Annotated in this window: 50 protein-coding genes and 2 pseudogenes (2 of these 52 only partly in view); 18 read left to right on the top strand and 34 right to left on the bottom strand. The window is 54.8% G+C overall.

What is annotated here, in order from left to right:
• The 10 genes from ACR0EV_RS18085 to ACR0EV_RS18040 form a co-directional block, all read right to left on the bottom strand.
• On the bottom strand, positions 1–2,406 hold the 5' portion of the coding sequence (locus ACR0EV_RS18085; RefSeq protein ID WP_480801381.1) for a TraC family protein. Its footprint begins 81 nt before the window's first position; the window shows 2,406 of its 2,487 coding nt (coding positions 1–2,406); it begins with the start codon at positions 2,404–2,406; the stop codon falls past the left edge of the window.
• Positions 2,403–2,648: a hypothetical protein gene (locus ACR0EV_RS18080; protein ID WP_480801380.1), complete on the bottom strand. Its 246-nt coding sequence runs from the start codon at positions 2,646–2,648 to the stop codon at positions 2,403–2,405. The genes ACR0EV_RS18085 and ACR0EV_RS18080 overlap by 4 nt, the downstream gene beginning before the upstream one ends.
• Positions 2,636–3,040 carry a TraV family lipoprotein gene (locus ACR0EV_RS18075; protein ID WP_480801379.1) on the bottom strand — a complete coding sequence of 135 codons (405 nt, stop codon included), beginning with the start codon at positions 3,038–3,040 and terminating at the stop codon, positions 2,636–2,638. Before ACR0EV_RS18075 ends, ACR0EV_RS18080 begins: the two co-directional genes overlap by 13 nt.
• A complete protein-coding gene (locus ACR0EV_RS18070; RefSeq protein ID WP_480801378.1) occupies positions 3,037–3,354 on the bottom strand; it encodes a hypothetical protein in 318 nt (105 codons plus the stop codon). The genes ACR0EV_RS18075 and ACR0EV_RS18070 overlap by 4 nt, the downstream gene beginning before the upstream one ends.
• Entirely contained in the window at positions 3,351–4,631 is a 1,281-nt protein-coding gene (locus ACR0EV_RS18065) for a TraB/TrbI/VirB10 family type IV secretion system protein (protein ID WP_480801377.1), read from the bottom strand. The genes ACR0EV_RS18070 and ACR0EV_RS18065 overlap by 4 nt, the downstream gene beginning before the upstream one ends.
• Positions 4,631–5,347, bottom strand: coding sequence for a TraK domain-containing protein (locus ACR0EV_RS18060; RefSeq protein ID WP_480801376.1), 717 nt, complete (start codon positions 5,345–5,347; stop codon positions 4,631–4,633). The genes ACR0EV_RS18065 and ACR0EV_RS18060 overlap by 1 nt, the downstream gene beginning before the upstream one ends.
• The gene (locus ACR0EV_RS18055) at positions 5,347–5,901 is read right to left on the bottom strand and encodes a TraE/TraK family type IV conjugative transfer system protein (RefSeq protein WP_480801375.1); all 555 of its coding nucleotides are present in this window, start codon (positions 5,899–5,901) and stop codon (positions 5,347–5,349) included. Before ACR0EV_RS18055 ends, ACR0EV_RS18060 begins: the two co-directional genes overlap by 1 nt.
• Entirely contained in the window at positions 5,901–6,188 is a 288-nt protein-coding gene (gene traL / locus ACR0EV_RS18050) for a type IV conjugative transfer system protein TraL (protein WP_480801374.1), read from the bottom strand. Before traL ends, ACR0EV_RS18055 begins: the two co-directional genes overlap by 1 nt.
• A 62-nt stretch (positions 6,189–6,250) precedes the next feature.
• Positions 6,251–6,616 carry a hypothetical protein gene (locus ACR0EV_RS18045; protein ID WP_480801373.1) on the bottom strand — a complete coding sequence of 122 codons (366 nt, stop codon included), beginning with the start codon at positions 6,614–6,616 and terminating at the stop codon, positions 6,251–6,253.
• A 229-nt stretch (positions 6,617–6,845) separates the two neighbouring features.
• On the bottom strand, positions 6,846–7,193 hold the full coding sequence (locus tag ACR0EV_RS18040; RefSeq protein ID WP_480801372.1) for a hypothetical protein: 348 nt from the start codon (positions 7,191–7,193) through the stop codon (positions 6,846–6,848).
• Positions 7,194–7,399: 206 nt separating this feature from the next.
• On the opposite strand from ACR0EV_RS18040, the gene ACR0EV_RS18035 reads away from it, so the two are divergent.
• The 3 genes from ACR0EV_RS18035 to ACR0EV_RS18025 all read left to right on the top strand — a co-directional run bounded on the left by ACR0EV_RS18035 (position 7,400) and on the right by ACR0EV_RS18025 (position 11,047).
• Positions 7,400–8,452 carry an acyl-homoserine-lactone synthase gene (locus ACR0EV_RS18035; protein ID WP_480801371.1) on the top strand — a complete coding sequence of 351 codons (1,053 nt, stop codon included), beginning with the start codon at positions 7,400–7,402 and terminating at the stop codon, positions 8,450–8,452.
• A 460-nt stretch (positions 8,453–8,912) separates the two neighbouring features.
• A complete protein-coding gene (gene repC / locus ACR0EV_RS18030) occupies positions 8,913–10,163 on the top strand; it encodes a replication initiation protein RepC (protein WP_480801370.1) in 1,251 nt (416 codons plus the stop codon).
• A gap of 203 nt (positions 10,164–10,366) precedes the next feature.
• Complete coding sequence (locus ACR0EV_RS18025) at positions 10,367–11,047, top strand: helix-turn-helix transcriptional regulator (protein ID WP_480801369.1); 681 nt, start codon at positions 10,367–10,369, stop codon at positions 11,045–11,047.
• 27 nt (positions 11,048–11,074) lie between these two features.
• Here the strand turns inward: ACR0EV_RS18025 and ACR0EV_RS18020 are convergent.
• Positions 11,075–11,239, bottom strand: a pseudogene (locus ACR0EV_RS18020) (DUF1173 family protein); the annotation flags it as partial.
• 1,425 nt (positions 11,240–12,664) lie between these two features.
• On the opposite strand from ACR0EV_RS18020, the pseudogene ACR0EV_RS18015 reads away from it, so the two are divergent.
• Positions 12,665–12,900: pseudogene (locus tag ACR0EV_RS18015) on the top strand (integrase core domain-containing protein); the annotation flags it as partial.
• 29 nt (positions 12,901–12,929) lie between these two features.
• Here ACR0EV_RS18015 and ACR0EV_RS18010 read toward each other — a convergent pair.
• The 3 genes from ACR0EV_RS18010 to ACR0EV_RS18000 form a co-directional block, all read right to left on the bottom strand.
• Positions 12,930–14,744: a SulP family inorganic anion transporter gene (locus ACR0EV_RS18010; protein ID WP_480801368.1), complete on the bottom strand. Its 1,815-nt coding sequence runs from the start codon at positions 14,742–14,744 to the stop codon at positions 12,930–12,932.
• A gap of 102 nt (positions 14,745–14,846) precedes the next feature.
• A complete protein-coding gene (locus ACR0EV_RS18005) occupies positions 14,847–15,773 on the bottom strand; it encodes a LysR family transcriptional regulator (protein WP_480801367.1) in 927 nt (308 codons plus the stop codon).
• 4 nt (positions 15,774–15,777) lie between these two features.
• Positions 15,778–17,103, bottom strand: a complete 1,326-nt coding sequence (locus ACR0EV_RS18000; protein ID WP_480801366.1) for an aspartate aminotransferase family protein — start codon at positions 17,101–17,103, stop codon at positions 15,778–15,780.
• Positions 17,104–17,230: 127 nt separating this feature from the next.
• On the opposite strand from ACR0EV_RS18000, the gene ACR0EV_RS17995 reads away from it, so the two are divergent.
• The gene (locus tag ACR0EV_RS17995; RefSeq protein WP_480801365.1) at positions 17,231–18,310 is read left to right on the top strand and encodes a maleylacetate reductase; all 1,080 of its coding nucleotides are present in this window, start codon (positions 17,231–17,233) and stop codon (positions 18,308–18,310) included.
• Positions 18,311–18,586: 276 nt separating this feature from the next.
• On the opposite strand, the gene ACR0EV_RS17990 is transcribed toward ACR0EV_RS17995, so the two are convergent.
• The 8 genes from ACR0EV_RS17990 to ACR0EV_RS17955 form a co-directional block, all read right to left on the bottom strand.
• The gene (locus ACR0EV_RS17990; RefSeq protein WP_480801364.1) at positions 18,587–20,089 is read right to left on the bottom strand and encodes a tripartite tricarboxylate transporter permease; all 1,503 of its coding nucleotides are present in this window, start codon (positions 20,087–20,089) and stop codon (positions 18,587–18,589) included.
• A gap of 39 nt (positions 20,090–20,128) precedes the next feature.
• Positions 20,129–20,671 carry a tripartite tricarboxylate transporter TctB family protein gene (locus ACR0EV_RS17985; RefSeq protein ID WP_480801363.1) on the bottom strand — a complete coding sequence of 181 codons (543 nt, stop codon included), beginning with the start codon at positions 20,669–20,671 and terminating at the stop codon, positions 20,129–20,131.
• Positions 20,672–20,702: 31 nt separating this feature from the next.
• Positions 20,703–21,506, bottom strand: coding sequence for a tripartite tricarboxylate transporter substrate binding protein (locus tag ACR0EV_RS17980; RefSeq protein ID WP_480801362.1), 804 nt, complete (start codon positions 21,504–21,506; stop codon positions 20,703–20,705).
• Between the two features lie 203 nt (positions 21,507–21,709).
• A complete protein-coding gene (locus ACR0EV_RS17975; RefSeq protein ID WP_480801361.1) occupies positions 21,710–22,648 on the bottom strand; it encodes a tripartite tricarboxylate transporter substrate binding protein in 939 nt (312 codons plus the stop codon).
• A gap of 221 nt (positions 22,649–22,869) precedes the next feature.
• Positions 22,870–24,264 carry a dihydrolipoyl dehydrogenase gene (gene lpdA, locus ACR0EV_RS17970; protein ID WP_480801360.1) on the bottom strand — a complete coding sequence of 465 codons (1,395 nt, stop codon included), beginning with the start codon at positions 24,262–24,264 and terminating at the stop codon, positions 22,870–22,872.
• Between the two features lie 50 nt (positions 24,265–24,314).
• Positions 24,315–25,415, bottom strand: coding sequence for a cytochrome P450 (locus tag ACR0EV_RS17965; protein ID WP_480801359.1), 1,101 nt, complete (start codon positions 25,413–25,415; stop codon positions 24,315–24,317).
• A 34-nt stretch (positions 25,416–25,449) separates the two neighbouring features.
• Positions 25,450–26,562 (bottom strand): iron-containing alcohol dehydrogenase, encoded by a 1,113-nt coding sequence (locus tag ACR0EV_RS17960; protein ID WP_480801358.1) that lies wholly within the window; start codon positions 26,560–26,562, stop codon positions 25,450–25,452.
• A 23-nt stretch (positions 26,563–26,585) separates the two neighbouring features.
• Complete coding sequence (locus ACR0EV_RS17955; protein ID WP_480801357.1) at positions 26,586–28,085, bottom strand: aldehyde dehydrogenase family protein; 1,500 nt, start codon at positions 28,083–28,085, stop codon at positions 26,586–26,588.
• A 178-nt stretch (positions 28,086–28,263) separates the two neighbouring features.
• On the opposite strand from ACR0EV_RS17955, the gene ACR0EV_RS17950 reads away from it, so the two are divergent.
• Positions 28,264–29,256 (top strand): aminotransferase class IV, encoded by a 993-nt coding sequence (locus tag ACR0EV_RS17950; protein WP_480801356.1) that lies wholly within the window; start codon positions 28,264–28,266, stop codon positions 29,254–29,256.
• Between the two features lie 117 nt (positions 29,257–29,373).
• On the opposite strand, the gene ACR0EV_RS17945 is transcribed toward ACR0EV_RS17950, so the two are convergent.
• From ACR0EV_RS17945 to ACR0EV_RS17930, 4 genes are read right to left on the bottom strand one after another with little or no spacing between them, the layout of a single operon-like run.
• Positions 29,374–30,828: an aldehyde dehydrogenase family protein gene (locus ACR0EV_RS17945; protein WP_480801355.1), complete on the bottom strand. Its 1,455-nt coding sequence runs from the start codon at positions 30,826–30,828 to the stop codon at positions 29,374–29,376.
• A 28-nt stretch (positions 30,829–30,856) separates the two neighbouring features.
• Positions 30,857–31,906 carry an alpha-ketoacid dehydrogenase subunit beta gene (locus ACR0EV_RS17940; protein ID WP_480801354.1) on the bottom strand — a complete coding sequence of 350 codons (1,050 nt, stop codon included), beginning with the start codon at positions 31,904–31,906 and terminating at the stop codon, positions 30,857–30,859.
• Positions 31,907–31,926: 20 nt separating this feature from the next.
• Positions 31,927–32,928, bottom strand: a complete 1,002-nt coding sequence (locus ACR0EV_RS17935; RefSeq protein WP_480801353.1) for a thiamine pyrophosphate-dependent dehydrogenase E1 component subunit alpha — start codon at positions 32,926–32,928, stop codon at positions 31,927–31,929.
• 16 nt (positions 32,929–32,944) lie between these two features.
• Positions 32,945–34,360, bottom strand: coding sequence for a dihydrolipoamide acetyltransferase family protein (locus ACR0EV_RS17930; RefSeq protein WP_480801352.1), 1,416 nt, complete (start codon positions 34,358–34,360; stop codon positions 32,945–32,947).
• A 124-nt stretch (positions 34,361–34,484) separates the two neighbouring features.
• On the opposite strand from ACR0EV_RS17930, the gene ACR0EV_RS17925 reads away from it, so the two are divergent.
• Together ACR0EV_RS17925 and ACR0EV_RS17920 are read left to right on the top strand one after the other, a co-directional pair.
• The gene (locus tag ACR0EV_RS17925) at positions 34,485–34,952 is read left to right on the top strand and encodes a VOC family protein (RefSeq protein WP_480801351.1); all 468 of its coding nucleotides are present in this window, start codon (positions 34,485–34,487) and stop codon (positions 34,950–34,952) included.
• Between the two features lie 43 nt (positions 34,953–34,995).
• Positions 34,996–35,673, top strand: a complete 678-nt coding sequence (locus tag ACR0EV_RS17920; RefSeq protein ID WP_480801350.1) for a GntR family transcriptional regulator — start codon at positions 34,996–34,998, stop codon at positions 35,671–35,673.
• Positions 35,674–35,712: 39 nt separating this feature from the next.
• Here the strand turns inward: ACR0EV_RS17920 and ACR0EV_RS17915 are convergent, their stop codons facing one another.
• Both ACR0EV_RS17915 and ACR0EV_RS17910 read right to left on the bottom strand, forming a co-directional pair.
• Positions 35,713–37,545 carry a TRAP transporter permease gene (locus ACR0EV_RS17915; RefSeq protein ID WP_480801430.1) on the bottom strand — a complete coding sequence of 611 codons (1,833 nt, stop codon included), beginning with the start codon at positions 37,543–37,545 and terminating at the stop codon, positions 35,713–35,715.
• Between the two features lie 200 nt (positions 37,546–37,745).
• Positions 37,746–38,744 (bottom strand): TAXI family TRAP transporter solute-binding subunit, encoded by a 999-nt coding sequence (locus ACR0EV_RS17910; RefSeq protein ID WP_480801349.1) that lies wholly within the window; start codon positions 38,742–38,744, stop codon positions 37,746–37,748.
• Positions 38,745–38,976: 232 nt separating this feature from the next.
• Between ACR0EV_RS17910 and ACR0EV_RS17905 the strand changes: the two genes are divergently transcribed.
• The 10 genes from ACR0EV_RS17905 (at position 38,977) to ACR0EV_RS17860 (ending at position 52,172) form a co-directional block, all read left to right on the top strand.
• Entirely contained in the window at positions 38,977–40,638 is a 1,662-nt protein-coding gene (locus tag ACR0EV_RS17905) for an aryl-sulfate sulfotransferase (RefSeq protein ID WP_480801348.1), read from the top strand.
• Positions 40,639–40,665: 27 nt separating this feature from the next.
• On the top strand, positions 40,666–42,261 hold the full coding sequence (locus ACR0EV_RS17900) for a sulfatase-like hydrolase/transferase (RefSeq protein WP_480801347.1): 1,596 nt from the start codon (positions 40,666–40,668) through the stop codon (positions 42,259–42,261).
• A gap of 150 nt (positions 42,262–42,411) precedes the next feature.
• A complete protein-coding gene (locus tag ACR0EV_RS17895; protein ID WP_480801346.1) occupies positions 42,412–43,599 on the top strand; it encodes an FAD-dependent monooxygenase in 1,188 nt (395 codons plus the stop codon).
• 33 nt (positions 43,600–43,632) lie between these two features.
• Positions 43,633–44,679, top strand: a complete 1,047-nt coding sequence (gene gtdA, locus ACR0EV_RS17890) for a gentisate 1,2-dioxygenase (RefSeq protein ID WP_480801345.1) — start codon at positions 43,633–43,635, stop codon at positions 44,677–44,679.
• A gap of 8 nt (positions 44,680–44,687) precedes the next feature.
• On the top strand, positions 44,688–45,386 hold the full coding sequence (locus tag ACR0EV_RS17885) for a fumarylacetoacetate hydrolase family protein (protein ID WP_480801344.1): 699 nt from the start codon (positions 44,688–44,690) through the stop codon (positions 45,384–45,386).
• Positions 45,386–46,030, top strand: a complete 645-nt coding sequence (gene maiA, locus ACR0EV_RS17880) for a maleylacetoacetate isomerase (RefSeq protein ID WP_480801343.1) — start codon at positions 45,386–45,388, stop codon at positions 46,028–46,030. The genes ACR0EV_RS17885 and maiA overlap by 1 nt, the downstream gene beginning before the upstream one ends.
• A 1,537-nt stretch (positions 46,031–47,567) precedes the next feature.
• Positions 47,568–48,965, top strand: coding sequence for an aminotransferase (locus ACR0EV_RS17875; protein ID WP_480801342.1), 1,398 nt, complete (start codon positions 47,568–47,570; stop codon positions 48,963–48,965).
• The gene (locus tag ACR0EV_RS17870) at positions 48,958–49,746 is read left to right on the top strand and encodes an SDR family NAD(P)-dependent oxidoreductase (RefSeq protein ID WP_480801341.1); all 789 of its coding nucleotides are present in this window, start codon (positions 48,958–48,960) and stop codon (positions 49,744–49,746) included. The genes ACR0EV_RS17875 and ACR0EV_RS17870 overlap by 8 nt, the downstream gene beginning before the upstream one ends.
• A gap of 10 nt (positions 49,747–49,756) precedes the next feature.
• Complete coding sequence (locus tag ACR0EV_RS17865) at positions 49,757–51,355, top strand: N,N-dimethylformamidase beta subunit family domain-containing protein (RefSeq protein WP_480801340.1); 1,599 nt, start codon at positions 49,757–49,759, stop codon at positions 51,353–51,355.
• Positions 51,356–51,368: 13 nt separating this feature from the next.
• Positions 51,369–52,172, top strand: coding sequence for an SDR family NAD(P)-dependent oxidoreductase (locus tag ACR0EV_RS17860; protein ID WP_480801339.1), 804 nt, complete (start codon positions 51,369–51,371; stop codon positions 52,170–52,172).
• A gap of 10 nt (positions 52,173–52,182) precedes the next feature.
• On the opposite strand, the gene ACR0EV_RS17855 is transcribed toward ACR0EV_RS17860, so the two are convergent.
• From ACR0EV_RS17855 to ACR0EV_RS17830, 6 genes are all read right to left on the bottom strand, one after another.
• Positions 52,183–54,105 carry a TRAP transporter permease gene (locus ACR0EV_RS17855; protein WP_480801338.1) on the bottom strand — a complete coding sequence of 641 codons (1,923 nt, stop codon included), beginning with the start codon at positions 54,103–54,105 and terminating at the stop codon, positions 52,183–52,185.
• Positions 54,106–54,128: 23 nt separating this feature from the next.
• Positions 54,129–55,091 carry a TAXI family TRAP transporter solute-binding subunit gene (locus tag ACR0EV_RS17850; RefSeq protein ID WP_480801337.1) on the bottom strand — a complete coding sequence of 321 codons (963 nt, stop codon included), beginning with the start codon at positions 55,089–55,091 and terminating at the stop codon, positions 54,129–54,131.
• Between the two features lie 202 nt (positions 55,092–55,293).
• Positions 55,294–56,094: a crotonase/enoyl-CoA hydratase family protein gene (locus ACR0EV_RS17845; RefSeq protein ID WP_480801336.1), complete on the bottom strand. Its 801-nt coding sequence runs from the start codon at positions 56,092–56,094 to the stop codon at positions 55,294–55,296.
• The gene (locus ACR0EV_RS17840) at positions 56,091–56,753 is read right to left on the bottom strand and encodes a dimethylsulfonioproprionate lyase family protein (RefSeq protein WP_480801335.1); all 663 of its coding nucleotides are present in this window, start codon (positions 56,751–56,753) and stop codon (positions 56,091–56,093) included. Before ACR0EV_RS17840 ends, ACR0EV_RS17845 begins: the two co-directional genes overlap by 4 nt.
• A gap of 1 nt (position 56,754) precedes the next feature.
• Positions 56,755–57,378, bottom strand: a complete 624-nt coding sequence (locus ACR0EV_RS17835; RefSeq protein WP_480801334.1) for a dimethylsulfonioproprionate lyase family protein — start codon at positions 57,376–57,378, stop codon at positions 56,755–56,757.
• On the bottom strand, positions 57,375–57,671 hold the final stretch of the coding sequence (locus tag ACR0EV_RS17830) for an ABC transporter ATP-binding protein (RefSeq protein WP_480801333.1). It continues 1,353 nt past the right edge of the window; the window shows 297 of its 1,650 coding nt (coding positions 1,354–1,650); the start codon falls outside the window, past its right edge; its stop codon occupies positions 57,375–57,377. Before ACR0EV_RS17830 ends, ACR0EV_RS17835 begins: the two co-directional genes overlap by 4 nt.

Raw genomic sequence — 57,671 nt, 5'->3', positions numbered from 1 at the left:
TTGAACGGTCGCGCCTTTGGATGAGAAAACAGCCAGAGAGAAGGGATCGAGAAGGAGCCTGCCATAGGCAAAGCCTTCCGGCATTTGTATAGCCAACTCTGAAAAACGCCCGGGAACTGATGTCAGAGACTTCAGGAGCATTTTGACAGGCGGTTCGATACTGTTGAGCGCGTCGATGCTTTCGGGTTTCTGGGCCAGATAGATACGGAAGTCCGAGTTTTCGAGACAAACCTTCGCAGCCGGATTGGCGTAGTAGTCCGCCATCGACTGAGTTCCGGTAATCAAAGCCCCTGTGTATTTTCGGGCCCGCCGAACCACGCCTTCGATGAATTTCGCTGTACCTTCGCCTTTCAGCAGATCCCAGGCTTCATCAATGACGATCGCAGTCGGAACATCGCGCGATGTCTTGTACATCAGCTCTGTTCCCAAAAACATAACGATCTGAAGGATCGTGGCCTCAAGTCCAGGCTGACCCTTGATGTCGCTTAATTCGACAACCGTAAAAGGCGCATCGAGAGCAATGTTCGCTTCGCCCTCAAAATAGTGACCGTAAGCACCACCTTTGGAATAAGCGTCCAGCTTTCGAACAACATCGGGCAGACGTTCTTCACCCTTGGCGGCATCCTTCAAAAGATCACGAACATCGGTAATCTCACCTTCTCGGCGTTTTTCGTCCCAAACTTTGCTTACAGCGGTTCGAATGTAGTCTTCTTCAACACCCTCGACTCGACCGCCCTTGTATTCACCCAGATCAGCCATCGAAGCGATAACGCGCGTGACAAGTTCAATTGCATCAGATTTGTACTCGTCACTGCCCATCGCCTCGGCATCGAGCAGGGAAAAGGGGTTCAGTCGGTTCTTGATCTTGCCATCGAACGCGATGTGTTTGCCGCCAAGGATCTCGGCAGTGGTTTTGAAGGAGTATCCATCGTCAATAACAAGAACCTGGCCCCCGGCAGTGAAAATACCGCAGGCCAGCTCTTGCATGAATACTGACTTACCCGCGCCTGACTTGCCGACGACAGCAGTGTTGTAGTTACCGGAGCTTTTGAAGTTGTCCCATTGGAACACCTGCCCTTGCCTGCCTACAAGAAGCATTCCAGCGCCGCGACCGTTACCCATGAATTCGCCATGAACCGGCAAGAAAGACATGGCCGCGGTGCCCTTTAGCAAGCGCATCCTCATTTGACGCCCGAAATCACTCATCATCTTTGCGGAGCAGCCAAAGGGCAGGCTTGCCATAAAGAGGGGGAGCTGAAGGTAAGTGTCCTTCGAAAGCTTGACCCGCTGTCGCCGATAGATCGATTCAACTTCGGTCGCAGCCATCTGCGCTTCGGTAGAGCCACCTTTGGCATAAGAAACAATTGTGTAGAGGGTTTCAAACAGACGTTCCCCGGCCCGCACCTCAGCGTCCAGATCGTCAAATTCTTTCTTCTTCTCAGCAAACTGAGGAATGAACTTGCCGAAGCTCGTATTGGAGGCGTGTTCGTTCTTACCCCGCTTTTTGAGGATGAAAGAACCCGCCGCCTGGCTGTTCATGGCCTTCATGGTGAAGGATGTGAGGACCGGGCCAACGGGCCGATCCATCAGGCGTGAAGGATCTCCATTCAAGGCCATACCAAGACCAAAGACCCATTCGGGTGGATAAGCATTCACAGACGACACGGTTGCCGCCATTTCGGGGCTGCCTGAGAACATAACGGCTTCAGTCCCGACACGAAGCGTTGCGCCAGGCAGTTGAAAATTCAAAGGCATCGCAGGGTCATAGGCTTCCTCTTCCCAAGCGCCCTCACTGCCTTTCGGCCGGGAAATATGGAAAACTTCGCGCATAAAGGCGAGAAACCGTTCCGGCTCTACATCGGTCCACCAGCTCGACGTTGCGAAAACATTGCGCAATCCGCCTCTGACGGCCTCAAGGCGCTTTTGATCTTCAAAACCGAGATCTGTCCCCTCCATCCAAACGGCAAGGAAGATATGCCGATTGAAGGGAACGGCCCGCGCACCACCGTCAGACATGCCATAACGGAGATTTTTGAGATGGCTTTCTCGCTGTTCAACCATCTCATCAACGAGAGGTGAACGCCCCTTACGGGTTTCTTTCCAATTCTTTGTAACGGCTTCGATGCCTGGCGATGTCCAATTGAGTACCTGGAACGTCGCATCTGACGGAAGGTTGGCGGATACCACACCGCCTACGTTCTCCGACAGTTCGCTATCGCCGACGGTTGCGCCAACTTCGAGCAGAAAACCTGTCCCATGCTCAAAGTGATAAAGCTTGTGTTCCTCATCATAGACACGCCACGGCAGAATATCGGACAGAACCTCACCGCTCATCAAATCCGGCTCGTCTTCAGTCCATGGAACATCACCAAAGAACCCAGCCATCGCTTCTTTGAAAAACTTCACTGCCGCTTCCTTTCCCTGCGCGCATTCCCGCCAGTTGCCCGGTGGGGAAATTCGCGCTCTGCCTCGTCAACGAGATCCCAAGCCAAGTCTCGGATATCGCGCGTGTCTTCCTCTGGGACCCAAACCGTCACTTCGGTAAATCCAGCTTCCCGACGGTCTTTGCGGATCTCGGCCATGCGATCTGCCTTTTCCTTGCCGTCGCCGCTTCTCGGTCCCGCTTCACTTCCAGTCACTGCCGCCATTTCCCTTCCTGAATGACGAAGTGAACAAAGCGCGCTTCGTGCAGCAGCCCGCCGTCATCGAGGATGGGGGCAATCCAGAGTGTTCCGACGACCTCGGGCCTCCTGTAAGCCGCTGCGTTGTACGGAAAGCCGCCATCCTTCAGGCCGGTAGCACCGCCCTTGCCTGCCCAAAGTGGATTTTGGCTGAGGCTCTTGAGCGCAGTGTCTTCGGGGCGCTCCGCAATCGAAGTGGCACCAGCTGCGCCAGTTCCATCAACTGCCGAAATTGTGGTACAGGGCGATCCTGTCTGAGCCTCACAGAGAAAATCTTTCTCAGTGTTCGAAGACGTGCATCCCGCAGAAACGAGCACAAAAGACAAAGCGGCGAACGCTGAAACCTTGCCGAGCATCATCCTTCCTTCCGCGTAACTGCTTTCAGATGGAAGAACGTCGTGTTCAGGATGCAGTAGACAAAGAAGCAATACATCCAGACCAACATCCAGACCCAGACGAACACCAGGACCAACCAATATCCACTCAGGGCAATGTGAAGGAACAAGCCGGCTGCCAGTACGAACAGAAAGGCCAGCGAGATCGAAAGTTCGTTCTCGGCGCTGTCATGAGAGTTGCCGTTTGTCGGAAGGTTCCGGAATCCTGTGAACGGCTTGATCAGCAGCTTGCCGACCTTTTTGTAAACACGGGTGATATCGATGTCATATTGGGTCATTGTCCAAGCTCCACTCCTTCAAGAAAGACGAGTTCAACCTTCGTGCCGCCATAGAGCGAAACAACCGGCTGATACTGTTCGGCGCGACGGATGTAGTAGTCGGCCAGGGTGCTGGCGGCGCTATCAATGCCGCCTGAAATCGTGCCAAGCCCTGCCCCGGTTAGGGCTTGCTCAACTGATGTATCGTCATTGCTAAGAACGCTGTCAGCGGCGGTGGTCAGACCACTTCCCAGGCCACCGATAAGACCGGCACCAAAGGCGTTGCGCACCAATGGGCCCTCACGGCTTACAACCTGACCTCGAACACCCTCTTTGCCGGAACCGGTCATGTATCCGGAGACTTTGGTTTCGAGCACAGCGCCGTGACGATTGATGCAGGTCATGGAGATCAAGCGAACTTTCACACGCTCCGACGACAGATCACCCGTTGCAGAACCGGTTACGGTGCAACCTTTGAGATTGACCTTTGACGGGGTTCGCCCACCAGCCGCAGCGGACACGGCCGAGCCGGTAATCCTAAACAGAACGGGGATAGGATTTTCTCGGTTGGAGACATTTGTGGCTGCATCCGCACCAGAAAGAACAACGGCTGGCGCATAACTACCGGCCGGGAGGTAGTTCTTGAGAGTGCGAACGCTGCGCTGATCTTCGTCACCGTCCTCAAGTGCGGCGAGCGTAAAACTACCACCAAGGCTCTTCCAGCCGCCTGGTGCTTCACCAGCTACGCCACTACCGCCTGTGCCACCTGACGTCCGCCCGTTGTTTCGATCGACACCACGGCGTTGAATAAAATCAGTGCCAGGACCATCGGCATCCATCTGCTGCTGAAGCTGTTCACGACCCGAAAGCCGATCACCGTTTGCACCAGAAGTTCGACCGCCCTGCCCTTCTGCGTTGGCCGTTTTCAGTTCCTCTTTGAGCGTCGCAATTTCAGTCGCCTGTTGAAGGATCTGTTCGTCGTACTCTTCCCGGAGCGCTTTATTGCGGTTCTCAGATTCTTTGCGGGATTGCTCCAAGAGCTTACGTTGTTCGGCCAGCTCTTGATTGAGGCGGTCCATCTCAAATCGGCCTTGAGTGATCCACGACATTTCAGGCGACGCAGCAGAAGTCCGGTCGGAAATGATGGTTGAATCGATTGTTGGGCTCGAATTTGCAGGCAAGCCTTGGTTGGCGGGCGGACCCATGACCAGAATTAGAAGGGCACCGATCCCGAGCACGAGACCACCAATGACCGCAATAGCGACGACCTGCTGTTTCTTACGTCCTTCCTGTGCCATTATTTGCTCCTCACAACGACAACCCACGACCGTTCACCAGCGCCAAGGCTGGCTTTTTGAACCCAGACGGAAAGCACACCATTTCTGTAAAACTCCTGTTCGCGAATCTGGCGTGCGCTCTTGCCAGCCGCCGCTACGCGGACTTCCCCGACCAAATCGCCGACACCGATCGAGCGGATTAGCGCACCGTTTTTTCCAGAGGTTGGCTTAGGAGTGCGGATGCCCTTGCGAATGGTTTCGCGTGTGGCGTCCGTTAATGTGGAAACCAGCCCGTCACCGGAACCGAGGCTTGAATCGGCAAAGCCTTCGCTACGTGTGACTTCATCGGCCCTGGCTTCGTTTGGTTTGACCGTAATCAGAACAGTTTGGGTCGTGGCACGAATTGGCAGGATCTCGAAAGCGATCGTTCTGCCTTTTTCGGTAATCAGATAACCACCTTCCTTTTGAGGCATTTCCTCTTGGCCGATGTACCGAAGAAATCTGTCACCAGTCTTCTCATCACCCTTCGCCTGATACATGGAGACATCATTGTCGCTGATAATGTCTGCGATCCGGTCGCCGACGACGCTAAGACGGGTGATGCCCGTGATAGAAACCTTGAAACGGACAAGCCCATCCTCGCGTACAGTGAACCGTTGCTCGGCGCACATCGCCGCTCCGGTGAAGATCAGCAAAGCCAGGACGGCCAGCTTTATAGTCTCGAAAAAACGAAACATCAGGTGTCCTCCGAAATGATGCCGATTGATGAAAGGCGCACAGACCCGGCCTGTGGCTTGAAGCGGATCAGTATTCTGCGGTCTTCTCGCGTCACCTGAGTGGTTTCGAGGTACGTACCGAGCACCCCTTCAACGACGACCTCATAGGCGGCGAAGTTGTGTTCGATTTTTCGCGGGAAGAAGACGGTACTGATCTTTCGCTCAGTGATGTCCGTTGCGATACGATCATACGTGTCGATGATCTTCGCGCGTTCGCCGGGGCCGCTCAAACGCTCCAAAACATTGCGACCATATTCGATGGTCCTCGGAGACGTGTTATACATCGCGTAGACGGCATCCAAAGCGAGGGCTTCGATGTAGCCTTTGTCTACAGCGCCTCGCGCGACCATTCCGTCACTCACAGTTGTCGGCACCAATACAACCTGGTTCGACTGCGAGTAGACCTTGATTGCTAAGAGGAAGTTGGCGATCAGCAAAACTGTGGCGCAAACAACGGCGATAACCATTGCTCTGCGCGACTGTCTCAGCGTCCTTTGCATGTTTTGGAAATTCATCACGCCCTCCAGGAACCGACTGCGCTGTCGGGAAAGGAGCGATACGGCGTGATTTCCTTGGGGATGATCCAGTAAAGAAGCGCGAACAGTCCGGTAAGACCTCTCTCGCCCTTAACACGTTTCCAGATGAAGTAAGTAATCACGCCAATGATGGCACCGACAAACAGCTGTTTGCCGAGAATGCCCATCACGCAGGGGACAAGACCGGCTACCGCCTCATCGGCTGGCACAAAGAAAAACTGTGGTGGATCTTGCAACCGCTGCTCCACCTTGATCACTATTGTCATGATCAAGCTCCAATTTTTGGGGATGCCCTCTGAGCCACATAGACCCAGAGGGCTAAGTCAGATCACTGGATGTTCGACGGGGAAGCGGGCACTTCAACTGCCGACAGTTCCAGCAGATCGGTGCTGGCGGTAACGGAACCGAGGCTGGTCAACGTCTGAACGCCGTAGCCCAGGAACACGGCAACGCCGACAGCGATACCAACCTGTGCCCAGCGGCCGGTCACGGCCAGAACGATGGCACCCAGGATAACCGACAGAATCATGATGACATAGCCACCGGCACCGCCCAGGATGGTGTTGAGGTCTTGGCCCAACGAATAGAAACCAGCTTCAACACCGGTGTCCGAGCCTGCCGCCATTGCCGACGATCCCACTACTGCCAGAGCGACCGGCAGCGCGGCCTTCTTGGCCACATTCCACATTTTCATTCCCTCTTTCCTTTCATTCAGGTTGATTTGTGGTCACCAAAAACTGCGGGGGCTAAGGAGCGTGAGCGCTCCACCCGCAGTATCCCGCCCCTTCCGAGACGAAATTCGAATGTCTGAAAACGCGAACGGCCGAGCACAACGAAATGCGTTGTCCCGACCGTTCTCTACCCGTGAGTGGTATTGGAAAGTTGTCGCGCCTCGGCTAAAGCGCGTTACGGTTAGCCATATGCTATCCGTCAGTATCCTCCGCAGAGGTTTCTGGGAATTCGACCTCACAGACACCGATCTTCCCTTCCACCAATGGAATAGAAACGACCGTTGCCCCGAGTTTCGCAGCTACGCTGACGACGCCCCTCGATGTCTTGATAAGCCTTGGCTCCGTTTTTCGGCGCGAACAAAGAGCACTCCGAACGACCTGACCACCCAAGGTTTCTCGAACGAAAATCCACCACTCCCCGTTCACTTCTGTCGAAGTGTGGTTGACCGGCGCGAGGCACTCGATCTCCAAGACGCCACCGTTTTCCAGTGCTTCTTTGAATCCGTTTTCCATGTAGACCGGTGGCTTGCGCTTTCTCATAGGTTGTGGACTCCCCTCTTATAGGAGAGTCACTACTAGGACGTAGGGGCGATATGAAGAGTATTGTTGCCATTCTTTGCATGGTGTTACCAATCTGACAGAATGGACGCAATAGCTCAGATCGTGCACAAACAACTTTTTGCGACTGTGGTAAAAACACACCGAACAACAGGATGATGAGTTGGTCGGGGCAAAAAAGGGCTCTGATGCCTACTCTTCGCGAAAAAGAAGTCAAATCACATTTTGCCGGATACAACCAAAGGTCAACCGGACCAACCAAAGTGCAAAACAGAGAAAATTTATTAGACATTGCACTCGCCTCTAACGAGAACGGGCTTAACGAAAAAAATTTACGCTACGTTAAGGTGCTACGGATGACCGGCCAAGAAAAACGCCCACTAATTGACGTCAAAATTATCCCTTGGAATCCGTCTTCTGACGATGGGAGATACATACATCAGTTCCACACGCTCAGAAACGAAGTGTTCATCGGTCGGATGGGATGGTCACTGAATGAGATCAGGAGCAGAACCGGCTCACTGGCAATCGAGCTGGATGAGTATGACTGCCACCTAACCAAATACATCGTAGCGATCGATACTAGAACAGACAGAGTAATCGGTGGCGCTAGACTTCTAAGAACAGACAGAGAAGAATTCGTATCGTCGATATCAGAACACCCTAGTTCCTACATGATACGTGACGCATTTCTTGAAAGGCTTGATGGTCTACCAGCGAACCTCTGTTTTTCGCCGCCCCCACAGGACAAGTCAGTTTGGGAACTGACACGGTTTGTATCAACAGGTAATCTGCGCGTCGGCCAAAGAATACTGAAAACTGTGAACGAATACCTCAATGAGGTTGGAGCTAAGGAGTGCCTGTTCCTCGGTCCAGTCTCATTCATGAGAATGGCAAAGATGATGGGCTTCAGCCCAACTGCATTGGGCAACATGGTAGCAAACGAAGAGGCAACTTTCCTCGCATTCTCGTGCGGTATTGTTAAAGCCCCCCAACCAAAGACGCCGGCGAACAACAACCGTAGCGTTAAGAGAGTACGCGCAGTTCCGATAGCCGAGCTGTTCGACAGTGACGACAATTGCGTTGGCACAGTCTATTGCTGGAACACCGGCGAAGAAGACATCACCTGGCACAACGAAAGCACAACGAACAAGCTGAGAGCGCAGCAGTACCACCGGATCGAAATTCCGGGGCCCCTACCCTTCGGAGTGTCTGGAAAGGAAAGCTGCGCACCAAACTGACAGATTGACTACAAAACGACAGTTTGGCATTGTCCAAATCAACATATAACACGAGCGGAGGCAAAAATCTTCTGAGTGAGGTTTAAATCTCATTCTGAATTTCGCCGGGACAGTCAGAAGACCGGATGAAATAGAGGGCACGATCTCTCGCATGCGAATAGTTGCACATACAAAAAGTTGGGTTTCGTGAGTATCCGGCCACCACTTATAGCGGTGCCGCGACCATGTTGGTCGTGTCGCAACATTCAGTCACCCGAATTTAGAGGGAAACCGAACCACCCACAATAAGAAACCCCCGCAAGGTGCGGGCCTAAACGGGGGATGCTCTACAGATCAAAGTTTGGTCACTTGATTTGTACCGCATTCCTGACAGGACAGGCAAGAAAAAAACGCATTCGTGCGAACAGAATAGTTTTGCCGGTCTTCGGCCTACGCCTTGTCTCTCCATGAGGAGCAGAGCATGAAAACGAACGCCCAAACACAAACTATAGGCGAAAAACTATATCCGACATTGCCGGAAGGGATGACAAGGGGCCATGTTGAAAGACTGTTGATCCGGATCGGTCGATTCATTGGACTTTCCGCCAACGAGCTATCCGTCCTTCTACTGATGCTTTCAGAAACGCGGCCGAGAGACTGGACAGATTCGACCACAGAACCGATGTGCTACTCGATGCAAAGCAACATCGCGAGGCGAATGGGTCTATCCGAGCGATCAATCAGGAGAATTGAAGCTGCCCTTGAGGCTTTCCATCGGTTCGTAAGAAAGGACGTCGGGCTGAGCGGCCGGCGCTACTGCCTCAAAAGAACCGACGGTACAGAGTTCCGCCAGGGTATCTCACTAACTCCCCTGATCGAAGCAATCCCCCTACTCCTGGAGATTGAGAACGAGTTTGACCGCGAAATTCAGGAACGTCGCGAACTTAAGATGAAGATCAGTGCCGGCCACAAACGAGTGAAAAGTGCAATCATGAGCGCACAGCAAAAATGGCCCAGCAGCTCGGAAGTCGAAAGTTTCACAAATACGTTCTTAGAGTGGCCGCGCAGGTTTCCCGCGTCAGTAGGTCCCGCTCAACTGAAGCAGCACCTAGACGAAGTGATGGCTCTGGTGGATAAGTTGGATCTGTTCTTTGGAGAGAATGAACAAGAGTCCTGCCACCCGGACTCTGGTGGCCGACGAATATTACAAGATACAACTCAAAATCCTTATGTATCCTGTAACGAAGACGTTGATATAAAGCCTGCCTGCAAGCAGGCAGACCCAGAAATCATTACACCGCCTACCGGCGGTGAGAATTGCTTAGAAAGCAATCTTGCGGCGGATTCCGGAGCGCACAAGTCTGAAAACCTGGACTGGCTGACACCGGATCGGCTTCTGGGGCTCTGTACTGATGAAATGCAAACCAGTGTTATGATTTCTCAAGACGACAGAGCAAAACCAAGCTCTCAAGATTTCATAAATGGTGCGATCGAAAGACTGGCGCCACTAGGCATCAACCACGACGCATACCGTGAAGCCGTGCTTCAAATGGGTGTCGAGACAACAACGATTTGCCTCATCATCATCGACCGAAATAGGACGCACCCCGAGACACCAATCAAGAATCCAGGCGGTGTTTTGAGGGCAATGACGAAACGACACGCAGTTGGAGATCTGCGGGTTAACGCCAGCCTCATTGCCCTTGCCAAGCGAGGTTACCATTTGAACTGATGGACCGGTTCGCTGCTACGATCTCGGTCAGGAATGAAGCTTTTAGTGCTTAAAATTGCACTTTGGTTGTACCTCGGCGGCTATGTGACGATTTCGGTTCCTTAATCCTTGGGTTTTCTGCTAGATGCGACAACCAAAGGACAACCTTAAAGTGTCTTGAAGCGGCCATATGTACTGCACAACGCGAATGATAGATCGATAATATGAACCAAGAAGTAGTAGGACAACAAGATCACGCGCCGGTAATGGCGGATATGCGGATCGATCAGCCGTTCAACATTAACAACTACTTGACTGACCGCCTGTGGCTTCATTCGATGTCAACTGGTGGGTTTACCCTCGCTGTTAACAAGACGCCCTTTGGTGTCGAGTATTTCGATTCAACCTTCCCCGACGAATGGCAGATGCTCTACAAGCAAAAGCACTTCGTCTGGGTCGATCCAATCGTGCTGAACGCTATGTGGAACGGCAACAGCGACAAGCGATGGTCGGAGATCAAAGCACCTGATGTCCGTGGCGTTTGGAAGAAGGCAAGTGTCTATGGACTTGTGTACGGAGCGACCTTTGCTCGGACCAGAGCTATCAATAAATCTTTGCTTTCCCTATCACGGAGTGACCGGGAGTTCAGCGATGATGAAATGGATCGACTTTCGAACTGGTTCGACAAATTCTTGAACGAAGTTGATGGTGGGCTGAATCTGACGGACAAAGAAGTCGAGGTTATCAAACTTCTGGCCCGTGACATGAACATCGAAGAGATAGCGAATGTTCTGGGTGTTACACAATCGGCCATAAAGACCAGGCTTCGACAAGCACGTGGCAAGGTCGGGTGCAAGAGCAACTACAGCCTTATAGCCAAGGCAAGCCAGGCCAAAATCCTCTGAATATCGCTGCTCGCATTTGCCCAACAACTCGTCTGGTGGCAAGAATGACGGGCACTCTATCGCGTGATCCGGGCCGGTGCCGGGTATTCGTTTGACGATGAACTTGCCAGCGGTCGCCGCGATATACATCTCTGGGGAAGGCGTACGGCACCCGCATAGAACGCGTGTGCCGGCACTGTGCGCGGCGGCCAAGGCGCGTTATCCGATTTCGCGGTCGACCACCAGTGCTTTTCCATCAGAAACAGGGTCACTTTGGTGCCCCCAGACTGCTCTGGGGCGTGTTGACAAACGCGTGATCAGAACGGGTTTTAATTTGGTTTGAATAGGTTGGATTCCGTAGTCTTTGGTACGTCGCATCTAGTGGATTGCAGATTGCGGAAATGTGGTAGGTGCGGCTCAAACCGGACCTGGCCACATTCTCTCTTCGGTGTAGCACCACATGCATCGAAGAGAGATTATCTGGGAGATTGCTGGGTCCCGGTTCAGAAATTAATGAGATACCAAGAGCCGCAGTTTTTGATTTCGCGACCTTCGGAGTTAGACTAGAACATTTTACATAATTTCACTTACACCGGAAAGATGTGAGTCCGCATCACACCATAGAGTTAAAGCGACCCAAATTAGCAATGTAAAAGTGCAACTCGTGGTAGCGTTGTGATGCTCGGCGCATTGATAGTCAGGTAAATGCGGACCTTTGAGCATGGCAAACTCTACCGAAAATGTATTGCGCGAACCAGTCAGGTAGAATGTTTGTTTTCACAAAAAAAATCGGGCGCCTACCGTCATTGCTCTTCCGCGACCAGTGCGTTGAAATGTTCCGCAAGATGTTTATTTCCGGTCGGCTCGCCAACCATGTCGTGCCCCATCGCCGACAGGAACAACAATGCCGGCCCGTTGTCACTGTGCCCTTAATTACTGGACGCAGAAACATTGCCGTACATTTGACCCGGTTTTGTGCCCTTAATTCTCGGATATCCACAGGCTAACGGCGACTTTTTTCGAGGGTGCGATCCGCACATCGGAGCAACTCCGCACGGTCCGCATTCACACCGAGTTGTTCGATTGCTATTTTCGCCGCTGCCAGAAAATCGGGTTTAGTTGTGTTGTCGGATTTTCGTGCCGGGAACCAGGCCTTCTGAATTTTGCGATCATCTTTCGCCGGGGCTGGCGAACTGCATGAAAAGTGAACGAGTTGATCCAATAAATTGCGTTGACCAGGGAATGCCATGCGTAGCCTATCTCGTGCTGAAGGATCACGACGCATCGCAATAGATACGGCCACCAATGGTCGCGTCATCAATAGGTGAACAGCAGCGAGCATAGCATGCCGGTCATGGCGGGATTTGGAGCAGAGCCCCGCGTGACGAAGTTCTGGCGCAAGTACCCGTACAACCTGTAGCGCCAAGTCTAATTGCCGAACAACATGCTGACTTCCGCGCCAATACAGTTGCTCCAACCACGCTGCGCCCTTCAAAGCTCGGACTTCCAACCGTAAGGGAACTTGAAACTCTGCACCTGGCGTCGTGCCGAGAGGTAACAGGCCAGTACCGCAGGAATTGCAGATCATAGACCAAGCATAGCGCCAGTGCCGCAGGGAAACTCCAGGCACTTTCCGCGGCCGCAGTTGGCGCCCAGACGGCTTGCATTGAACCTGGGAGCCCGTGGGAGAACGGACACTGTGAAAGTTTCAATGGCAGGTTCAGGGATGAGCTACTCAACGGTGAAGTCTTCTACAGCCTACGCGAAGCTCAAATTCTCATCGAACAATGGAAGAGACACAGCAACACAAAACGACCAACAGCGCTTAGGGTTATCGCCCGCCAGCGCCAGGAATCATCATCACATTGGTCTAAGGCTTTAGGTGCTAAGTACTGGTCGGTCTCTATGATCTAGTCTGTTCTTTTTTTGATACCAATGCCCCGATGGTTGACGAACACTCATTGAATATTTTGACGGTACAACGCTCGCAGATACTTTGATCCAACTGTGGAAAAATGGCCTCGATAGCATCACCCTTTGAAAGATGAATGCACTGTTCTCCAAGCACATTGGTCACTCCGTATTTAGTCAGCAGTTTGAGTGTTCTGGGAGTCTTGACTTGAATATATAATTTCCCGCCACGGTGCTCGATCTTTTGCGCCTCTTCGATCAATAACTCAGCTGCGGGCAAATCGATCTCGGCGGTGCCCGAGGCAACGAACAACACGTTGCGCTGTTCTGGGCGTTTACTTTCTAGCTCCCTGAAGGTGCGCCGAACAAACTCGACCGAACCAAAATAGAGAGGACCATGTAAACGTATGATCAGTAGTTGGGGGCATTCCGAAAGGCTGTTCAGCTCAACATTGCGGAACGTACGGCGTGGCGTCGAAGGGTCAGGCGCAGCGATACCAATAGTGGGGCGCGCAGTCCAGTTGAGAAACAGTATCAGTGACAATAGCACACCCGCGTAGATCGAGAACTCTAAGTCGACCAAGAATCCGGTCGAAAATGTAATGATCATAATCCAGGCTTCCGCCCGGCTTGTCCGAAAGATGTGTGTAATCTCGTCAATCCGCACCAATTTCCAAGCGACGAGGATAATGATGCCGGCCATAGCCGGGATTGGTACCACGGAGAAAACCGGCGCGATAAAAAGCAGGATTAGCAATAGGAAAAACGCTGCAAAAATCGCGGATAGTGGGGTTTCAGCACCTGCTTCGTAATTGACACCGCTGCGTGTGAACGAAGCTGAACCGGGATAGCACTGAAAGAAGCTTCCGATGATATTGGACGCTCCTTGGCCAAGAAATTCGCGGTTGTTGTCGACAATCTGGCCTGAGCGCAACGCGATCCCTCGCGCGACAGACATCGCTTCCAGCAGGCCCACCAGCGCGATGGCGAACGCCGCCGAACCGAGGTGGGTCAGGGATGACTTGTGAACATCCGGCACGATAATACTGGGTAGTACTGTCGGGACAGGGCCAACGGTTTTTACGTCCAGTTTCGGTCCCCCCATAAGGAGGTAAACTACCGTCGAAACCGTCAGGGCTATCAGGTAGTTGGGAGCATTTGGAAAATAACGGCGTGTCGCGATTGCTGTGACCAGAGCCAAAGCCGCAAGAAACAAAGACGTCAGGTCGGCGTTGAGGAACTGAGAAGGGAGTTTTGTCAAAAAAGGGCCGAGATGTTCTGGTCTTGGAAGATCCACCGCCAATGCATGTCGGACCTGGCTTAGTGCTATGAGCAGCGCAGCAACGGCCATAAAACCGACCATGACCGAATGCGATACAAAATCTACAAGCCCGCCCAGTCGGGCTAGACCGAATGCAAACTGGAACAACCCTACAAGCAGGGCCAAAGTGATGGCAGCAGTAATGAACTCTGGTGATCCGGGGACCTTGACACCGGATAGCGCCCCGAAGACCAGTGCAGAAATGGCAGTCGTTGGACCAGACACCGCGTGCCAGGATGACCCGAATATACCAGCGACGACAGGGGTGACTATGGCGGTATAAAATCCATAAACCGGCGGCAGACCAGCAATGGCGGCAAAGGCGACGCCTTGCGGCAGAACAATGGATGCGCCAGTCAAACCAGCGATTGCGTCTTGTCCAATGGAGCGCCGAGTAACACGCGAAAACCAGTCTGGGCGGCTGAACAGAGGCTGGAACCCGCGGGCTAAATATTCTGCTGCGTGCTTTAGGTCGAAATGTGCCATAGAAGAGTGCCAACTGATTGCCGTGTTGTTAAAGCTTCGGATCCATCGCGGTGTGTTTAAGAAAGCGGACACAAATTTTTGGTCCGCGACAGGTGTCCTGTATCAAGGCATGGTCCAGCCATGCGCTCCACCTGTTTGAATAGCCCAGTCTACGATCTCGACAGTCAATTCCCGTATATGGGATTCGGCTTCGGACATGCCCTCAACACGCGGTCCAACAAGCTGCAGCACGCGGTTCAAAGAGGAAAGTTCGATCGGCCGAGACGAGCATTCGCCGCTTTCAATTTCCGAGGAAAACAGCGCCGGCGGGCAGATACAGTATCGATGTCTTTGTGCAACATACTCGCGGCGAATTTCAACGGAACGAATTTCGATCATGTTCTCAAATTCAACGCCTTTAGCGTTTAGTGCGATTTGGAGGCGTGACTTTAGCCTGCTATCGCGCCCATCTAGTACGATTGGTAGAGCCGCAAGTGCTTCAACTGGAAGATTTTTTTCAAATTTCTGCACGAGAGAAGTTGCTCCGACCAGATGAAAAGCCTCGCGGTAGAGTGGCAGGCTTTCTCCCATATCGTCGTCGATTTCTTCTTCGACAAAAGCGAAGTCTACTGCGCCCTGTTTCCACATCCTCAATAGCTCATTGGTAAATCCATGCGAAAACAATAGAGACACGTTGGGGTGCCGGTCGCCACATAGTTCAAGCAGTCGCGGCACAAGTACCCTTCCAATGGAGGGAGTGACCCCGATATGAACTGTACCAGATGCAGGATTGCCGAATCTCTCCAATTCGCGGCTAGCGCGTTCCACACTACGAAGAATTTTGTTGGCGTGCTCAAGTAGTAGTTTGCCCGCGGTGGTTAGTCGTACGCCTCGGGAGTGACGGGTAAAAAGCGCCAAACCCAAATCATCTTCGAGCCGTCTGATCTGCATTCCCACGGCGGGTTGCGTGACCCCCAGTTCGGCGGCTGCTGAGGTAACACTGCGCAACCTAGCTACGGTTCGAAAATACTTGAGCTGCTTAACTTCCACCCGGTTAGTCTCCTGCTGCTCGCATATTCCGGAAGGCCGTATCAAATCGGATCAGGGCGTCCTCAATGTCTTTTTCTGACATAGCTGGCGAAGTAACAAGTCGTGATCCGCCTGCGACGACCACACCGGCCTCTTCCAAGTGGCCGCGGAACTTCATCGCACGCACCATGTTTGCGGAGGCCAGCTCGTGGGGTGTGTAGGCCACGTCGAGCGGTGTAAAGGCAAAAAACAGGAATCCGGGCGGGCCCTGAACCAAAAAATCGTAGCCATGAGCTTTTGCGCTATTTAGCAGACCGTTGACGATTCGGCCCTGTACGGCCGACAGGCGTTCGTAAAAAGCAAAACTGTCCCGTTCGAGCATTTCCATTGTTGCGAGGCCAGTAGCCATGGCTAGCGGGAACGAGTTGAACGTACCGCCGCCGAGAACTTTGTTTTCTGAGAGATGCGACAAGATCTCGCGCCGTCCCGCCACGGCGGCGAGCGGCAAACCTCCTGCCATCGCTTTGCCAAACACCGCCAGATCGGGTGTGACACCGTACATTTCCTGCGCACCACCAATCGCGACACGAAACCCGGTGATAACTTCGTCGAAACATAACAAAACGCCATACTGGTCGCAGAGCTCGCGCACTCGCTCCAAATAGCCGGGGCGTGGCGGGCAGCTGCCGTTGTTGCACATGATCGCTTCCATCATGAGCATCGCAATCTTGTCGCCGTGGGCTTTCAGAACTGCTTCAAGCGCTTCGGCGTCATTCCATCGAACCATCATGATGTCGTCTTGGGAATGTGCAGCCAACCCGGCACCGGCTGAAGCACTATGGGTGGGGAAGGGATGCTCCGGATCCTGCGTCATCAGCTCACCACCAAAAACGTTGTCGACCCAACCGTTGTAATGCCCTTCGAAGCGCAGTACGTAGCGACGCCCTGTCACGCCGCGACCCAAGCGCATTGCCATCTGATCCGCCTCAGTACCCGTTAGGCCAAATCGTACCAGCTCCGCGCAAGGCACATGTTCAACAATCTTCTCCGCCAACTCGATCTCGAGCGTAGTATGCATCAGCGAAGAGGCCGCCGAAAACTGTCGATCCATCTGTTTCACCACGGCGGTGTTCAACTCTGGATTGCTGTGGCCCCAGATCGCAGGACCCATACCCAAGACGAAATCGATATAATCTTTGCCATCTACATCAATGATGCGCACGCCTTCGGCCTTATTGGCAATGATGGCAGGCAAAGCCGGGCCAGGTCGAAAATTGCTTTGTTTCCCGGCAAGCACTGCATTCGCGCGGTGCCGCCAAAGTTCAGATTGCGAGTTGGAAACAGAATTCAAGCGAAACCCTCCAGTAAATTTGTTGTACAAAAATACTCATTTTCGGCGCAAAAGGCAAATTTTTACTATCGTATCGCAAAGTTTTTGTTCTACTCTTTTCCCGATCCAAATACAGGAACGGCCTACGATGGGCACGCGATTTTTTGTTTATGATTACTTTGCGGCACATGTTGTATTTGCAGCGGGCGCCGTGCAGCAACTTTCGGGCACGTTGGACAATATAGGGGCGCAAAGGATTCTGTTAGTAACCACTCCGGCAGGAGAGGCACGTTATGCCGCCATGGTTCAGGACCTTGGGGCGCGACTGGCGGCCGTCTTTAGTGGCGTTGAATCCCATTGCCCCGAGCCCGTCGTGCAGCAAGTCATCACCCTATACCAAAAAAGCGGCGCCGATACCGTTGTTTGCATAGGCGGTGGGTCCACACTGGGTTTGGGAAAGATTCTTAAGGCTGAACACAGAGCTCAGTTTGTTGCGGTACCGACAACCTACTCTGGATCTGAGATGACTCCGATCTACGGTCGCAAAATCGAAGGCCAGAAACTCACCCGGCGCGACTGGGCGGCTCTGCCGACTTGCGTCATCTATGACCCGGATCTGACGCTGGATCTGCCGCAGCGTCAAACTGCGGCGACAGGAATGAACAGTCTGGCCCATTCGGTAGAGGCGCTGTATCCAGCCGCCCCCAATCCCGTTGCTCGGATGCTGGCAGTGGAGGCAATAACACTGATTGCTCACGCTCTACCCCGAGCTATTGCCAACGGTGATGATCGCGAAGCGCGCAGCGATGTTCTTTATGCAGCATTTCTCGGGGGACTGTTGGTGTCCATGGTGGGCGTTGCCCTTCACCATGGCCTTGGTCATGTGCTGGGGGGCCTTTTTGAAATCGACCACGGCGACTATAACAGCGCGGTCCTACCCCATGTTGTCGCTTACAATGCAGCGAGCGTTGACGGGCTATCAGAAGTTATCACCAAGCAGTTCGGCGGCTCCGACCCAGGTACGGCATTGTCCGAGTTCGCGACACGTATCGGAGCGCCTGTGAGCCTTTCACAATTGGGTATGCCTGCTGAGGGAATCGATGCGGCATGCAAGGCCATTTTGGACCGTGCACCGCGCAATCCCCGTCCCTTAGATCCAGCGCTGATCGCCAAACTGATTACAGCGGCTCACGCAGGAACCACCGCGCGCGTTGAAGCGTTTTCATAAGCGGGCGTCAGCCGTTTTGATGTCGACGGTTTTTTCGAAGTACGAACTAGATCAGCGTCACTGTTTCTACCGAGTAGTCAGGTTTGGTTCTAACGGGCCACAAAGTCCACACCGGCGACATTAAGACCAGCATATCGACACCTAATAGCCAGAGTAGAGTGAAGGATTGATCAGGAACCCCGAACGCATCTCGCCAAAAAATCACAAGCTAATTCAGTCAACGAAGAGCAGCAACGCAGTAGAGATTGCCGCCCGTGCCGCAGTGCAACAACTTGACTAGTCTTGTTTACCGCGGTGCTCGATTTCATTTTCTGAGTCACCGCGATAGACTGCGTAGAAATGCGCGGCGATGGCCAAAAAGATAATACAAACAAAGACTAGTGAAATAGGCCGTTCAAAAAACACGGTCGCAGATCCCGATGTACCGATGGCCTGCCTTAGCCGGTTTTCCAGGATCGGACCCAGCACCAGGCCCAGAAGGATCGGCATCAGCGGCAACCCCGCCCGTCGCAATCCGACGCCTATGATGCCAAAGACCAATGCCAGGTAACAATCGCGCAGGTTATAGTTCGACGTGTAGACGCCAACAAAAGCAAAGACGAGCACGCCCATACCAATGAGTTTGTAGTTTAACCGGGTAACCAGTGCGATCCAGTGGCTGAAACCCAGCAAGAAAATAAAAGCAACAATGTTGATAAGAAACAGCGACCCGTAGAGGCCGTAGATAAAGTCTGGCCGTGTTTCAAAGAGAGTTGGGCCTGGGAAAACATTATGAACGGTAAAGACCGCCAGCATCATTGCGGTCAGTGCTTCGCCCGGCAGCCCCAACGAAAGCAGCGGCACCATGGCGGAGGCGGGCACCGCGTTGTTCGCGGTTTCTGAGGCGATTAGACCTTCAGGAGAACCTTTGCCGAATTGTTCGGGGTTTTTTGACCCGGACCGCGCAGTCGTATACGAGAAGAATTGCGCCATCCATTCCCCGACGCCTGGAAGCACACCCATGATCACGCCAAATCCGGCTGAGCGGAAGAGTGTTACGGGATAAGTGAACACCTCGAACAGTGCCTTGAAATTGGGTGTGGCGGGCTCCTTGGTGTCGGGCGGGTTTTGAGCCCCGCTCAGCAGGATCAGACCCTGCGACACAGCAAAGAGACCTAGACCAATTGGGATCAAAGGAAATCCGCTCAGCAGCCATTGTTGATCGAAGGTGTAGCGCTGGCTATAAAACGTCTGTTCTAGCCCAACCGTGCTGAGGAAAAGCCCTACACCGACCATCATCATCGCAGGAAGCGTCGCCCCTCGGTGCGCCAGCACAACAAGCACGATCGCGGTCGTTGCAGCCATGGCGAATTCAGGAGAGCCAAAGTTGGCTGCGATGGAGGCAAGCGGTTGGGCAAACAGTACCAGTGCTAGAACAGACACGATGCCGCCCACGAAAGACGATGTATAGGCGAGCGTCAAAGCACGCCGTCCTTCGCCCCGCTTGGTCATAGGATAACCATCGTATGTGGTTAACACATTTACCGGAGTGCCTGGCGTGTTGATCAGGATTGCAGGGATGGCCCCGCCGTACCAGGCGCCGGAGTATATTCCCAATAGCAAGCTCAACCCAACCAAGGGCTCCATCTGGAAGGTCGCAGGCAGCAGAATTGCGATTGCCACAACGGGACCAAGCCCGGGGATAGCTCCCAACACTACGCCACCAACAGCGCCCGCGAAAAGCGCAGCCAAAACGTAGATGTTCAATAGTGCAGTGATGCCTTCTGCAAAAGCTTCCATATCCGCCTCCTAAGGCAGTCGCGACATTCTAAATCCTGCTTAGAACAGGCTTGGCGACGGGAACCAAATCTCGAAAAAGTAGACAAAGACCACGTAGCAAAGTGCCGGAAGTGTGACGACACCTGTGGCCCATTGCTTGAGCGTCACTTTGGAGAAGGCCAGCGTTACGGCGACAAAACAGATCGTCGCTGGGATATATCCGATCAATGCTACCGCATAGAAATAGCACACATAGAGCAGCGAAAACAGCGCCGGAAGGTGGCCATGCCGCCAGAGGCTGACAAGGAACGCACTGACGTCCAACGGCCAACTGCGGATCAGGCACCGGATAGTAACCAGACCGCTTCCAATGGCGACCACAACGAGCGCGATAGTCGGGAAGAAGGCTGGATGGGTGTAATACCCCATGTCGGGCGGCGGCGCCTTGGTCAATGCCGATGTCCATAGGATCAGGCCAACAGACGCGAGGAACAAACAAAGCGTTAGAAGGAAAGGTCCAAGGCCGATGATGTCGGATTCATCTGTGGACATGCCGCCATCGACGTCCTCGTCATCCGCTGGATTTCTGGCTGGATGTTCCATCACATTGTTCCTCGCGTCTTAGGAGGAGGCGTTAAAGCTCACCTAGCTTCTTAAGTAGCTCTACGCCTGCGGCATAGTCGGCGTCCCAACGAGCTTTTGCCTCTGCAGGACCTTGCCAGTAAAGCTCGGAACCTGTCGCTTGACGCAAGTTCTCCACCTCTTCGGAGGCGATCACCTCTTCTGCAATGACCGCGATTTTTTCGATAACATCTTGTGGTGTCCCTTTCGGAACAAATAACCCGCCCCAAAGCACAATTGGGTCGCCATCCACTTGCTCATGCAATGCCAATGTTTCTGGCAAAGTTACGATGCGATCGTTAGTATAGGCAGCAATAGCTTTTGCTTCACCACTCTCCAAACATGCTTGCACTTGCGGAGTGGTGGTGTTGATTACATCTGCGTCACCATTGGATAGTGTGGTGCAGTCCAGGGCTTCAAAGGATGCGTCCGACGTAAAAGAAAATCCAAGGTCTTTAGCTACAGAAAAAGTCACCTTGGTTGGAATCGCGCCGTATCCGAAATGGCCAAGCGCAACGTCATTCGATTTTGCGTATTCCGCCAATTCCGCCAAGTTGTCATAGGGCGCGTCAGCCGGAGCGGCCAGGATGAACGGGTAGGTCACGTAAATGCCCACCATTTCGAACGCGTCTAGATCATAGGTTGTGTTGCCGAGGGCCACGTGGCTGGTCAAAAGGTCGATAACGAGATTGCCAATGGTGTAGCCATCTGGGCTCGCGTTTGCGACTTCCGTCGCGCCTATTACCCCGCCGCCGCCAGGCTTGTTGGCTGCCTGAACCGGCACGCCGTATTCTGCTTCCATTTTGTCCGCAATCATACGGGCGATTGTGTCTTCGACGTCGCCAGGAGGCCAAGGCGTTACGATTGTCACCGGCCGTTCGGGCCATTCTGCCAGCGCCACGCTCGCAGAAATCGCTAAAGCCGCAACGGCTGAGGCCAAAGTTGCACTAAATCTCATTTGTTTTCTCCCTGTTAAGGACGATCGACTTTTGCAAAGCCGTGCAATATAAGCGATCGTAGTCAAAGTTCGCCAAGCGTTGTCAAAAGCTCGACAGTTGCGTCATAGGTCCGATCGATCCTGCCCGCTGCCTCTTCCGGACCCTGCCAATACAATTCAGCCCCGGTAGTATTGCGAATGTTGGCTACCTCTTCACTGGCCATGACTTCCGCGAAAATCTTTGCAATCTTATCTCGGGCATCTTCGGGCGTGCCTTTTGGCAAAAACACACCACCCCAAAGCACGATCGGCTCACCATCGGTTTGCTCGCCCAGGGTCGGCGTGTCTGGTAGGGTCGCAATGCGGCCATTGGTATAGGATGTAATTGCCTTTACTGACCCGTCCTCGAGACAGGCTTGGATCTGTGGTGTTGTCGTAGTGATCAATTGCGCATCACCATTGGTCAGTGTGACGCAGGTTAGTTCCTCAAAGGACGCATCCGCACTGAACTCAAAGCCCATCTTTTCTTGAAGTCCCAGAGTTACCTTGGTTGGAATGGCACCGTAACCGAAATGCCCCAGCGACAACTCGTTGCCTTGAGCATAGGTTGCCAACTCTTCGAGATTATCAAAGGGTGCGTCCGCCTTGGCAGCAAGAACAAACGGGTAAGTTACATATATTCCAACGACGTCAAAAGCATCGCGCCCATAGCTTGTGTTCCCCAACGCGACATGGCTGGTAATGTGACTCAGGACGAGATTGCCAATGGTGTAACCATCCGCCTCGGCGTTCGCGACTTCGGTGGCTCCGATCACTCCACCACCACCCGGCTTGTTTATCGCGGCTACTGGGACGCCCCATTCGGCCTCCATGCGGTCAGCAGCCATTCGTGCAATGGTATCTTCAACGTCCCCCGGAGGCCAAGGCGTAATAATGGTTATCGGACGCTCCGGCCAATCAGCAAATGCGACACCAGCGAGTAGTGTCGAGGCTATCGTCACACCGACTAAGGTACTTTTCATTGGTTTTCCCCTTGTGACTCAAATCTGTCGAACATTCAATTTTTGTGCAACAATTTTTCTTTATGGTCTAAATATAAATTATTATATTAGCGCTTAGATCTGCTTTTATCTCAATATTTGGACTACAATACTGGGGATAATGTTCCAACGAAAGCGACGTAAGCTGCTTCAAGGGGCCGTCGCCGTTTCTTGACGCGGTACCATAGTTAGCCGCCATCTTGTTAAAGATGAATCACTCGGTCAAATGCATCAAGAACCGACTCGTGCATCGCTTCCGATATTGTCGGATGCGGGAATACGGTGTTAATCAGTTCTTCCTCGGTGGTTTCCAGTTTCCGACCGACGACATACCCCTGAATCATCTCTGTTACCTCCGGACCGACCATGTGCGCCCCAAGCAGTTCGCCTGTTTCGGCGTCAAAAATGGTTTTGATCATGCCCTCGGGGTCCCCCAGGGCAATGGCCTTGCCATTACCGATAAAAGGGAAGCGACCGACCTTGATGTCGTGGCCGAGTTCTTTGGCCTTTGCTTCGGTGAAACCGACGCTGGCGACCTGGGGTTGGCAATAGGTGCAGCTTGCGATGCATTCGGGTTTGACTGGATGCGCTTGCTTGCCTGCAATCAGTTCGGCGACCATGACACCTTCGTGGCTGGCTTTGTGCGCAAGCCAGGGCGCGCCGGACACGTCGCCGATCGCATAGATTCCCTCGACCCCGGTTCGGCAATAAGCGTCGGTCACCACATGCGTCCGTTCGATCTTGACACCCAAGTCTTCGAGCCCGAGGTTCTCGACATTGCCGACAATCCCCACAGCCGAGATCACCGCATCGAACTCCTGCTGTTCGATCTTGCCCTTGGTCTCGATGTGGGCGGTGACCTTACTCTGGCCGCGGTCCAGTTGCTGGACCATGGCTTTTTCCATAATCTTCATGCCCTGTTTCACAAAGCTATTTCTGGCAAAGGCGCTGATCTCTGCGTCCTCTACCGGCAGTATGCAGTCCATCACTTCGACGACGGTCGTGTCGGCGCCTAGGGTATTGTAAAAGCTCGCAAATTCTATGCCAATGGCACCCGATCCGATGACCAGAAGCTTTTTCGGCATGCGCGACGGGGTCAGGGCGTGCTTGTAGGTCCAGACCAGATCGCCGTCAGCCTCAAACCCGGGCAGTTCCCGCGCGCGAGCGCCGGTGGCCAGGATGATGCTTTTGGCGGTCAGCTCTTCGGTGCCCTTGTTGGTGGCCACGTTCACCTTGCCTTTGGCAGGCAGCGTCGCGGTCCCCTTGAACACCGTGACCTTGTTCTTTTTCATCAGGTGGCTAACACCTGAGCTAAGCTGTTTGGCCACGTTGCGCGACCGTTTGACCACCGCGTCCAGGTCATAGTCGATCCCATCGGCCTTCAGGCCGAACTCGGCGGCGCGCTGCATCAGGTGGAACACCTCTGAAGAACGCAGCATGGCCTTGGTCGGGATGCACCCCCAGTTCAGGCAGATGCCGCCCATGTGCTCGCGCTCGACGATGGCGGTCTTGAGCCCCAACTGGCTGGCTCTGATCGCAGCAACATAGCCACCGGGGCCAGCCCCAATAACGATGACGTCGAAACTGTGAATGGACATGTGCTTTTCCTTCCGGTGTTGGTGTGACTGTGCCGGAGCCGTTCGGCGGTCTAGGCGGCAACCATGAGAGAGGTGGGAGTGTGCCCCAGACCCGGGGTGCCCCACGACACCTGATGTAAAAGCCGGGCTTCGGGAAAGTGTCTGGCCGGCGCCAGCGAAGCTGAGCAACCGGCGATCTTGCTGAGACCCCGCCCGATGCAGGCGCGTGGTCCAAGGCCAAAGGTCATGGGCGCGCTTTCGCGCCCCGGTCGGAACGAGTGCGGGTCGTCAAAGGCTATGGCGTCCCGATTTGCCGCCGCATAAAGCATCAGGACGGTGGTGCCTTCGGTGATGGTCTGCGCGCCAACGGTGATGTCCTGGGACGGGGAGCGGAACAGCCCCTGGATGGCAGGTGCCAACCGGGTGGCTTCGGTCCAGACCTGCGCGGCCTGGGCCGCGTCTCCGTCGATGCTCTGCAATGTCCCCGGGTGGTAACAGGCCAGCCAGGCCGCGTTGGTGGTCATGCCGCCCATGCCATCGATCGCGTCAAAGGACAGCGCTGCGGTGAGCGCGGGATCTGTCAGGGCAGCTTCGACAAAAAAACCCATCAGGGCCTGCGCCGCGCCGTCCGCCGCGGCCACAACGGAGTCGTCTCTGTGATAGCCCATCATTCCCCCGACAGGACGGACGGATCTGCCCAGAAAGGCGCCGTGGCTGTCGTCGCCCGTCGCGATGCGCGACCACAGCGCGGTGATGACCGGCGCAAAGACATCTGCGATCAGATCCCCCTGCCCTTTTGCGGCCAGCGCGCCAAGTCGGCTGTCGAAGGCGTCGTCAAAGTAGGCTTGAATCGCCTTGGTGCCGTCGGCGGCAAGGATCTTAAAAGCGGCTTTGCGGGTGGTCTTGTGCTCGGGCTCGTTCATGAACACCGGATGGTGGTCGAACATCTGGGACAGCTGCGTCGGAGCCGCGCCCCGATCGCCAGAGGGCCGACGGTTGGCCGCCTGCATCACCGGGTCCCCCGATAAGACAGCCAGATCGGCATGACGAAAGCAGATCACCCCCTCCTGAAATGGATTCGCCACCACCGGCGTGTCTCGCGCCAGCAGTCGGTCATATTCTTCGGGCCGGTGAAAGGCGTCGATCAATATGTCATGTACAGATTGGTGCATGGGGTGGCTCTTTTTTGTTCCGCTTCGGCGCGGCTTACCAATTCGCCTTCATGATAGAGAGGTAGTCGGCCTCGGACAGGGGCACCGGGTTGGTCGCGTTGAAGAGCCCGTCAACTGCCTCCCTGGCAAAGCCTTCCAGCTCCTGTTCGCGCAGTCCGAACTCTTTCAACGAGGTAGCCAAACCGATTCGCTTGCAAAGGGCGTCAATCCAGTCACCTAAGTCTTCGTCCGCGGGGATACCCATAGCCTCGCGGAGGCGCGCGGCCTTTTCAGGAGCGTAGACTGCGTTGACCGAGACAACCCGCCCTAGAACAGCAGCCGTCAGGGCCCCATGATGCACGTGATGCACTGCGCCAACCGGCACCGAGATGCCATGCGCCGCGCCCAGCTCCATCAACATGGCATAGCCGCCCGCGATGCTGCCCCACATCATGTCGGAACGGGCCTCCAGATCGTCTGGCGTCTCAAGCGCTTTTTCCAAAGACCGCACGATGCGCCGCGCGCCGTCTAGGGCGATGGCCTCGGCCGGAGGGTTGTCGATGTTGGAAAACACCCCTTCGATACAGTGCGACAGCGCATCCATGCCCGTCGCAGCCGTCAGACGTGGCGGCAGGCTGGTGGTCAGCGCGGGGTCGCAGACCACGCCAGCGGGGATCAGCTCGTAGCTGTCGATGATCGCTTTGTGACCATCCTTGAGGATCATCACACATCCCAGGCCAACCTCTGTTCCCGTCCCCGCCGTTGTCGGCAAAACGATTAGAGGCTCAATCGGAGACACCTCGCGGTGCTCGGGCTGCAACAGGTCATAGTCCTTCAGCCGCCCGCCGTTCGAAGCCAGAAGCGCCACGGCCTTGCCCAGATCCATCGGCGACCCGCCGCCAATCGCGAGTATGCCATCACATTCGCCGGCACGATAGACGGCAAGGGCAGCTTCGGCCGAAGCTTCGGTCGGGTTCTCCGGTGTCTCCGAGAACACGGAAATGCCGGGAATATCACCGATTAGCTTGGCTACTTGCGGTAGCCGCATCAAGAACGGATCGGTAATAATCATCGGGCGACTGATGCCCAGGCGATCAAATTCAGCCCGGATCTGATCAACGGCGCCTGCGCCAAAGGTAATATGGGTTTGAAGTGTAAACGTAATCATGGTTGTTTCTCGTTCAAGCCGGATTACAGCGCCATTACCACGCCTTTGCTCTCAAGGTATTCTTCAACCCCTTCCAGTGACCCCTCGCGACCCCATCCGCTTTGCTGGAAGCCGCCAAAGGGCAGCGATTCGTCCAGCTCGCCTTGACAGTTTACCCAGACGACGCCGGCGCGGATCTCGTCTGCCAAGGCGTGCGCCTTGCTCAGATCGCGGGTCCAGACCGTTGCGGCCAGACCGTAAGTGGTGTCGTTGGCCATCCGCGCCAACTCAGCCGCGTCCGCGCCTTTCTGGGCTGTCAGAACAGGTCCAAAGATCTCCTCGCGATAGAGTGTCGCGTCGGTGTTTGCTACGGCGAGGGTCGGCTCCACAAAAAAGCCCTTGCCCGATACGTCACCGCCGCCTTGCAGGATGCTGACACCCTCCTTGCGGGCGCCGTCTAGGTAGCTAAGAACGCGCTCTTTCTGCCGGGCAGAAATCAGCGGGCCCATGTCCACGCCAGGATCAAAGGCCGAGCCAATGCTGACGTTCTTCATGTGCTCGGCAACGCCTTCTACCACTTGGTCAAAGACTGGTTCTTCGACCAGCAGACGCGATCCGATAAAGCAGACCTGACCGGTGTTCATCATGATGCCGTGGGCCGCCGAGGCGATGGCCGCGTCCAGATCGCTGTCTGCCAGAATGATAAAGGGCGACTTGCCCCCCAGTTCGAACGATACTTTTTTCATGTTGCCCAAAGCGGCCTGGGCGATCTTGCGCGCAGTGGCGACGGATCCGGTAAAGGCCACCTTGTCCACGTCCGAGTGAGCCGACAGGGCCGCGCCTGCGCCGCCGCCGCCGGTCACGACGTTCAGCACACCGGGGGGGAAGCCTGCCTCTTCGGCCAATTCCGCCAACCGCAGCGCCGTCAGCGGCGTCTCTAGCGCGGGTTTGAGTACCACGGTGCAGCCCGCGGTGATCGCCGGCGCGATCTTGGCAATCGCCATGGTCAGCGGCACGTTCCACGGAACGATGGCCGCCACGACACCGACGGGTTCCTTTTTGCTGTAGGCGTGGAACGCCGGGCCCAGCGAGCCGGATGCGCGTTCGTCCGGCAGACCGAGAGTCACCGTTCTGCCTTCGATCTTGGTGGCCCAGCCGCCGTAGTAGCGCAGCGTGGCAATCACACCGTCGATGACAAAAGCCTGCGCCAACTCCAGCGGCATCCCAAGGTTGGCCACCTCGAGGCGCACCAGCTCTTCGCGGTCGCGGTCGATCAGCTCTGACAGCTTCCAGAGCATCTCGGTGCGCGCTGAAGGGGCCAGCCGGCGCCATTCCCATGAATCAAACGTCTTCCGCGCGGCGGCTACGGCGCAGTCAACATCCCCTGCCTGGCAGTCCACTACTTGAGCCAGCACTTGTTCAGAACAGGGATCAAGCACGTCAACAATAGGGCCTTCGCCAGCAGCTACCCACTCACCGCCAACATAAATGGGCATTGGTGCAATGCCACCGCAGGGCAACTTCAGTTCATTAACTTTCAGCATGTTTTTCTCCCGTTGGCTGGTTTGTCGAGCCAGGTTGCACTTAGAAACGCCACTTACATTTCTTGATTTTTGTTCTACAATATATTTAGCTTCCGCAGCAAGTTACTATTATTTACGCCAGTCAAAAGCGAATCCAAGTAATATTCGTACAACAAAACACGCCTAAAGGAGCGTTTCTATGTCCGCCATTGAAGAGTTGATACCTGCACAAGGCATCATGGCAGAAGAACCTGAACATGCTCGCTTGAGTCATGCCCCCCAATTCGAAGGCGGCGCAGCTTTCATCATAGACAGGTATGTGCCGTTGGAAGAAGCTGCCATACCGATCACAGATCTGGGGTTCAATCGCGGAGACGCGGTGTATGATGTGGTCTCCGTCAGCCGCGGTCAGTTTTTTCGCCTTGCCGATCATCAGGAACGCTTTGCTGCCTCCTGCGATCGCATTCGCGTGAAGAATCCGTTTGATCGCACCGAAGAAGCCGCGATCCTGAACAAGATCGTCGCCCTGACTGGTCGCAGGGACGCCTATGTCTGGTTTGGCGTGACCAGGGGCAAAACGCCGATGCGCTCTTCTGACCGCATCGACCCGACCAAATTCACCAATCGCTACTACGCCTATGTACTGCCCTACATCTTTATTGCTGATGACGACCTTCGGATGCGGGGGGCGAATGCAGTGATCTCGAAAAACTATCAGCGGATTAACCCAAATGCGGTGGATCCAAAGGCCAAGAACTTGCACGGCCTCGACTTTTCGCAATCTCTATTCGAAGCGGGCGACCGGGGTGCGGAATGGTCAATTCTGACCGACGGCAATGGCAACATCACCGAAGCGCCAGGGTCCAATCTCTTCCTCATCAAAGGCAACGCCCTTATCACCCCGGCCGAATGGTGCCTTGAAGGCATCACCCGCAAAACTGCCCTGGATCTGGGGACCGCGCTTCAGATGGACGTTCAGGCTCGAGAGGTCACGGTCGACGAGCTTATGAACGCAGACGAGGCGTTTTACACGTCAAGCGCTGGCGGCATCATGCCGTTGGGCACGGTAGACGGCCGAATGATTGGCGGCCGGAAAGGCCCTGGACCGATGACGGCGCGAATGCACAACCTCTATTGGGAAAAACGCTGGGCCGGTTGGCACGGCGTACCGGTCGACTACAGCGTCGCCTGAAATGAAGAAAGGGGCCGCACAACGTCGGCCCCTTTATCTTGCCTGCTGCCCCGGGGAGATTCCATTTCCGCGTCCTGAAGCCGTCTGCGCCAACCCCGAGAGGACGCCTGCCCGCCGTTAGTTTGCGCCGGCTTCCAGAAAGACGTGCTTTGTTTCCAGAAAGTCGTTCATCGCTTCCACGCCATGCAGACGGCCCAGGCCGGAATGCTTGTACCCGCCGGTTTCGGCTTCAGGGATAAGACGACCATGGGTGTTGAGCCAAACAGTGCCGCTTTCGATGCGACGGGAGACCCGAAAAGACCTCGACAGATCCTGTGTCCAGAGGCTGGCCGACAAGCCATAGCGGGTAGCATTAGCCATTTCGACGGCCTGTTGTTCGTCGTCGAAGACTTCCAGTGTCAACAGCGGTCCAAACACCTCTTCTTGCACTATTGAGGCAGAGGTGTCGTGGACCCGGACCAGGCTCGGCGACACAAAGGCTCCTGCGGCGAGATCGCCGACCACGGGGGCGCCGCGCAGCAGCACTTCACCTTCGGCATCGGCTTCGGCGGCAAGCTTGGCAACCCGGTCCCGATTCTGATGGTCAATAAGCGGAGACAGCTGCGTGTCAGGATCCATGCCATTTCCGATTTTGGCAGCTCTGAGCAGGGCCAGAAGCCGATCCGAGACCTCGTCGGCAATCTCGCGCTGGACAAGGATCCGCGTGATAGCGACACACATCTGCCCTGAGATCAACAACCCGCCGCGTACCAGTTGCGGCACGGCCTTGTCGAGATCAGCATCGGCAAACACGATAGACGGAGCCTTGCCACCCAATTCCAGTGAAAGGCGTTTCAAAGTCGGCGCAGCAGCGGCCATGATCGCCTTGCCCGTGGCGCTTGAGCCGGTGAAGCTGATGACATCTACGCCGTCGGAGGATACCATCCGACGCCCCACCACGCTGCCGTTTTCGTTGACTGAGTTCACAATACCAGAGGGTAGGTCGTCGATTTCAGTCAGGCGGTCCATGACCCAGGCGTTGCATAGTGGCGTCTGCGGAGCGGGTTTGATCACTGTGGTGCAGCCAGAGGCCAAGGCCGGTGCCAGCGACCGGATCAGCAAGATCACTGGCGCATTCCAAGGCACGATGATCGACGCTACACCCGTCGGCTCGCGCATCAGGAAAGAGTAGGTATCAGGCGCGCTTTCAATGCTGCGCCCAAATTGGGTGCGCGCGAGGCCAGAGTAGAACTCCAGCTCTCCGTAAGAGGTGCGCACTTCAAAAGTCGCGTCCACCAGTTTCTTGCCGGTTTCGCGCACGATCAGCTCGACAATCTCGCTTTCGCGCGACTGTATAACCTTAGCTAGGTCGAGCAAAACCTTAGCGCGCAGTCGTGGCGACTGGGCCCACGCGGTTTTACGGAACGCGCGGCGGGCGGAATCGATAGCTTGATCGGTCAATTCTTCGGAGCCCAGATGGTAGTGTCCGATGGTTTGCCCAGTCGCTGGATCAATTGTCTCTGCGACATCGCCGATGTTGTGCCATGCGCCGTCGATCAGATGGCCGCTTGACGGAAGCTGGATGGTGCTCATGGTAACCCCTCCCCGTTTGAAACTGTCGTCACAGTCCGGCGATAAGCGCCAAGTGAGACGCGGCATTCCCGCTGCTGGTCATGGTCGCGCGGATGTTGGCTTCGATAGTGTCTCTCGACGGAATGTAGGCCTGCTCCAACACCGGTGCTGCGGGTACGGGTGTGTGCGGCGCGGTGATCTTGCGCGGCGCGGATTTAAGTAGACCGTGGCCATCGGTGGCAACGACGCTGATCACCTCAGAGGCCATCGAACAGATCGGGTTGGCCTCGTCGACCACAACCAGACGCCCGGTCTTGGCCACGCTCTCCAGCATTAGTTGGGTATCCAACGGAGACGTTGTCCGAGGGTCGATCACCTCGACCGCGATCTCACCCTTGAGCTTGTCCGCAACCTCATTGGCAAAGAGCACCATGCGCCCAAAGGCAACCACGGTCACATCGCTTCCCTCGCGGGTGACATTGCCCACGCCAAATGGAATCTCATAGCTATCCTCCGGCACTTCGCCTTTGGTGTCATATAGCACCTTGTGCTCAAGGAAGATAACCGGATCGTCATCACGAATGGCACGGGTCAACAGGCCCTTGGCGTCATGCGGGTTTGACGGTAACACCACCTTTAGGCCTGGGATGTGGCTGAAGATCGGCCATAGCGCCTGGCTGTGCTGCGCGGCAGAGCCAAAGCCAGCGCCGACCATCCCACGCACTACCATCGGCGTGCGGGTCGTGCCACCGAACATGTACCGGAACTTGGCCGCCTGGTTGTATATCTGGTCAAAGCAGACGCCAAAGAAGTCCATGAACATCAGCTCGGCCACTGGGCGCATACCCGTCAGGGCTGCCCCCGCCGCAGCACCCATGATGGCGCTCTCAGAGATTGGCGTGTCGATTACGCGCTCTGGGCCAAACTCTTTCAGCAGACCTTTGGTTACACCGAGCATACCTCCAGAAGTGCCATGAGAGCCTTCAACGCCGCCACCGCCGCCGCCGATGTCTTCCCCGATCAGAAAAACGCTCGGGTCATTGGCAAGCTCATGGCGAAGGGCGTCGTTGATCGCTTCACGAAAACTGCGGATAGCCATTTCTGGTGTCCTTCCCCGGTTCAGTAGGTGACGTAAACGTCAGTTAGAAGTTCTGTGAGATCAGGTTGCGGAGCAGCTATGGCCAACTCCACCGCTGCGTCGACCTCCACGGCGACATCGATATCGATCTTATCCAGCGTGGCTGCCTCCAACACGCCTTCTGCAAGCACGCGTTGGCGGAAGATCTCCAGCGGATCCGCGGTGTCGCGCAATTTCTGAATCTCTGCCTTGTCGCGATAAGCTTGTGCGTCACCTTCAAAGTGGCCGTGCCAACGGAATGCAACTGCCTCGATGGCTGAGGGGCCGCCGCCGGAGCGGCCGCGTTCGACCGCTTCGGCCATCGCGGCATGCACGGCGAAAAAATCGGTGCCGTCGACTTTAACAGTGGGAATGCCAAAGGCACGTGTCCTCTCTGTCAAATCTGCGCCGACCGCATAATCCAGCGCGGTATGTTCGCCATATCCATTGTTTTCAATGGCAAAGATTAACGGTAGTTTCAGCACCACTGCCATGTTCATTGCTTCGAAGGTGGTACCTTGGTTGGTCGCACCGTCTCCGGCAAATGCCACCGCAACAGCGCCGCTGCTGGTTGTCTTGGCCGCAAGCGCTGCCCCCAGAGCCAATGGCGCCGCGCCTCCCACGATGGCGTTCGCGCCTAGCATGCCCTTGGAGACGTCAGCGATGTGCATGGAGCCACCTTTGCCTTTGCAAAGCCCACCTTCCTTGCGAAACAGTTCTAACGCCATGCCCTTCAGATCACAGCCCTTGGCAATACAGTGGCCGTGGCCGCGGTGAGTCGAGGCAATGGAGTCGTTGTCGTCCAAGTGGTTGCACACACCCACGGCGACAGCCTCCTGCCCGATGTAGAGGTGCGTCATGCCCGGCACGGTACCTGCGGCAAACTCCTTGGAAATGCGCGTCTCGAACTCGCGGATCTCCCGCATCTTCCGGTAAGCTGTGACCAGCGTGTTGCTGCCAGGCAGCGACGGTGTCTTTGCTGTTGCTTTCTTTCGCGTCGCCATGCGGGACCCTCCGAGCTCAGAGCAGGATTTGCATTGGATTTTCGACCCCGGCGCGAAACGCCTGTAGCCATTGCGCGCCAAGGGCACCGTCAATGGCGCGATGGTCGCTCGACAATGTCACGGTCATTATGGTGGCGGGATTGTCGCCGTTCATATAGCCGTGACCTTCAGTCCGACCAGCGCCCACCGCGAGGATTGCGCCCTGCGGTGGGTTGATAATAGCGTCAAACTGATCTACGCCAAACATCCCCAGGTTAGAAATTGTAAAGGTGCCACCCGAGATTTCGTCCGGCATCAAGGTGCCTTGGCGTGCTGCAGCCACAAGGCGCGCCGCCTCGGCTGCGACGGCGGATAACGACAGAGTATCCACTTTGGCAATCTTGGGGGTCATCAGACCGCCGTCCAGAGCCACGGCCAGACAGATGTCAGTGTGATTAAACTTGCGGATCGTGTCGCCATGCACCTGAACATTGCAATCAGGAACGGCGACCAGTGCTTTGGAGACCGCCTTGACCAACATGTCGGTCACGCTGATTTTTTGCGGAGCGGCGTCGTTCAGTGTCTTTCGCAGGGCCAGGAGCGCGTCAAGTTTGATGTCCGCAGTCAGACGGAAATGCGGAATATCCCGCGCGGAGGCCGTCAAGTTCTCGGCAATCGCCTTGCGCATCCCGTTCATAGGAATGTTTGTGTAACTCGCAGGTTCGGGTACTTCCGAAACTGCCGAAGCTCGATCTACATCAGCCCGTAGTATGCGCCCCTTTGGGCCGCTGGGTGTCACCTCGGAAAGATCGACTCCAAGCTGATCCGCCACACGCCGCGCCAAAGGCGTCGCCCGCACCTGCGCCACCTGCGAGGTGTCTGCGCTCACTGAGCCACCGGTCGCGGCAACCGCGTCAGCGATGTCTTCTACCGAAATACGACCACCACGCCCGGTGCCTGTCACTCGGCCCAAATCGATTTCGTTTGCCCGTGCAACAGCCAAGGCCGCTGGCGTGGCAAAAACACCCGCCGCGGTTTCGCCGCGCAGCGCTTCCGGTATTTCGGCAGAGACTGCTGCATGCGATGCCGTCTCCTGAGCAACAGGAACCGCGGCGGCAACTGCACCATCGGATGCTTCGACCGCGGTCACTGCACGCACGTCACCTGGCGGAACGCCACCCATAGCTGCGTCGATCTCCGCATCCGACACGCTCGCGTCAGCTACTACAGCGATCGGGGCGCCTACCGGCAAGGTCACACCTCGTTCGGCCAGAATTCGACGCAGCGTACCTGAGAATGGCGCTTCAACTACGTTCGTGATCTTTGAGGTTTCAATCTCACAGATTTCGTCCCCTTCAGAGAACTCTACCCCCAGATCGATCAGCCATTCGACCACTGTGCCTTCTTCCATGGAGAGACCCCATTTCGGCACTTCGAGAAACTGAATGCCCACAGTGCTGACCCCTTTTTGTTGCACAATTTTTTCGATCTATGTTATCTCATATAAGTTAAATAGAGTGAGTCAACAAACCAGAACCAGATTTTTCCAGTGTTTTGGTCTACAGAAAGTTATGCTTATGCGGCTCCATCATATTGGCCTTGTGGTGCCCGATATTGATGCCGGGGTTCGATTTTACGCAACCGCGTTTGACTTCAAAGTGGTGTTCTCAGGAGGTTGGGAAGCACCGTCCGACTTATTTGACGGAATAACCGGCCTCTCCGGGTCTGCTGCCAAGACCGCGTTTCTGAGTGGCCCATGTGGGTACCTGGAGCTTTTTGAATACGATTCGCCGCATAGCGTAGCTAACCCTTCGGTTAGGCGTGCATCAGATTTTGGGATACGGCATTTCTGTATCGAAAGCGAAGCGCCAGAGACGTTGCTCCAAGCGCTTTTGGCTGCAGGCGGCGCTATCGAAGGGACTCTGACTGTGGTTCCAGGAGGCGCCGCAGCTGTTTACTGTCGCGATCCGTTCGGAAATATCATAGAAATCCTGAAACCGGGCGGCCGCATCCCCTCACTCGACTCCCACGTGTCGGTTTCGTGACTTAAACAGCCGACCCGTCCAAAAACGGAAACAGGACCAGTCCATGAGTGAACTTACGGCACGCGCTAACGCCTACTCCCTGCTTAAGGAAGCCATTCTTGATGGCACATTCAAACCGGGCGATCACTTGCGCGAAGAACACTTGGCACGCGATTACAATGTCAGCCGGACACCAATCCGACAAGCAATCCGGCAGTTGGCTAACGAAGGTCTGATCGAAATCGGCGGAAACAAACGCTCGCATGTCACGAACGTTGATGGTCGACAACTCGAACAGATGTTCGACGTCCAAGCGATGATGGAAAGCTATAGTGCTGGCTTGGCGGCCGAGTGCATCACCGAAGCGGATTTGGACAACATCAGGACAATTCAGGCCGAACTTGAAGCTGATTACTTTTCCGGCGATGCACAGGACGACCGCAGCTACCTCTACCACAACGCAAGGTTTCACAATGCCATTCATCGGTGCAATGGGAACCCGCGCCTTTATGAAATGGTCGAGAATCTTGTCGAGATCCCAGCGGCTATGTTCATCAAGCTCGGACGCCTGACGAATTCGGAGGTTTCAATAGATTACCATCGCCGGATAATCCAAGCGCTTGAAATGCGTGACTCCAAGCTGACGAGGCTGATTATGAGAACCCATATTGAGACAGTACGCCGCGAGTATCGGAACCTGATGCTGCAACAAGTGGAATCGCAGGACAACGACCCAGAGTAAGCCAACCTTTACCCACTTCGATTTTGGACTGCTCTTCTATCAAGCGCTCGTATTTTCGGTGCGGCGCGCCGAAGCCCAGTGCAAAATAAAAATGGCAATCGCAACCGCAGTTGCCGGCCAATGCACTGCAGGGGCCACAACCAGGCAGCAGAAGGCGACCACAACCCGGAGTGATATCTCAAGCGGATGCAGATGCTTTCTGTCAAAGCCGGCAAGTGACGAAGACAGCAAGAAGATTGCAATGATGATGCGAAACAAAACAGCTATCAGATCTACGACTGAAAACCCTTCTTCGACCAGAAGCAGGACGGGGTTGTAAACAAACACGAATGGTACGATGAACTTCACCAATCCCACCTTGTAAGCATAAATTGAGGTCTTTAGGGGAGGTGACTTGGCAATTGCCGCAGCCGCATAAGCGGTGATGGCCACCGGCGGTGTTATCGATGAAGCAACACCGTAGTAAAGTACAAAAAGGTGCAACGAAAGATCACTCAATCCGAATTGGCGCAGTGTTGGCCCCAGAATCAACGCGATAGTGAGGTACGCTGGCAAGGTTGGCATCCCCATGCCCAACACAAGTGCTGCCAACATAGCAGCTAGCAAAGTCCAAAACAATGCGCCCTCAGAAATCCGGCTCACAGAGTTGGCAAAATCCGTAGGTAAACCGGTTGCACCGAGCACACTTACAACAATGCCGATGACGCCTACCGCCATCATCATGTTTGCGAAGGCGACTCCGCCCGAAGCAAAGGACTTCACAAGTTGCATTGGGTTCTTACGGATGTCAGGATTTATGAAGCTTAGAGCAGCATTGGAAAGTAGTGCGAATATACCGCCGCCTGCTGCGGACATGCCTAACTTTAGACACAGGATCATAATAAAGACTGGAACAAAGACCATCGCCAGGTTGAGAATGTCCTGACGCTCCATCTCCATTTCTTTAGCCAATTCCGGCGAGCGCCCGATATTGAGTCTGCGTGCTTCGAAAACAACTGCGCTAAAAAGGCTCATATAATAAAGCAGCGCAGGTATCAGAGCAGCAGTAATCACCGTGAGGTAAGATTCCCCAACAAAATCCGCCAATACCAAGGCCGCTGCCCCCATGACTGGTGGCATGATTTGACCCGCGCTCGAGGCTGTCGCTTCCACAGCGCCGGCGAAATGTGGCGGAAACCCGTTCTTTTTCATCATGGGGATGGTTAGAACGCCAGTGCCCACGACATTCGCGACGGCGTTGCCTGACATGGTTCCGAACAGGCCGGATGATACGATCGCGGCATGCGCTGGTCCACCCTTGAGTCGGCGGGTTAGGCGAAAGGCCACACGAATTAGTGACATCCCTGCACCCGTGCCCTCGAGCATCTGTCCAAAGATGATGAACACGAAAACCGTAAGGATCATGGTCGCGGTGATCGACCCAAGAATGCCCGAGGCTAGCCCGTACCAGAGTGTTGTACTGGCACCTTCGACAAAGTCGGGCGAAACCCGGTTTAGGAAACCGGGCCAGTAATCACTAGTGAAGAAAAAAACCAGGAGCGTCAGAGCAACGATAGCCAGCGGGGCCCCCCAGGCGCGCCAACACAGGTATACGACTGAAAACGCAGCCCCGGTTGCGATCCAGGCGTCAGTGGGTGTGAAGAAGTACAGCCGTTGGTCCAGGATCGACATAACCTTGACGAATTGTAGACAGGCAACGGCCATCAAGACCAGAACTACTCCGTCAGCCGCAAAACCAATCAGGCGACCGCGTGCCCCCATAGTGGGCTCGAGGTCGAGCGCGAAAGGTTTGTTAAAAACAAAGATTAGAACGCAGGCAAAAAAGATCGCCGGTCGCAAAATGATCGGCGGGTACGGACCGGGCGTGGGCATTCCAAAAAGACTTGGAAACGCGTTGATGACACCAACAGCGGCGATCAAAAACCCAATCACCAGCGCGACGACCCTCATTTTTCCGTAGTATTCCGGGGCCTCTGTCATGATATGCGCCCTCCCCATGCGGCACTGACGAGTTCATTGATGTTGTAGAAAGCCCCCGCGCTCTTAAGAGCAACACGGACACCTAGGTTCACTTACGGGCGCAGAGTGTCCGGTATTGCGATGCCGACTTCTTCGTAGTAACGAACGGCCCCCGGGTGCAAAGGGATGTTCAACCCAACAAAGGGATTGGCCGGGTCGACCGACTTAAGGAAAATGGCTGCGTCTTGGATGGCGGGAAAGTTGTCCCAAATCGCTTTGGTCAGGGTGTAGACCGTGTCGTCGCTGACTTGATCGTTCAAGGCAACTGCGCCAAGGAATGCACTAATGCCGATGGCCTCTTCATTTGCCTGTCCATCATAGGTACCTGGCTCCAGCTTCAACGAGACGCGACCCGGAACGCCCATATAGGCTTGGAATTCTGCAGAGGCCGCCTCATCGTCGCTGTACCCTAGGAAGCGGATGCCCTTGGACAAACCAAATTCTTGGATGATTGCCGAACCAATTGGAGCCACACGAAACATTACGTCGACCTGGCCATCGCGCATGGCCTGCATGCCCTCGCGCCAGGGCATACGTACGGCCTCGTAGTCATCACCCGCTTTCAGGCCCGTCAGCAGCTCAATCATTTCTTCGTTGTCGACAGAGGCGCCGCCACCGCCTGGTCCGGTATAAACTCGCTTACCGGCCACGTCCGCAAAACTCTCTATGCCGTTGGCTTCCCAGGTCAGGGCATGCAAGGCGCCCACTGGGAACGACATGATGGAGCGCAGTTTGGTCGAGGCGTCCTGGGCTTGATCCGCCATATCGCTAAACGGACCAGTGCCGGACTGCAGGCGCGCAAATTGGCCAACAATGGCCGACATCAGTTCAGCGCCACCAGTCGCCACGACAAACATTGAGCGGGTCATGACCTGACCTTCAGATACCTGGATATCAATGCCCGCTTCGCCAGCGTAGCGTGACAGCAACTTAGTTACTGTGTTCGGAGCCGAACCTGCTGCGGTGGTGTGCGCGCGAAGTGTTTCTGAGCTTGCATTGGACGCGCTCAGCATCAATGCAAGTGCTGTCGCCTTGAGAATGGACTTGATCATAGTCGGACCTCCACATCCGTTGGCTCCGCCTGTCAGTCAACAGGCGTCAAATTATGTTGAACAATAATTTGCGTTAACGTTGATCGATCTGTCAACGCATTTGTACCCCTTTTATGCTTATTTAAGCGGAAAATAATCGTTTTGGCGCGATATCGAAAGCTGACTGTACAGTGGACAGAGCGCCCTATTTTGTTGCACAGTATTGCAAATGAAAAGATCACGGACTTTCGTAATGGACAACACACTCAGGTTTGAGACTTCACCCAAGGTTAGGTCTGGCCCAAGCGACGACACGCCACAAGTGGCGGTCGTTTCCTTTTTGGCCATTGGCCACAAAGAAGCTCGGATTCGGGTTGTGCAGGGTGAGCTCACCTATACGATCATCTATCCGGGTGGTGATCAGACGGTCGAGGGGTTGCCGATTCTCGGGCTGCTTCCGGGCATTACAGCCGTTTTGACAGTTCAGATCGTCGGAGATGACGGAGCTGCTCTGACCCACAAGAGACCGCTGACCATCACCCCTACGGCCTTGCCGACGGATGCGCGCGACTTCCCTCCGATCCGGGTGAACACCTCTCAACCCGACCGCATGTCACCGGGATATACCATTTTAGCAGTCCGCCGCCGTGCGCTTGGTCGCCCCCGTGACCTGACAGAACGGCAGAGGGAGTTTATGCTGGGTTGGGCCATGCTGGTCGCGCTTGACCAACAGGGTCGTGTACGCTGGCGTCACAAGCTGTCGCGCCGTGTTGCCGGCATCCAGCGGCTTCAGTCGGGCAACATCTTTTACCACAATACAGATTCCCGCTCGACCGAGTTGAACATGCTGGGGCAAATTGAGAAGGAGTGGTTCGCCCGGGATCGTCCTGCAGGACCCGCTCCCGGTGCGATCGCCGTTCCGGTGCAGACCCTGCATCACCAGCCTCACCAGTTGCCGAACGGCAACTTCCTAGCGTTGTCGGGCAACGCACGGTTGGCAAAAGGCTGGTATTCCTCGGAATTTGACCCCGACGCGCCGCGCTCTGACAAATGGGTAGTGGGCGACAAAGTGTTGGAGTTCACCCGCGACGGCGAAGTTGTCTGGAGTTGGGACAGCTTTGATCATCTCGATATCAACCGAATTGGGTACAATGCGCTGGAATCCTATTGGCACGTGCGTGGATTCCCTGAGCACGGCGATTGGACCCATGGCAACGGTGTGTGTTACGACGAACGCGACGATAGCGTGATCGTATCGTTGCGGCTGCAAGACGCGGTCTTAAAGGTCGACCGTAAGAGCGGTCAAATCAAATGGATTCTGGGCGAGCATTCGGATTGGAGCGAAGACCTTCAATCCAAGCTCTTAACCCCTCTCGGCGATGACTTCCGTTGGCCCTGGCACGGTCATAACCCGCGCGTCACCTCGGAGGGAACGATCGTCATGTTCGACAATGGCATTTTAGGGGCGCGGCCTTTCACACCGCCAAAGGACCCTCACGAGACTTTCAGCCGCGGGGTTGAATATCAGGTCGACGAAAAGGCAATGACCGTGCGCGAAGTCTGGACCTCTGCGCACATCGGCAGCGAGATCATAGAGCGCACCTGGGCAATGGGCGATGCGCACCGACTAGAAGACACCGAAACCATGCTGGTAGTGCACTCTATCTGTATGCCAGACCGCGACGACATGAGCTACGACGAAATGAACTCCATGGTGCGCCACCCGGATGATTACGCAACCAAAGCCCGCATTCTCGAATACACCCGCGAAAAGGATCCGGAAGTATTGTTTGATGTTGAAATCGAAGACCCCGACGAACTGATGCAATGGGAGGTCTTTGGCGGGTTGAGGACGCCGACGCTTTATGCCGAAGGCAGCGGAATCTTCGAGTCGCCCGGTGACGCCTTGTTGTAGCCATTGCTAAAAGGGACGGATGGCCTCATGCCTGCACGTAACATCCTTTGGATCATGTGTGACCAGCTGCGCTTTGACTACCTATCCTGCGCTGGTCACCCAACCCTGCAAACCCCTAACATTGACTGGTTGGCCGATCAGGGTGTGCGGTTCTCCAATGCCTATGTGCAGTCTCCGATTTGCGGACCATCGCGCATGAGCTTTTACACTGGGCGGTACGTGTCCACACATGGAGCTCTGGGAAACGACTTTCCGCTCAACATCGGCGAACGCACATTGGGCGACCACTTGCGAGAAGTCGGCATGACTGTGGTTTTGTGCGGCAAGACCCATATGCGCGCGGACATCGAAGGCATGCAGCGGCTGGGCATCCCACCTGATAGTCTGATCGGCGCGCGTGTGTCCGAGTGCGGGTTCGATGTCTGGGATAGGCACGATGGCCTATTCCCCAATCCAAAGCCGGAACAGCCTTACAACAAATTTCTTAAAGACCGCGGCTATTACGCCGCCAATCCTTGGCATGACAACGCCAACAGTGGCCGGGACGAGGCTGGAAACATACGCTCTGGCTGGTTTCTGGAAAACGCCGCCTACGCAGCGAACATTGAGGCCGCCGAGAGCGAAACATCCTACATCATCGACCGCACCATCGAGTACATTGATCAGGCCGGCGATAAGCCATGGTTGGTGCATACATCATTGATAAAACCGCATTGGCCGCTCAGTGCACCGTCGCCTTACCACGACATGTATGGCCCTTTAGATGTAGTGCCTCCTGTGCGTGACGCTGCAGAACGTGTCGATCCGCATCCGGTTTACGCTGCCTTTCTCGATCACCAGGATTCAAAAAGCTATTCCAACGACACCGTGCGCGACATTGCGGTACCCGTCTATATGGGCCTTATCAAACAGATCGATGATGAAGTAGGGCGCCTGTTGGAGCATCTGCGTAAGAATGGGAAACTTGAGCAGACGATGATCGTCTTCTGCTCGGACCACGGTGATTATCTTGGCGACCATTGGCTTGGCGAAAAGGACTTGTTTCATGATCCCTCTGCCAAGGTGCCGCTGATTATCTGCGACCCGATGGCCAAGGCCGATGTAACGCGCGGCACGGTCTGTGATGCTCTGGTCGAGGCCATAGATCTGGCACCTACCTTTGTTGACTGGGCTGGTGGCGCTCCGGCCTATCACGTTCTTGAAGGGCGATCTTTATTGTCGCATCTACATGGCGACACAATCGGGGATTGGCGCGAAGCGGTGTTCAGTGAGTACGACTTCATCCAGAGGCCCGCCGGTGCAGATCTGGATCTGGGAATTCGCAATAGTCGTCTCTATATGGTGCGTACCAAGCGCTGGAAAATCGTGTTTGCCCCTCCCTTTCGTCCTATGCTCTTTGACCTCGAAAATGACCCCAAAGAGCTAAATGATATCGGCGCAGCTCCACCTAACGGCGTGCTGGAGGAGCTTAAGGACAAGTTGTTAAAATGGGCTTTGGACTCAAGACGATCCACCACCATGTCGGACGCCGCTATTCGTAACTTGCTTGCCGAACAGGACGGCGCGGACGGAATATATTTTGGACTCTGGAACATCGACGGCACCTTGCCGACCGAAAGGTGACCAAAAGTGTACTACAAATATTCTCGCAAAAAGAGTCTGTTTTGGCGGCAGGTGGAGAATCGTTATTTCATCTGTCCATTTTAAGGGTCGGGTGTTTGACGACTCCATCTGCATTCCTCATTGTTTGTTCGACAGATTTGGAGGTCTCCCGTGAACAAAGACAAAAAAATCCTTATCGCAGGAGCTGGCCTTGGCGGACTTGCAGCTGCAGCAAGCCTATTGCAAGCGGGCTACGACGTTGATGTCTACGAGCAGGCGCCTGCGCTTGGTGAAGTGGGAGCAGGTATTCAGGTCAGCGCCAATGCGACAAAGGTGCTGCGTAACATCGGTGTATTAGACAAACTGGCAAAAGTGGCGGTGCACCCGCTACGCACCGAATTCCGCCTACACGACAACGCCGAAGTCGTCTCTACCATCCAGTTGGGCGACGCGCACGAAAAGAAATTTGGCGCGCCCTACTATCACGTCTATCGCCCAGACATCCACGAGATTCTCGCCAACCGAGTGCGTGAACTCAAACCAGACGCGATTCACCTCAATGCCGCGGTCAGCGGCTACGAGGAGCACGACGAACAGGTCATACTTCGATTGGCAGGCGACAAAAGCGTCCGCGGCGACATGTTGGTTGGGGCAGACGGCATCAAGTCCGTGATACGTGCGCAAATGCATGGCGCAGAGCCTGCGAATTTTACCGGTAACGTGGCTTGGCGCGTCATGGTTCCGGCAGAGCGTCTCCCCGAAAATTTCATGGAGAAGATCTTTGTCAACTGGATGGGTCCCCAGAAACACATGGTGGTCTATTGGGTGCACAAGGGCGAATACCTGAACTTTGTAGGCTGCGTAGAAAAACCTGATTGGACGCAGGAAGGCTGGACAATCCAAGCCCCGTGGGAAGACTTGAAGGCAGATTTTGCCGGTTTCCACAAAGATGTTCAGACCATGATCGACCTGGCCGATCGCGACAAGTGTTATTGCTGGGCGTTGAACAATCGCCCCAAGTTGCCGTTCTGGTCGACCAATCGTGTGACTTTGCTTGGCGACGCGGCGCACCCCACCCTTCCTTACATGGCGCAGGGTGCCGTGATGGCGATCGAAGACGGCGCTGTGTTGGCGCGCGCGTTAGAAGAGTTCGATCCGTTGCCGAAGGCACTGAAAGTCTATGAGAACGCTCGTCTGGAGCGAACCGCCCGAATCGTGAACGAATCAACTGAGCACGCAAAGTTGTTCCACTTCGACACCCATGAAGAGTTCCGCGAAGCATTCTCTAAGAAAGACCCCGCCGCCGATCGGGCCACGTGGTTATACAACTATGACCCGCTGACCGTCGGGCTGGCCTGACTCCGGTACGATAGCACATGAAAGGTCTGACCTATGTCTTTTGAAAAACCCGCAGATACCCCAGAGCGTGAAGCTTTTCTGAAGGCGATAGAGCCCGAGGGTATCTCCGCACTGTGGGCGGTAATGGGAAATATCATTACCCCCGAACCCAAGTCCAAATGCCAACCTGGTATTTGGCACTTCGACCCGATCAAGGATCGTCTTCTTGAGGCATCCAAGATCATCACCGCGAAAGAAGCAGAGCGCCGTGTGTTGATCCTTGAGAACCCCGGCATGCGCGGGGAAAGTAAGATCACTACTTCGCTCTATGCTGGCATCCAACTCGTGACCCCTGGCGAAGTTGCACCGGCGCACCGCCATAGCCAATCTGCTTTGCGGCTGGTACTTGACAGCCAGGGTGGTCAAACCATCGTCAATGGCGAACAGACCGAAATGCGCAACGGCGACTTTGTCATCACTCCGCACTGGGAGTGGCACGACCACAAGAACTCTTCTGACAACCCGATCTTTTGGCTCGATGTGCTAGACGTCCCAATCGTGCAGTTCTTTGACGCTTCTTTTGCAGAAGGCATGGGCGACGATCAGCAGAAAATCGACAAACCCGAAGGCGACAGTAATGCGCGCTATGGCACCAACATGTTGCCTGTCGGTTATGAACGCTCGACGCCAGCGTCGCCGATCTTCAACTACCCATACGACCGCTCGCGTGAAGCCCTGGAGCAGATGCGCAAGCTTGAGGAATGGGACCCCTACCAAGGCTTGAAGATGCGCTACATAAACCCGGTTAATGGCGACTGGGCGATGCCGACAATCGGCACTTGCCTGCAGTTGCTGCCAAAGGACTTCATTACTTTGCCCTACCGATCAACTGATGCCACGGGCTTTACCGTGCTTGAAGGCAAAGGTCGATCGCACATTAACGGTCGGACGTTTGAATGGTCAGAGCGTGATACTTTTGTTGTGCCATCTTGGCACGAAGTTGTACATGAGCCGGACGAAGACGCTGTTTTCTTTGCCTTTTCCGACAGACCCGTGCAAGAAAAATTGGGTCTGTTCCGCGAGCATCGCGGTAACAAGTGAGCATCTCCATGTCAGACTACGTATTCCCACCCTACCCGCAAGCTTCCGTTGCAGTAAAAAACAGCGATTCCCGTTTCCCAGTTCGCCGCATCTTTTGCGTCGGTCGAAATTATGCCGCACACGCGCGTGAAATGGGCAAAGACCCGGATCGTGATCCACCGTTCTTCTTTACAAAACCAGCAGACGCCGTGGTCGAGACCGGCGAAACTGTGGCTTACCCGCCCGGCACCAGCGACTTTCACTACGAAATCGAGTTAGTGGTCTATATCGGCAAAGCAGGCAAGAATATTAGGCAGGAAGACGTTTACAATCACCTTTGGGGCGCCAGCGTCGGCATCGACCTTACCCGCCGTGACCTGCAGCTGGATGCACGAGACAAGGGCCGGCCTTGGGACTTTGGCAAGGCATTCGATCGCTCGGCTCCGCTCAACCCGATTACGCCGATGGCGGAGGTGGCATCGCTTGAAAAGGGTCGCATCTGGCTGGCAGTCAACGACGTGGTCAAGCAGGACGCCGATCTGGCGGACCTAATCTGGTCCGTAAAAGAGCACGTCTCGATCCTGTCGCATTCCATCAGCCTTGAGGCCGGTGACATCATTATGACCGGCACGCCAGCAGGTGTTGGCCCAGTTGTGGCCGGTGACGTGATCACCGGCGGAATCGACGGCCTTGGCGTAATCCGAACCCCTATCGGAGAGTCCGTATAATGAGCCTTCGGCTGCACAATTTCTTCCGGTCCTCGACCTCTTTCAGGGTGAGGGCCGCATTGAACCTCAAAGGGCTAGATTACGAGTACGTTTCATATGCCCTTCGTAAGGGAGAACATCAGAGCGATAACTATCTAGGTTTGAACCCGCAAGGATTAGTGCCGACACTGGAAACCGATGATGGCGTTTTCAGCCAATCTCTTGCAATCATAGAATGGCTGGATGAAACCCACCCCCGGCCTGCACTTTTGCCATCAGACGCAGCCGGTCGCGCGCGTGTGCGCACTTTGGCGCACATGATCGCATTGGATGTGCATCCGATCAACAACCTTCGGGTGCTTTTCTATCTACGTGACCATTTCGGAGCGGATGACGAGGCTCAGGCAAACTGGTTTCGACATTGGGCGGAGATCTGTTTCACCGCATTGGAAAAAAGGCTCGCTACAGAAGTTGAAACGGGTAAGTTCTGCCATGGAGACACGCCCGGTCTGGCCGATCTTTGCCTTGCCGGACAAGTGATTAACAACCGGCGCTTCGACGTTCCTCTTGCACCCTACCCGACCATATCGCGAATCTTCGAGGCAAGCATGGCTATTGACGCTTTCGAAAGAGCTACGCCAGACAACCAACCGGATGCGGTCTAGGCCAACTACGGTCAGCACAACTCCGGGCTCATCCCTTGTCCATTCTGTGATTGTTTGAAGATTTCGGCAACGCTTAGGGCGCGGTTAAGAAGGTTCTGTATCACTTTGAGCAAGCACTTGCGAAGCAACTCGGGTCTCGTGAAATTCGGCATTCGCAAAAAGACTGTGGATGACTTTAATCACTTCATCGATGGTGATGACGCTTTAGAAATCGGGTTTGGAATCTCGAAAGTCGCCCAAGAAGGCAGGCTCACGCCCAGCTTCCGCGAAAATGTAAACTGGTTTTTGTACTGGTTTTTTTAGTGCTTGTTTTGGGCAGCGCGATTAAATGGTCAGCTATTGAGCCGCGCCCGAAGTTTCTGGCAGCTTCACGGTCAAAGCAGTTCTCACCATTTTAACATTCTAATAAATGCCTATTGTTGTTGCTATGGTCGATTGTGCAACTGTGGCGTTTCGAAACAAGGTTTCGATCATGAGTAACGCCAACTGCCGCCCATCACTAGCCTTGGAGACTCATTCAAGAGCGATCCAACAATGTCCGTCGCGTTCGGGCCAATCATCTAGCAGGCGTCTAGGCCTCAAGCATGCTGGCATTGCCAGATTTAGTTGTGTTAGCGACCCAGATATACAGCAAGGAGGTTGACCATTGTAACGTACACCCAAGTGTTACACCAGAAACCGGGCCGTAGATAGCCAGTATCGCTTCGTATCTTTGGCCTGCTTGACGCTTTAATCTAAGACGGTGTCGAAAAGGCTTCAAGCTATGCGTTCTAAACGATAGGCCAACCTAATCTCTGGTGTTCGTACGTGTTTAGAGTCCGGGCAACCAATGCTTCCTTAGACAGGTGGCAAGCGCACGCTTTCGCACTGCCATGCGTATTGTCGAAGAACGCAGCTTCGTCGATTGAACTACATCTTACAACCTCCTATTTGAGCAACCTGCCAACAGCTTCTAGATAACTACCTCGCGGACAAGATTTCAGATTTGCCAAAAAATGTGAGCACGGTGTTTGTCGGGGACAGACAGTTCTGTTTTGAAGATTGAATTGAACTCATTGAGCTTTCTATGAAGATGCAGACGCCTGCACTGGGCTAGACTTGCTATTTTGGGTTTGCAAAAACCCTGAATGAAGGCCTCCATAGATGAGATTTGTTTGACAGGCTTGGATTTGGCGATGAGCATTTTCCGGGTGGCCAAGCGGGTAAAGAATGTCGCGCCAATCTTATGCGAAAGCGTCGCAGTGTTAAGGCGCCGGAGTTCTTTGCGAATAGACCGTGTTGCGTTGGTACGAAGGAGGCCTGCGCGAGTGCGCATTGCTAAGGTCGAGAGATTGGCCGATTGAGCAATGACGTCAGGGTTATGCCCTCAGCCTGCGCAATCCATTCATGGAACCATACCGGAGTGTTGTCTCAGAGCAAAAAATGTTGAACAAAAATGATAGTACTGTAAGCTACCCCTGCATATGCGCATCGAGAAAAATTTCCGTTTTTGATCGAATTATCCCTCCTTACTAATGCGCATCTAGTGGGGCAACGTATGGTCATATCAAAACCCAACTCTATTGTGGCACTGGACCTTGCTCACAACGTGCATGGATTCTCAGATCTCGCCGCCGTCGATGAAAACACGCTGACTGTCATCGAGAAAGGAGAAGGCGTTTATGTGATTGATAGTGGCGGAAATCGTTACATAGATTGCACGGCCGGAATGTTCTCAACCGCTCTTGGTTTCAGCGAAAAAGAACTTGCTGACGCTGCATATCAACAACTGCTTCGCCTTCCAACATATCACTCTTTATTCGAAACCACCACAGCGCCGGCTGCGCGACTGAGCGACAAGATTGCTGAAATTACACCAGAAAAACTGAACAGAGTGTTCTTAGTAAACTCAGGATCGGAAGCTAACGACACGATTATTCGCTTGATTTGGTACAGGAACAACGCGTTGGGTCTTTCCGAAAAGAAAAAGATAATTTCCCGTTGCGGAAGCTATCACGGGAATACTGTCGCCTCGTCGAGCCTTACTGGAATGGAGCGGATGCACAAGGGGTTTGACGTGCCGATTGAACGCTTCTTAAAAGTCGATGGGCCACATATGTTTCGAGCCATGCGAGCCGCTGAATCCGAAAAGCAGTACACAGCGCGTCTTCTGAGGCAACTCGAGAATACAATTCTGGACGAAGGGCCGGAAACAATCGCGGCAATGTTCATCGATCCTATTTCCGCGTCTGGCGGAATGCAGATGTCGCCGGAAGGTTACTTCGATGGCCTTCAGGTTATTCTAAAAAAGTACAACATTCTATTGGTGGTTGATGAGGTAATCTCGGGCTTTGGACGTACTGGAAACTTGTTTGCTTGCGAAACATTTGGGCTCAGGCCCGATTTGATGTCGATGGCGAAAGGACTTTGCTCGGCTTATCTTCCGATCGCAGCGATCGCGATGACGGATGAGTTCTTCGACGGTGTCGTTGAACAAGCATCGCAAATCGGAATGTTTCTGCAAGCTTTCACCACTTCTGGCCATCCGACTGCTTCGGCAGTCGCATTGCGGAACATCGAACTCATTGAAGAACGGTATTTGATTGATCATGTCCGGTGTGTTTCGCCGGTATTTCAAAACGGCTTGTCTGAATTGAAGACACACGCTCTTGTTGGTGATGCACACGGGATCGGCCTTGCCGGTGCTGTGGAGCTTGTCGCAAGTAAGGCCGACATGACGCCATTCGAGCCCGAAACACTGCGCGAGCTAAGGCCACTATTGCGACGTTTCGGGCACCGCCATGGAATTATTCCACGGGGCATGGCCGACATTCAGAGCTTCGCCCCACCCTTGATCATAAAGGAGGATGAGATCACCAAGATGTTTGCCGGATTCCGTTCGGCTTTGGACGATCTAGCGGACCATATACAGTCTGAAGGCGTCCTCGATGCTTGACATGTTTGATCTCGAAGGGCGTGTCGCGCTGGTAACCGGTGCTTCGAGTGGATTGGGACTGTCAATCTCGGAGATTCTCTCGGCAGCTGGGGCTACCGTTGTTATGTCAGCCACTAATGAGGAGCGTTTATCAAACGCGGTCGAACACGTTAATGGCCTTGGCAGAGCAACTGCTTGTGCACGCCGGATCGACGTTGGTGATCGCGCGGGAATCCGGTCGGCGGTTGCCGAAATTCATGGTGCGTTCGGGCATATCGATATCTTGGTGGCGAACGCAGGAATTTCCGCAGGCCCCGGATATAACACGGAAATTGGACAGTTGGATGCGGTGAAGGATGCCACTTGGGATCGGGTACTCGACGTGAACTTAACCGGCGTTTTTGGTTCCATAGCCGCTGTCGCTCCCGCGATGAAATCTCAGCGTTCTGGCCGCATCCTGGTCGTTTCTTCGGTAGCTGGTATTCGGTCAGAAGAGCTCGTGGGATATGCCTACGCGGCAAGTAAGGCCGCTGTTGTTAACTTGGTTCGGCAAGCGGCTATGGAACTCGCCCAGTATAATGTTCTGGTCAACGCCATTGCGCCGGGTCCGTTTCTGACAAATATCGCAGGCGGCAGGTTGCACGATCCGGATGTCGAATCAACCTTCGCTGAAAAAGTTCCGCTTGGGCGGATCGCCCAGCCAGAAGAAATCAAGGGGTTGGCGCTATTGCTTTGTTCTGATGCGTCCAGTTTTGTCACCGGTGAATGCATCGCTATCGATGGCGGCATTCTGGCCCGTTGAAAGAGAGTTCATGAAAATACCTCCGGCCGAAAGGCATCTTCACTCTGTTGCACTCTGGCGAGACGACATGATTGCCGAGCAGACTGTATGGTGCGCAGTGCAGGGCTATGCGGTACCGCAAGCGGTTCGTCAAGGCGAAAAAGTTGGGATTTGCGTTTCCTCCCGAACTCCGCGTTTTGGTATGCGCGTAGTTCGCGACAGCGCCGAGGAAGAGATTGTTTTGGAGCGTGAAATTGACGGCGCTGTCGAGCATGTTGTTCCCGAAGACACTGCCGCCCGTGGCTGTGCTTGGCCCATTACCGTTGAGTTGGAGACAGCAGATCTGAGGCCAGGTTTTTATCTTGTCAATATGGTTCCGCCCGGTCGCGAGAATGATGAGAACCAATGGGGGCACGCATTTTTTGTTGTGAAACCGCGCTTAGCAGATCGCGCTTCAATTTTGCTCAAACTGTCAACCAACACTTACAATGCATACAATCATTGGGGCGGTCCGAGTTTGTATGACCTGGGTACATGCGTCGCCTATGATAGACCGCTCATTCGTGGAATGTTGCGCCGGTATGGCGAAGCTGCGCGCTTGCGCGCCGGAGTAGCGCCGGACGTCGGCTACACCGGTGATCCGAATATGCGCGACTATTACAGGTACATTTTGGCGCACGAGTATTCTCTGCGGGCACCCTTGGCGGGCTGGTTCAACTGGGAACGCACGTTCTTTGCATGGGCAGAGAAACGCGATTACGCTGTTGATCTATGTCTCGATAACGATGCGGCTTTGCCCGGTGAACTAGAGGGCTACGACCTTGTCTTATCCGTCGGCCACGATGAATACTGGACAATGCAAGCGCGCGACACGCTTTCGGATTGGGTTACAGCAGGTGGCAATCTGGCAGTGTTCAGTGGGAACACCGCTTACTGGCACGTTCGGATCGAGGACGAAGCCATGGTCTGCCACAAATATGGGGCTGAAGAAACCGATCCCGTGGTCGGCACCGACCGGCAACATCTGCTAACTGGGCCGTTTTCGCACCGATGGCTGGGAAAGCCGGAGAACGCCTTGATCGGCGCGGGATCGACAGGTGGACTGTACGCTCGGTTCGGCGGAGGAGTTCCTCATGGGAGCGGAGCATTTGATGTTTGCCGTCCAGATCACTGGGCCTTTGAAGGCACTGACTTACGATACGGCGACCAGTTCGGAGGTACCGCAGCGATTGTCAGCTTCGAAGTCAACGGTACCCGCTATCAATTCACCGAGGGTGGATTGCCTGTACCGACAGGCGAGTTCGGAACGCCAGGCAACTTCGAAATCATTGCCACCTCGCCTGCAATTCTCTGGTCAAGTGATCCGAAGTATTCAGACTATTCCGAGATCTTGGCTCCGCCACCTGAAGCCCCTGGTGACGCTGAAGCGGTTGCACAAGCGGCGTACGGTTCGCGCGACACAGAGCTGGTAGCTCGTCTACGTCGCGGGGCGGCTACCATGGGTTCGATGACGCTAGGACGTGGCGAGGTCTTTTCCGGTTCGACAACGGACTGGGCTCACGGCCTTGGCGTTGACCCGATGGTTGATCGAGTTACCCGCAATGTGCTCAACCGCTTTACGTTAGAATAAGTTAGAGGACAGAATGAAGATTATACCAGGGCAAACGGCATTTATCACCGGAGCTGCATCCGGTATCGGCCTTGAGATCTCGCGTCTTTTATCGCGGCGCGGGCTCATTGTTGCGATGGCAGACAAGAACCGAGCGACCCTTGAACAAAGTGTACAAACTGTCGTAGATAGCGGAGGTCGCGCGGAACTCGTTGAACTCGATGTCGCTGATGCGGATCAGTACCGCGTGGCTGCGAAAGACTTCGTAAACCGATACGGCGGGCCTGATCTGCTATTCAACAATGCAGGACTGCTCGGTCCACGTGGTCATGTACAGGATCTGAAGTCAGGGCAATGGCGACAGCTGTTCGACATCAATTTTTTTGGCATCATACACGGTCTTGAATACTTCCTGTCAGCGATGATCGAGCGCGGTGCACCTGCGCATGTCGTCAATACGGCATCAATTGCGGGACATAGAAAGTTCAAGGCGCTACTTCCGGTTGCGACATACGCCACTTCGAAATACGCGGTCGTCGGGTTGTCGGAGACGCTCCAGCATGATCTTGCGAATACGGATATAGGTGTTTCAGTTCTTTGCCCCGGTGTAGTTGGAACCAACATATTTTCTGATGAACCAGTCTCCACAACCGGCATCAAAGTGGTACAGAATGCTGGCGAAAGGGTCATGAGCGCCGAGGAGGCTGCGGAAATTGCGGTTAAAGGCATCGAATCCGGGCGCTTCTACATTTTCACTCACCCTGAAACGCAGGCACAAGTTCAGGCACGTCACGAGAGTATCCTTGCGGATTTCGAAGCCCTGGGAACGAAAGGCTAGTGTAGCTTGGCTATCTAGATCTCGTAGTCAATTGCGACGCGAGAACGACGGCAACGAGGAGCCCGCCAGCCACATGTACCAAAAGCGACCACGTGGTTGCTTCAACGGGAAGCATTAACAGGCCACCACCGCATACCGATGTCACACGCCACACTGCTCCAAGGTTTACCAAAGCGTGTCCAATGAAGCCTGCCGACACGAAGAGCACTCCGGTTACCGTCGACAAGATCGCGGCAATGGCGATCAAAATGGAGCCTTCCTGGAGTAGGAGTGCTGGTGTGAACACAAATAGAAAAGGCACAACATATGCGGTCCAACTGGACCGCATAGCGACCCATCCGGTCTTCATCGGTGGCGCCTTGGCGAGATTCGCCGCAAAGAACGCAGCGATTGCAACAGGCGGCGTGACAAAGGACATCATGCCGAGGTAAAGGATGAACATGTGCGCAGCCAAAGGGGGAATCCCCACTTCGACAAGGCTCGGTGCGACAAGAATGGCCAGAAGAACGTAGACCCCCAGCGTCGGCATTCCCATGCCGAGCACAATGCAGAGCACCGCAGAGATCAGCAACAGCAGGATCAGATTCCCTGCGCCGACTTTCACCAAGAAGAGCGTCAGAGCAAAACCAAGCCCGGTGATCTGCAAGATGCCCATGATAAAACCCGCTGCGGCCGCGATCATGATAATATCCGCTGACGACCGACCGGTTTGCACAACACAGGCCCAGATCTGTTGCGGTGTCAATCGGCTTCCGGCGTAGCCTACAGCGAAACCTACGAACATGACGGCCACACAAGCGAGCATTGCAGCATTTTCGGGCTCCCTGTGCAGCCAGAAGAGCGCATAGATCAGGATCGCGAACGGTGTCAGAAACAACCAGCCTCGCGCGAGAACATTCAGTGCCCGCGGTAGGTCTGTTCTGGCAACACCTAAAATACCCCGTTTTGCAGCGATCAGATCGACCTGAATGAAGAGCGAGATATAGTAGAGGAGCGACGGCACAAGCGCCGCGATTGCGACCTCTGCGTAGCTTATCTGCAGGAAGTCGGCCATCAGGAAGGCGACAGCACCCATCACTGGCGGCATGAGTTGCCCCCCATTTGAACTGCTGGCCTCGATCGCTGCGGCCTCCTCGGGTGCAAACCCGGACTTCTTCATCAACGGGATCGTGATGACACCTGTGGAGAGGATATTCGAGACGACGATCCCGTTGATTGACCCAAAAAGCGAGGAAGCCAGCACCGAAATCTTTGCCGAACCGCCCCGGAAGCGACCCATCACGGCAAGTGAAATATCGTTAAAAAACTGTGCTCCGCCTGATGCTGAAAGCAGTTGGCCAAAAAATACAAATGGGATGACAACAGTTACACCCACAAGCAGAACGATCCCAAACAGCCCGCTCGTGTCAACGCCTAGATAAAGAACCATTTGATTAATCTGGATCTCACGGGTCTGCAAATCGCCTTCGATAAGATGACCAACCATCGCGTAACCGAAGAACACGCCGACAACCACCACAAGCGACAATCCTGCGGTTCGGCGCAATCCCTCGACTACTGCAATGAACATGAGCCAGCTAACCGCCAGCCCATCGAGTGGCATTTCAAAAAAGCGGTTCACGATTCTCGGATAGTAGATTGCCAAGTATACAGCAGCCGACAGGCTAATAACCGCAAGAGCAATATCGTACCAGCGCGGCAACGACTTCTCGACGTTGCGACGAGCTGGGTATGTAAGAAAGACGATTGCGAGCGCCAGTCCCAATACCAGTGCCAAAAATTGCTCGGTCAGGAAGTCCCAACCGACGATTCGAAAAAATCCCGACCCCCATGCAATTCCGGCAAGTGCAATGCCGGCCCCGAGGCTAGACACGATTAGGCGGGGTGCGCCAGTGCGCAGCCCGCCAGACTCAACAGCTGTGTTCTCGGTCATGTTCAATCGATCCCGTTGAACGGCTATTCCTGCCAGATGCCAGCTTCTTTGTAGAAGGCGATCGCACCAGGGTGGTACTCAAGCCGGGGCTGCGGGTTTGCCATGCCTTGTGGATTCATTCCATTAAAGGTCGGGTGCCCGGCAACAAGCGCTGCCTTGTTCTCGTGAAGCGCTTTTGCAACGGATTTGACGACTTCATCGTCTGTGTCCTTGTTTGCCAAAAGTATGATGTAATATGTCATCAGCGTTGTTGGCCCGTCGATTCCGGCGTAATTCGGGGCCGGTTCGACTTCTTCAAGCGTGTATTCCGGGCGGAATGACGCCATTGCCTTCTGGGCTGCTTCGTCGTCGGGCAGATCGAGGAACCGAAGGCCGATCGCCGCGTCGATTTCGGCGACTTTGGGCGCTCCGACCGCAAAGAAGGTGGCATCCAGCCTGCCGGCCTTAAAATCGTCAGCCGCGCGGATCAGGTTGAGGGTGCTGACGCCGTCAACATCGTCAAGGCTGAGGCCTGCTGTCGAAAGCAACGCGTTTGAAAGAACGATCCCTTCTTTAAGGCCCTGCCACCCGGTCGGGTAGCGCTTGCCTTCCAAATCAGCGACAGTTTGAATGTCGGAATCTTTTCGCACCATCAAACCGATCCGGATCGGGCTCATCGCCGCGACAACGCGAAGGTTTTCCATCGCTTTGCCCTCGTGTTCGGCCACGCCCATTACGGCGTCACCCGCGCCGTCGTTCGAAGCGTATGCAAACTCGGTCTGGCCGACGTTGGCGGATGCCATGGTCGCCGCTGCGTCATTGTAGGTCACGACCCGCATCTGTAGGTCGGTGTGCTCCTGAACGACTTTTGCAACTGTTTGAGCTTGAATGTTTAAGAGCGCGCCCGGTGGAAGCGTGGAAATCGAGACCGTGTCGGCCTGGGCTGCGAAGGAGCCAGCGATCAACGAAATCGAAAGTACCCCGGCGAGAGGTTTCAGGAATTTCATGAGTGTTCCTCGTCTTTTGTTGCCGCCTATCAACGCGTCCGATGCACTTTCGGTGAAGGTCTGGCGAGTGAATGTGCCGTAATCCTACTGTTTGGTGTGGCTGAGAAGTAGAAAAATGTACTACATTGTGTCATAAGGATCGCTTATGGCTTGTGGCTCTATGCAGGGAAACGGGCAGCGTTCTTCGCGACCCGGCCCATCTTCAAGCGCCGGTGAACACTGCTGGGCGTTTCTCAAGCAAAGCATCCACCGCCTCTTCATGGTCTTTGGTCTGGTGGCAAGCGCCTTGATAGGCAGCCGCGAGCTCAAGCACCGCATCAAGACGGGTATTCAGCCCTTCGCGGAGAAGCCTTTTCGCCAAGCGCAATTGCCTTGGTGGATTGTACGCAATTCGTTTTGCAAGTTTTTGCGCTTCTGGCAAAAGCTCTTCTGGCTCGACTACTTTCGAGACCAAACCCCAGTCCAGGGCCGTGGCAGCATCCACCGGTTCGCCAGTAAAGGTCATCTCGGCGGCGCGTGACAACCCGATCTGACGAGGTAGCAGCCAAGCCCCACCATCGCCCGAGATCAGGCCAACCCGAACAAAATTCTCGGCAAAGATCGCCCGTGTCGAGGCGATGCGGATGTCACAAAGACATGTCGTGTCACAACCTGCTCCGTAAGACGGTCCATTCACGGCTGCAATCAGCGGCACTTCGCATTCCCACATCGCTTTGGCGACTTGTTGAATGCCACCGCGATACCCATCCTTGGCCTCAAGCGCGTCGCCGCCGAAAATGGAGACCTTATCTTTCATGTGTTTCAGGTTGCCGCCTGAAGAAAAGGCCTTACCGGCCCCGGTCACAATGGCGCATCGAACAGAAAGATCGGTATTGATCCGTCTCATTGCATCAACAATCGCACTGGCGAGATCCGGATCGGTCAAGGCGTTGCGAGTTTCGGGCATATTGAAGGTCAGGGTCACGACGTGGCCCTCTTGCTCGTAAAGTAGTTTGTCGGTCATGGACTGGTCCTTGTTTGGGGCTTTAAAATTGTTGCGGACTTGCGGTTTTGGTCCCACTGGATTGACCCACGATCCCCGTCTTCGATCCAGGCAGCCACTGCCAGCATAGGATAGTGGCCGGTTCGCATTTCATGCATTTGCCAACTGTCATGAAAGATCAGGTCTCCGGCCTGCACCTCAAACCAGTCGCCGTTATCAAGCCGCCACTGGGTTCCCGGTGTTAAAAGCATATAGATCTCGCGCGCCGCGTGGTTGTGACCGGGGTAGAGCACGTTGGGGCCCATAAGCATCACACCGGTTCGCGGTGCGGCCCAGGTCAAGTCCGTGTCGGGCCCAGCCAGGCTTGCATAAGCGTACCCATCCAGAAACGCGCGCGAACAGTTGGTTTCATCGTAGCTGGCATTCTGCGTCCATTTGAAATGTGGGGCCGAGGCTGCGATGGCCGCGGTCAAAGCGGCAAGCTTGTTTGCCAAAGCCAGATCCACCGCGGGTTCCCAGTGCTGCAAAACCGGAAAGTCGTCGGAACAACGCGCTTCGTTTGGGCGGCGCGCGGTCTCAATAATGTCGGGCATCGGAACATGATTTCCGGCGGTTATGTCCTTGGTTGCCTCGACTTCCTGCCAGATACGCCTGACCAAGGGTTCCATATCAAATGTCATATCAGTTTCCTTCAACTGACCGGGTTGTCATCATTTCCGACTTTTCCACAGTGCCCACGTTCCACGCGAAACCGACAAGCAATGGTTCACTTTGATCAGTGCGCATACCATGAGTTTGCCACGGAGGGTTGTGAACAACGCTGCCTGCGGGTTTGGGCTGCCAATCGGCGTCGCCAATTTTCCAGGACGTAGTCCCGGAAAGCACGACATAAACCTCTTCGGCCGCGTGCCGATGGACCGGATATTCGACGTCTGGACCCAGCAACAGAAAGCCTGCAAGCATCGATTTGCTTTCCGTCGGAGTATCCGGAGCAACCAACAAGACCCAACCATAACGTTCCAGAAAGGCACGACCCATTTCGTCAGCTGAATAAGTCTGCTGCCAGCGCAGCCCGTTTGCGGCTTTGGTAAGTCCTCGCACCAAATCGACATTAGGCTTAGGTGCATTTTCTAGGGCCTGAACCAGCCTTTTTGTGACGGGAAGGTCAAAGGGTTCAGGAAGCTTTTTTGTCTTCGGCGTCTCGGGCCATCCGGAAGTGATCCCATGGGCTGCAAATTGATCTGTCTGACCAAAAGCCGCACGTAAACCGTTTGTTAGCGCGGTGATATCTTGGACGCTGATCAACGTGCCACCTGGCTTGCTGCTTTTCGTTCCTGCAACACCTGGTCCAACCAATCCGGATCCATCTGTGGAACAGACGACAACAGCAATTCAGTGTAGGGATCGTGCGGTGGTTGAAAGACCTGAGCTTTGGGACCGGCTTCGACGACACGCCCAGATTTCATCACCACAACTTCATCTGCTATGGCCCGGACAGTGGCCAAGTCGTGGGTGATGAACATATATGCCAGGTCAAGCTCGGATTGCAGGCGATCCAGTAGGCGCAGGATTCCTTCCGCCACCAGTTGGTCCAGAGC

Source organism: Ruegeria sp. CF8, from assembly GCF_056537285.1.
This window is presented reverse-complemented; position numbering and strand designations above follow the sequence as displayed.

Bases quoted from the DNA above. Each gene is read 5' to 3' on its own strand.
- ACR0EV_RS17915 (WP_480801430.1), bottom strand. From the start codon at position 37,545: ATGCCCACGCCCGGTCCGTACCCGCCGATCATTTTGCGACCGGCGATC.
- ACR0EV_RS18055 (WP_480801375.1), bottom strand. From the start codon at position 5,901: ATGAATTTCCAAAACATGCAAAGGACGCTGAGACAGTCGCGCAGAGCA.
- maiA (WP_480801343.1), top strand. From the start codon at position 45,386: ATGAGCCTTCGGCTGCACAATTTCTTCCGGTCCTCGACCTCTTTCAGG.
- traL (WP_480801374.1), bottom strand. From the start codon at position 6,188: ATGACAATAGTGATCAAGGTGGAGCAGCGGTTGCAAGATCCACCACAG.
- ACR0EV_RS17920 (WP_480801350.1), top strand. From the start codon at position 34,996: ATGAGTGAACTTACGGCACGCGCTAACGCCTACTCCCTGCTTAAGGAA.
- ACR0EV_RS17980 (WP_480801362.1), bottom strand. From the start codon at position 21,506: ATGATTGCGGACAAAATGGAAGCAGAATACGGCGTGCCGGTTCAGGCA.
- ACR0EV_RS17955 (WP_480801357.1), bottom strand. From the start codon at position 28,085: ATGCTGAAAGTTAATGAACTGAAGTTGCCCTGCGGTGGCATTGCACCA.
- ACR0EV_RS18025 (WP_480801369.1), top strand. From the start codon at position 10,367: ATGAACCAAGAAGTAGTAGGACAACAAGATCACGCGCCGGTAATGGCG.
- gtdA (WP_480801345.1), top strand. From the start codon at position 43,633: ATGTCTTTTGAAAAACCCGCAGATACCCCAGAGCGTGAAGCTTTTCTG.
- ACR0EV_RS17845 (WP_480801336.1), bottom strand. From the start codon at position 56,094: ATGACCGACAAACTACTTTACGAGCAAGAGGGCCACGTCGTGACCCTG.
- ACR0EV_RS17965 (WP_480801359.1), bottom strand. From the start codon at position 25,415: ATGCACCAATCTGTACATGACATATTGATCGACGCCTTTCACCGGCCC.
- ACR0EV_RS18065 (WP_480801377.1), bottom strand. From the start codon at position 4,631: ATGGCACAGGAAGGACGTAAGAAACAGCAGGTCGTCGCTATTGCGGTC.
- lpdA (WP_480801360.1), bottom strand. From the start codon at position 24,264: ATGTCCATTCACAGTTTCGACGTCATCGTTATTGGGGCTGGCCCCGGT.
- ACR0EV_RS17925 (WP_480801351.1), top strand. From the start codon at position 34,485: ATGCGGCTCCATCATATTGGCCTTGTGGTGCCCGATATTGATGCCGGG.
- ACR0EV_RS17865 (WP_480801340.1), top strand. From the start codon at position 49,757: ATGAAAATACCTCCGGCCGAAAGGCATCTTCACTCTGTTGCACTCTGG.
- ACR0EV_RS18035 (WP_480801371.1), top strand. From the start codon at position 7,400: ATGCCTACTCTTCGCGAAAAAGAAGTCAAATCACATTTTGCCGGATAC.
- ACR0EV_RS17850 (WP_480801337.1), bottom strand. From the start codon at position 55,091: ATGAAATTCCTGAAACCTCTCGCCGGGGTACTTTCGATTTCGTTGATC.
- ACR0EV_RS17860 (WP_480801339.1), top strand. From the start codon at position 51,369: ATGAAGATTATACCAGGGCAAACGGCATTTATCACCGGAGCTGCATCC.
- ACR0EV_RS17910 (WP_480801349.1), bottom strand. From the start codon at position 38,744: ATGATCAAGTCCATTCTCAAGGCGACAGCACTTGCATTGATGCTGAGC.
- ACR0EV_RS17875 (WP_480801342.1), top strand. From the start codon at position 47,568: ATGGTCATATCAAAACCCAACTCTATTGTGGCACTGGACCTTGCTCAC.
- ACR0EV_RS18045 (WP_480801373.1), bottom strand. From the start codon at position 6,616: ATGAAAATGTGGAATGTGGCCAAGAAGGCCGCGCTGCCGGTCGCTCTG.
- ACR0EV_RS17995 (WP_480801365.1), top strand. From the start codon at position 17,231: ATGGGCACGCGATTTTTTGTTTATGATTACTTTGCGGCACATGTTGTA.
- ACR0EV_RS17940 (WP_480801354.1), bottom strand. From the start codon at position 31,906: ATGGCTATCCGCAGTTTTCGTGAAGCGATCAACGACGCCCTTCGCCAT.
- ACR0EV_RS17840 (WP_480801335.1), bottom strand. From the start codon at position 56,753: ATGACATTTGATATGGAACCCTTGGTCAGGCGTATCTGGCAGGAAGTC.
- ACR0EV_RS17960 (WP_480801358.1), bottom strand. From the start codon at position 26,562: ATGATTACGTTTACACTTCAAACCCATATTACCTTTGGCGCAGGCGCC.
- ACR0EV_RS17870 (WP_480801341.1), top strand. From the start codon at position 48,958: ATGCTTGACATGTTTGATCTCGAAGGGCGTGTCGCGCTGGTAACCGGT.
- ACR0EV_RS17905 (WP_480801348.1), top strand. From the start codon at position 38,977: ATGGACAACACACTCAGGTTTGAGACTTCACCCAAGGTTAGGTCTGGC.
- ACR0EV_RS18070 (WP_480801378.1), bottom strand. From the start codon at position 3,354: ATGACCCAATATGACATCGATATCACCCGTGTTTACAAAAAGGTCGGC.
- ACR0EV_RS17975 (WP_480801361.1), bottom strand. From the start codon at position 22,648: ATGAAAAGTACCTTAGTCGGTGTGACGATAGCCTCGACACTACTCGCT.
- ACR0EV_RS18040 (WP_480801372.1), bottom strand. From the start codon at position 7,193: ATGAGAAAGCGCAAGCCACCGGTCTACATGGAAAACGGATTCAAAGAA.
- ACR0EV_RS17945 (WP_480801355.1), bottom strand. From the start codon at position 30,828: ATGAGCACCATCCAGCTTCCGTCAAGCGGCCATCTGATCGACGGCGCA.
- ACR0EV_RS17855 (WP_480801338.1), bottom strand. From the start codon at position 54,105: ATGACCGAGAACACAGCTGTTGAGTCTGGCGGGCTGCGCACTGGCGCA.
- ACR0EV_RS17935 (WP_480801353.1), bottom strand. From the start codon at position 32,928: ATGGCGACGCGAAAGAAAGCAACAGCAAAGACACCGTCGCTGCCTGGC.
- ACR0EV_RS18075 (WP_480801379.1), bottom strand. From the start codon at position 3,040: ATGATGCTCGGCAAGGTTTCAGCGTTCGCCGCTTTGTCTTTTGTGCTC.
- ACR0EV_RS17950 (WP_480801356.1), top strand. From the start codon at position 28,264: ATGTCCGCCATTGAAGAGTTGATACCTGCACAAGGCATCATGGCAGAA.
- repC (WP_480801370.1), top strand. From the start codon at position 8,913: ATGAAAACGAACGCCCAAACACAAACTATAGGCGAAAAACTATATCCG.
- ACR0EV_RS18080 (WP_480801380.1), bottom strand. From the start codon at position 2,648: ATGGCGGCAGTGACTGGAAGTGAAGCGGGACCGAGAAGCGGCGACGGC.
- ACR0EV_RS17900 (WP_480801347.1), top strand. From the start codon at position 40,666: ATGCCTGCACGTAACATCCTTTGGATCATGTGTGACCAGCTGCGCTTT.
- ACR0EV_RS18010 (WP_480801368.1), bottom strand. From the start codon at position 14,744: ATGGCACATTTCGACCTAAAGCACGCAGCAGAATATTTAGCCCGCGGG.
- ACR0EV_RS17990 (WP_480801364.1), bottom strand. From the start codon at position 20,089: ATGGAAGCTTTTGCAGAAGGCATCACTGCACTATTGAACATCTACGTT.
- ACR0EV_RS17985 (WP_480801363.1), bottom strand. From the start codon at position 20,671: ATGGAACATCCAGCCAGAAATCCAGCGGATGACGAGGACGTCGATGGC.
- ACR0EV_RS17885 (WP_480801344.1), top strand. From the start codon at position 44,688: ATGTCAGACTACGTATTCCCACCCTACCCGCAAGCTTCCGTTGCAGTA.
- ACR0EV_RS18060 (WP_480801376.1), bottom strand. From the start codon at position 5,347: ATGTTTCGTTTTTTCGAGACTATAAAGCTGGCCGTCCTGGCTTTGCTG.